The 55246-nt window shown below is 66.1% G+C and carries 56 protein-coding genes; 24 read left to right on the top strand and 32 right to left on the bottom strand.

Features of this window, described 5'->3' with window-relative positions; all coding sequences use genetic code 11:
- Positions 1–14: 14 nt before the first annotated feature.
- A complete protein-coding gene (locus tag ACFR9U_RS03250; protein WP_247376742.1) occupies positions 15–683 on the bottom strand; it encodes a potassium channel family protein in 669 nt (222 codons plus the stop codon).
- Positions 684–820: 137 nt separating this feature from the next.
- Between ACFR9U_RS03250 and ACFR9U_RS03245 the strand changes: the two genes are divergently transcribed.
- Positions 821–1210, top strand: a complete 390-nt coding sequence (locus ACFR9U_RS03245; protein ID WP_247376744.1) for a hypothetical protein — start codon at positions 821–823, stop codon at positions 1208–1210.
- A gap of 22 nt (positions 1211–1232) precedes the next feature.
- Here the strand turns inward: ACFR9U_RS03245 and aceB are convergent, their stop codons facing one another.
- Positions 1233–2534 carry a malate synthase AceB gene (gene aceB / locus ACFR9U_RS03240; RefSeq protein ID WP_247377557.1) on the bottom strand — a complete coding sequence of 434 codons (1302 nt, stop codon included), beginning with the start codon at positions 2532–2534 and terminating at the stop codon, positions 1233–1235.
- A 199-nt stretch (positions 2535–2733) separates the two neighbouring features.
- Entirely contained in the window at positions 2734–3804 is a 1071-nt protein-coding gene (aceA, locus tag ACFR9U_RS03235; RefSeq protein ID WP_247376746.1) for an isocitrate lyase, read from the bottom strand.
- A 731-nt stretch (positions 3805–4535) separates the two neighbouring features.
- Between aceA and pepF the strand changes: the two genes are divergently transcribed.
- The 3 genes from pepF to ACFR9U_RS03220 all read left to right on the top strand — a co-directional run bounded on the left by pepF (position 4536) and on the right by ACFR9U_RS03220 (position 8816).
- Complete coding sequence (pepF, locus tag ACFR9U_RS03230; RefSeq protein WP_247376748.1) at positions 4536–6326, top strand: oligoendopeptidase F; 1791 nt, start codon at positions 4536–4538, stop codon at positions 6324–6326.
- 131 nt (positions 6327–6457) lie between these two features.
- Positions 6458–7678 (top strand): proteasome-activating nucleotidase Pan2, encoded by a 1221-nt coding sequence (gene pan2 / locus ACFR9U_RS03225; protein WP_247376750.1) that lies wholly within the window; start codon positions 6458–6460, stop codon positions 7676–7678.
- 70 nt (positions 7679–7748) lie between these two features.
- Entirely contained in the window at positions 7749–8816 is a 1068-nt protein-coding gene (locus ACFR9U_RS03220) for an ATP-binding protein (RefSeq protein ID WP_247376752.1), read from the top strand.
- Between the two features lie 373 nt (positions 8817–9189).
- Here ACFR9U_RS03220 and hisH read toward each other — a convergent pair whose 3' ends face one another.
- The 4 genes from hisH to ACFR9U_RS03200 form a co-directional block, all read right to left on the bottom strand.
- Complete coding sequence (hisH, locus tag ACFR9U_RS03215; RefSeq protein ID WP_247376754.1) at positions 9190–9837, bottom strand: imidazole glycerol phosphate synthase subunit HisH; 648 nt, start codon at positions 9835–9837, stop codon at positions 9190–9192.
- Positions 9838–9880: 43 nt separating this feature from the next.
- Positions 9881–10465 (bottom strand): uracil-DNA glycosylase, encoded by a 585-nt coding sequence (locus tag ACFR9U_RS03210; protein WP_247376756.1) that lies wholly within the window; start codon positions 10463–10465, stop codon positions 9881–9883.
- Between the two features lie 174 nt (positions 10466–10639).
- A complete protein-coding gene (locus ACFR9U_RS03205) occupies positions 10640–11197 on the bottom strand; it encodes an endonuclease dU (protein WP_247376758.1) in 558 nt (185 codons plus the stop codon).
- Positions 11194–11385 (bottom strand): DUF5786 family protein, encoded by a 192-nt coding sequence (locus ACFR9U_RS03200; RefSeq protein WP_247376760.1) that lies wholly within the window; start codon positions 11383–11385, stop codon positions 11194–11196. The genes ACFR9U_RS03205 and ACFR9U_RS03200 overlap by 4 nt, the downstream gene beginning before the upstream one ends.
- 79 nt (positions 11386–11464) lie before the next feature.
- On the opposite strand from ACFR9U_RS03200, the gene ACFR9U_RS03195 reads away from it, so the two are divergent.
- Positions 11465–12076, top strand: a complete 612-nt coding sequence (locus tag ACFR9U_RS03195; protein WP_247376762.1) for an MBL fold metallo-hydrolase — start codon at positions 11465–11467, stop codon at positions 12074–12076.
- Between the two features lie 84 nt (positions 12077–12160).
- On the opposite strand, the gene ACFR9U_RS03190 is transcribed toward ACFR9U_RS03195, so the two are convergent.
- Positions 12161–12310, bottom strand: a complete 150-nt coding sequence (locus ACFR9U_RS03190) for a 50S ribosomal protein L40e (protein WP_247376764.1) — start codon at positions 12308–12310, stop codon at positions 12161–12163.
- A gap of 93 nt (positions 12311–12403) precedes the next feature.
- On the opposite strand from ACFR9U_RS03190, the gene ACFR9U_RS03185 reads away from it, so the two are divergent.
- On the top strand, positions 12404–13444 hold the full coding sequence (locus tag ACFR9U_RS03185) for an enolase-like domain-containing protein (RefSeq protein WP_247376766.1): 1041 nt from the start codon (positions 12404–12406) through the stop codon (positions 13442–13444).
- A gap of 22 nt (positions 13445–13466) precedes the next feature.
- Here the strand turns inward: ACFR9U_RS03185 and ACFR9U_RS03180 are convergent, their stop codons facing one another.
- Both ACFR9U_RS03180 and ACFR9U_RS03175 read right to left on the bottom strand, forming a co-directional pair.
- Entirely contained in the window at positions 13467–14804 is a 1338-nt protein-coding gene (locus ACFR9U_RS03180; protein ID WP_247376768.1) for a hemolysin family protein, read from the bottom strand.
- A 174-nt stretch (positions 14805–14978) separates the two neighbouring features.
- The gene (locus ACFR9U_RS03175; protein ID WP_247376769.1) at positions 14979–15497 is read right to left on the bottom strand and encodes a DUF367 family protein; all 519 of its coding nucleotides are present in this window, start codon (positions 15495–15497) and stop codon (positions 14979–14981) included.
- 52 nt (positions 15498–15549) lie between these two features.
- Between ACFR9U_RS03175 and ACFR9U_RS03170 the strand changes: the two genes are divergently transcribed.
- Positions 15550–16785, top strand: coding sequence for a redoxin domain-containing protein (locus ACFR9U_RS03170; protein ID WP_247376771.1), 1236 nt, complete (start codon positions 15550–15552; stop codon positions 16783–16785).
- Between the two features lie 42 nt (positions 16786–16827).
- Positions 16828–17169 (top strand): nuclear transport factor 2 family protein, encoded by a 342-nt coding sequence (locus ACFR9U_RS03165; protein WP_247376773.1) that lies wholly within the window; start codon positions 16828–16830, stop codon positions 17167–17169.
- A 302-nt stretch (positions 17170–17471) separates the two neighbouring features.
- Here the strand turns inward: ACFR9U_RS03165 and serS are convergent, their stop codons facing one another.
- Positions 17472–18851 (bottom strand): serine--tRNA ligase, encoded by a 1380-nt coding sequence (serS, locus tag ACFR9U_RS03160; RefSeq protein ID WP_247376775.1) that lies wholly within the window; start codon positions 18849–18851, stop codon positions 17472–17474.
- A gap of 243 nt (positions 18852–19094) precedes the next feature.
- Between serS and ACFR9U_RS03155 the strand changes: the two genes are divergently transcribed.
- From ACFR9U_RS03155 to ACFR9U_RS03145, 3 genes are all read left to right on the top strand, one after another.
- A complete protein-coding gene (locus ACFR9U_RS03155) occupies positions 19095–19850 on the top strand; it encodes a bacteriorhodopsin (RefSeq protein WP_247376777.1) in 756 nt (251 codons plus the stop codon).
- Between the two features lie 133 nt (positions 19851–19983).
- Positions 19984–22227, top strand: coding sequence for a methyl-accepting chemotaxis protein (locus ACFR9U_RS03150; RefSeq protein ID WP_247376780.1), 2244 nt, complete (start codon positions 19984–19986; stop codon positions 22225–22227).
- A gap of 60 nt (positions 22228–22287) precedes the next feature.
- Positions 22288–23889 carry an Hsp70 family protein gene (locus ACFR9U_RS03145; RefSeq protein ID WP_247376782.1) on the top strand — a complete coding sequence of 534 codons (1602 nt, stop codon included), beginning with the start codon at positions 22288–22290 and terminating at the stop codon, positions 23887–23889.
- Here ACFR9U_RS03145 and ACFR9U_RS03140 read toward each other — a convergent pair whose 3' ends face one another.
- Positions 23890–24471: a nucleotide exchange factor GrpE gene (locus tag ACFR9U_RS03140; protein WP_247376784.1), complete on the bottom strand. Its 582-nt coding sequence runs from the start codon at positions 24469–24471 to the stop codon at positions 23890–23892.
- Between the two features lie 80 nt (positions 24472–24551).
- Between ACFR9U_RS03140 and ACFR9U_RS03135 the strand changes: the two genes are divergently transcribed.
- Positions 24552–25472, top strand: coding sequence for an MBL fold metallo-hydrolase (locus tag ACFR9U_RS03135; protein ID WP_247376786.1), 921 nt, complete (start codon positions 24552–24554; stop codon positions 25470–25472).
- Between the two features lie 63 nt (positions 25473–25535).
- Here the strand turns inward: ACFR9U_RS03135 and ACFR9U_RS03130 are convergent, their stop codons facing one another.
- The 3 genes from ACFR9U_RS03130 to ACFR9U_RS03120 all read right to left on the bottom strand — a co-directional run bounded on the left by ACFR9U_RS03130 (position 25536) and on the right by ACFR9U_RS03120 (position 27973).
- Positions 25536–25919, bottom strand: coding sequence for a hypothetical protein (locus ACFR9U_RS03130; protein WP_247376788.1), 384 nt, complete (start codon positions 25917–25919; stop codon positions 25536–25538).
- Between the two features lie 24 nt (positions 25920–25943).
- Positions 25944–26330, bottom strand: coding sequence for a hypothetical protein (locus ACFR9U_RS03125; protein WP_247376790.1), 387 nt, complete (start codon positions 26328–26330; stop codon positions 25944–25946).
- A gap of 98 nt (positions 26331–26428) precedes the next feature.
- On the bottom strand, positions 26429–27973 hold the full coding sequence (locus ACFR9U_RS03120; RefSeq protein ID WP_247376792.1) for a methyl-accepting chemotaxis protein: 1545 nt from the start codon (positions 27971–27973) through the stop codon (positions 26429–26431).
- A gap of 274 nt (positions 27974–28247) precedes the next feature.
- On the opposite strand from ACFR9U_RS03120, the gene ACFR9U_RS03115 reads away from it, so the two are divergent.
- Positions 28248–30212 carry a cation:proton antiporter domain-containing protein gene (locus ACFR9U_RS03115; protein WP_247376795.1) on the top strand — a complete coding sequence of 655 codons (1965 nt, stop codon included), beginning with the start codon at positions 28248–28250 and terminating at the stop codon, positions 30210–30212.
- A 154-nt stretch (positions 30213–30366) separates the two neighbouring features.
- Positions 30367–30525, top strand: coding sequence for a DUF7331 family protein (locus ACFR9U_RS03110; RefSeq protein ID WP_247376796.1), 159 nt, complete (start codon positions 30367–30369; stop codon positions 30523–30525).
- Between the two features lie 22 nt (positions 30526–30547).
- On the opposite strand, the gene truA is transcribed toward ACFR9U_RS03110, so the two are convergent.
- The 8 genes from truA to ACFR9U_RS03070 all read right to left on the bottom strand — a co-directional run bounded on the left by truA (position 30548) and on the right by ACFR9U_RS03070 (position 37094).
- The gene (gene truA, locus ACFR9U_RS03105; protein WP_247376798.1) at positions 30548–31366 is read right to left on the bottom strand and encodes a tRNA pseudouridine(38-40) synthase TruA; all 819 of its coding nucleotides are present in this window, start codon (positions 31364–31366) and stop codon (positions 30548–30550) included.
- A 119-nt stretch (positions 31367–31485) separates the two neighbouring features.
- The gene (hisS, locus tag ACFR9U_RS03100) at positions 31486–32790 is read right to left on the bottom strand and encodes a histidine--tRNA ligase (protein ID WP_247376800.1); all 1305 of its coding nucleotides are present in this window, start codon (positions 32788–32790) and stop codon (positions 31486–31488) included.
- Positions 32791–32841: 51 nt separating this feature from the next.
- Positions 32842–33834: a DUF7972 family membrane protein gene (locus ACFR9U_RS03095; RefSeq protein WP_247376802.1), complete on the bottom strand. Its 993-nt coding sequence runs from the start codon at positions 33832–33834 to the stop codon at positions 32842–32844.
- Between the two features lie 75 nt (positions 33835–33909).
- Positions 33910–34539, bottom strand: coding sequence for a DUF7411 family protein (locus tag ACFR9U_RS03090; RefSeq protein WP_247376804.1), 630 nt, complete (start codon positions 34537–34539; stop codon positions 33910–33912).
- A complete protein-coding gene (locus ACFR9U_RS03085) occupies positions 34540–34890 on the bottom strand; it encodes a DNA-binding protein (RefSeq protein WP_247376806.1) in 351 nt (116 codons plus the stop codon).
- A 54-nt stretch (positions 34891–34944) separates the two neighbouring features.
- Positions 34945–35412: an SRPBCC domain-containing protein gene (locus tag ACFR9U_RS03080; protein ID WP_247376809.1), complete on the bottom strand. Its 468-nt coding sequence runs from the start codon at positions 35410–35412 to the stop codon at positions 34945–34947.
- Between the two features lie 107 nt (positions 35413–35519).
- Complete coding sequence (locus tag ACFR9U_RS03075; RefSeq protein WP_247376811.1) at positions 35520–35981, bottom strand: 30S ribosomal protein S19e; 462 nt, start codon at positions 35979–35981, stop codon at positions 35520–35522.
- A 69-nt stretch (positions 35982–36050) separates the two neighbouring features.
- Positions 36051–37094, bottom strand: a complete 1044-nt coding sequence (locus ACFR9U_RS03070) for a lysylphosphatidylglycerol synthase transmembrane domain-containing protein (RefSeq protein ID WP_247376813.1) — start codon at positions 37092–37094, stop codon at positions 36051–36053.
- 84 nt (positions 37095–37178) lie between these two features.
- Between ACFR9U_RS03070 and thiL the strand changes: the two genes are divergently transcribed.
- Entirely contained in the window at positions 37179–38072 is an 894-nt protein-coding gene (gene thiL, locus ACFR9U_RS03065) for a thiamine-phosphate kinase (RefSeq protein ID WP_247376815.1), read from the top strand.
- A 12-nt stretch (positions 38073–38084) separates the two neighbouring features.
- Here thiL and ACFR9U_RS03060 read toward each other — a convergent pair whose 3' ends face one another.
- From ACFR9U_RS03060 to ACFR9U_RS03050, 3 genes are all read right to left on the bottom strand, one after another.
- Positions 38085–39200 carry a site-2 protease family protein gene (locus ACFR9U_RS03060; RefSeq protein ID WP_247376818.1) on the bottom strand — a complete coding sequence of 372 codons (1116 nt, stop codon included), beginning with the start codon at positions 39198–39200 and terminating at the stop codon, positions 38085–38087.
- A 167-nt stretch (positions 39201–39367) separates the two neighbouring features.
- Positions 39368–39616, bottom strand: coding sequence for a DUF7123 family protein (locus tag ACFR9U_RS03055; RefSeq protein WP_247376820.1), 249 nt, complete (start codon positions 39614–39616; stop codon positions 39368–39370).
- Positions 39617–39894: 278 nt separating this feature from the next.
- The gene (locus tag ACFR9U_RS03050) at positions 39895–40725 is read right to left on the bottom strand and encodes a molybdopterin synthase (protein ID WP_247376822.1); all 831 of its coding nucleotides are present in this window, start codon (positions 40723–40725) and stop codon (positions 39895–39897) included.
- Between the two features lie 104 nt (positions 40726–40829).
- Here ACFR9U_RS03050 and pyrH point away from each other — a divergent pair, with 104 nt between their 5' ends.
- The 5 genes from pyrH to ACFR9U_RS03025 all read left to right on the top strand — a co-directional run bounded on the left by pyrH (position 40830) and on the right by ACFR9U_RS03025 (position 48153).
- Positions 40830–41522, top strand: a complete 693-nt coding sequence (gene pyrH / locus ACFR9U_RS03045; protein WP_247376824.1) for a UMP kinase — start codon at positions 40830–40832, stop codon at positions 41520–41522.
- Positions 41519–43249: a lysine--tRNA ligase gene (lysS, locus tag ACFR9U_RS03040; RefSeq protein ID WP_247376826.1), complete on the top strand. Its 1731-nt coding sequence runs from the start codon at positions 41519–41521 to the stop codon at positions 43247–43249. Before pyrH ends, lysS begins: the two co-directional genes overlap by 4 nt.
- A gap of 98 nt (positions 43250–43347) precedes the next feature.
- On the top strand, positions 43348–45171 hold the full coding sequence (locus ACFR9U_RS03035; protein ID WP_247376828.1) for a site-2 protease family protein: 1824 nt from the start codon (positions 43348–43350) through the stop codon (positions 45169–45171).
- 107 nt (positions 45172–45278) lie between these two features.
- Positions 45279–46205, top strand: coding sequence for a zinc metalloprotease (locus ACFR9U_RS03030; protein ID WP_247376830.1), 927 nt, complete (start codon positions 45279–45281; stop codon positions 46203–46205).
- 40 nt (positions 46206–46245) lie between these two features.
- The gene (locus tag ACFR9U_RS03025; protein ID WP_247376832.1) at positions 46246–48153 is read left to right on the top strand and encodes a heme-binding protein; all 1908 of its coding nucleotides are present in this window, start codon (positions 46246–46248) and stop codon (positions 48151–48153) included.
- Positions 48154–48195: 42 nt separating this feature from the next.
- Here the strand turns inward: ACFR9U_RS03025 and ACFR9U_RS03020 are convergent, their stop codons facing one another.
- Positions 48196–48468, bottom strand: a complete 273-nt coding sequence (locus tag ACFR9U_RS03020) for a hypothetical protein (RefSeq protein WP_247376834.1) — start codon at positions 48466–48468, stop codon at positions 48196–48198.
- Positions 48469–48541: 73 nt separating this feature from the next.
- Positions 48542–48889, bottom strand: coding sequence for a DUF7344 domain-containing protein (locus ACFR9U_RS03015; protein WP_247376836.1), 348 nt, complete (start codon positions 48887–48889; stop codon positions 48542–48544).
- Positions 48890–49166: 277 nt separating this feature from the next.
- On the opposite strand from ACFR9U_RS03015, the gene ACFR9U_RS03010 reads away from it, so the two are divergent.
- Both ACFR9U_RS03010 and ACFR9U_RS03005 read left to right on the top strand, forming a co-directional pair.
- Positions 49167–49643: a pyruvoyl-dependent arginine decarboxylase gene (locus tag ACFR9U_RS03010; protein ID WP_247376838.1), complete on the top strand. Its 477-nt coding sequence runs from the start codon at positions 49167–49169 to the stop codon at positions 49641–49643.
- Between the two features lie 40 nt (positions 49644–49683).
- A complete protein-coding gene (locus ACFR9U_RS03005) occupies positions 49684–50043 on the top strand; it encodes a DUF5811 family protein (protein WP_247376840.1) in 360 nt (119 codons plus the stop codon).
- A gap of 183 nt (positions 50044–50226) precedes the next feature.
- Here ACFR9U_RS03005 and ACFR9U_RS03000 read toward each other — a convergent pair whose 3' ends face one another.
- A complete protein-coding gene (locus ACFR9U_RS03000) occupies positions 50227–50457 on the bottom strand; it encodes a DUF8015 family protein (protein ID WP_247376842.1) in 231 nt (76 codons plus the stop codon).
- Between the two features lie 76 nt (positions 50458–50533).
- Positions 50534–52357, bottom strand: coding sequence for a translation initiation factor IF-2 (infB, locus tag ACFR9U_RS02995; RefSeq protein WP_247376844.1), 1824 nt, complete (start codon positions 52355–52357; stop codon positions 50534–50536).
- A gap of 206 nt (positions 52358–52563) precedes the next feature.
- On the opposite strand from infB, the gene ACFR9U_RS02990 reads away from it, so the two are divergent.
- Both ACFR9U_RS02990 and ACFR9U_RS02985 read left to right on the top strand, forming a co-directional pair.
- Positions 52564–52803, top strand: a complete 240-nt coding sequence (locus ACFR9U_RS02990; RefSeq protein WP_247376845.1) for a PRC-barrel domain-containing protein — start codon at positions 52564–52566, stop codon at positions 52801–52803.
- A gap of 13 nt (positions 52804–52816) precedes the next feature.
- Entirely contained in the window at positions 52817–53275 is a 459-nt protein-coding gene (locus ACFR9U_RS02985) for an NOB1 family endonuclease (protein WP_247376846.1), read from the top strand.
- 75 nt (positions 53276–53350) lie between these two features.
- Here ACFR9U_RS02985 and ACFR9U_RS02980 read toward each other — a convergent pair whose 3' ends face one another.
- Both ACFR9U_RS02980 and ACFR9U_RS02975 read right to left on the bottom strand, forming a co-directional pair.
- Positions 53351–53482: a CopG family transcriptional regulator gene (locus tag ACFR9U_RS02980; protein ID WP_247376848.1), complete on the bottom strand. Its 132-nt coding sequence runs from the start codon at positions 53480–53482 to the stop codon at positions 53351–53353.
- Between the two features lie 127 nt (positions 53483–53609).
- Complete coding sequence (locus ACFR9U_RS02975; protein ID WP_247376850.1) at positions 53610–54761, bottom strand: CPBP family intramembrane glutamic endopeptidase; 1152 nt, start codon at positions 54759–54761, stop codon at positions 53610–53612.
- Positions 54762–55246: the final 485 nt, after the last annotated feature.

Genomic DNA, 55246 nt, shown 5'->3' with positions numbered 1-55246 from the left:
ATCGTCCGTTCAGGTCACGCAGCCGCGGCTTCGCCGCGCAGTTGCTCTCTGACGCCTGCCAGCGAATCCGGGTGTGCGATGATCGCGACGCTGTCGCCGGCTTCGATTTCCGTCTGCGGGAGCGGAATCGTCATCGGCTCGTTTGCCCGCCCGTGCGCGTAGATGCGGGCGTCGCCCGGGAGTTCGAGGGCGACGACGCGCTCGCCGACGACCGGGGCACCCGCTGGAATCTTCACCGTCGCCGCCGAGAGCCGTTCGGTGATGTCCGCGAGCACGTTGAAATTGCCGCCGAGCAGCGCCGTCTTCGCGCCCGCAGCGCCGAGTCGCTCCGGGTAGACGATCTCGTCGACGTCCTCGGCGTACTTTTCGTAGATCTCCTCGCGATAGTCCTCGTCGATGCGCAACACGGTGCGACAGCCGTGGTGCTTGCCGACCATACACGCGCTGAAGTTGGTGTTGAGGTCGCCCGTGAGCGCCGCGACCGCGTCGGCGTCGCCGAGGCCGGCGTCCGTGAGGTCGTCCTCGTTCGACCCGTCGCCCTCGATAACCTCGAACCCCTCCGCCTTCGCGCGGTCTATTTTGTCGGGGTCGACCTCGACGAGAACCACCTCGTGGCCCTCCGACTTGAGCGTCCGTGCGGTGCGCATCCCGACTCGGCCGAAACCGACGATGACGAACTTCATGGTATGTGGTATGCCATCACACGTAAAAACACTACCCCTGGTGGCATCGATTCCCCGTGGACCGACGAGGCTCCTGCGAGAGCGGTGCTGTGGCCCGACCCGGATGCTTATGGACTGTGGCCGCGTTACTCATACTCATGGCCGCTCGGGATGCGATCCGTGAGGTTCTGTTTCAGCACTCCGACAGCCGGCCCTGTCGCCTCCTCTGGACGGCGCTCGACGACAGTCGGGACGCCCCGCCGCTCGACGTGCAGGACTATCTGGAGGTCCTCGCCGTCACGGACGGGTCGATCTGTCTGGTCGCACCCGAGGACGAGGCCGACCTGTACGTCCGGTGGGACAGCACCGGCGGTAGCTACGTGTACGTCGCGTTCTGGCCGCCGTGGGGCGTCGTCGACGCCGGCACTGCGACGCGCGCCGGGGCCGCGTCGTTGCTCGCCGATCAGGACGGGTTCGAGCCCGTGCACGTCGACGAGACGCCCTTCGCGGCGGACGGACCGGCGGCTGACCTCTCGGGGTGGCTCTGAAAAAAGACGTGTACTGAGTCGCTTAGTTGCCGACTTCCATCGCGCGCTCGACGACGTCCTCGCTGTAGAGTTCCGCGAGGTCGTCGTGCTGGTCCGGACGGTTCTCGTAGACGTCCTGGAACAGGGCGACGGGTGCCATCATCGCCTGGTAGGTCGCTTCGTCCCACATGCGGTCGCTGCTGATGTCGATCTCGACGCCGTCGATGCTGACGGTCGTCGCGCGGGTCATCGCGATCGCGCCCTTGCCGGCTTCCTTCGCTGCCTCGAACTCCTCCATGGAGTCGACGATGTCGTCCATGCTCGGGACGTAGGCCGTGAGGTCGACGAGCTCTTCGACGAGTTCTTCCTCGCTGAGCTGGAGTTCCTCGCTGCCGATCTCGAGTTCGTAGGTGTCGCCCTCTTTCTCGAGTTCGATGCGGTCGCCGTTGTAGACCTGGACGCCGTCTTCCTCGGTGAGTTCGACCGTGCGACCGTCGGCTTCGATGGTCCAGTAGCCGTCCTGCGGCGGGAGCGGGCTCTGGTTGGCCTCGACGACCTGTCCGGGGGTCAGCGACCAGATGCCGAGCATCCCCATCGCGTTGTTGGCGGTGATGCGGTCGTGGTAGCCCTCGACGTCGCGGATGTCGTCGAACGGACCGTCCACGGCGATGCAGCCGGCCGCACTCGCGGCGCGGGAGGTGTTGTGGCGCAGTTCCTTCCACTCGGGGAGCGCGCCGGTCGGCGTGATGGCGCGCATGTCCTTCGTGTAGTCGACTTCACCGTCGACGAGCAGGAACAGACGCTCGAGGTTGTTGTCGGCCTTGCCCATCTCCTCGCGGAGCTTGCCCATGGCCAGTTCCGCGGAGCCGGACTCGATGATGACGCTCATCGCGAGCGAGCCCTCTTCGAGGTCGTACTCGTTCTCGACGATGGTGATGAACTCGTCTGCCTTCTTCCAGTCGTCGATGTCGCCGACTTCCGGGATGACGAACCCGTCGATGTTCTCGACGGCGCCGTTCTCGGGGTCGGCGATCTCGAGCATGTGCTGGAAGCCCTTGTAGCGCGTCTCGGGGCTGTCGCGGTGCCAGACGACGCGGGGGTGGATCTCGCCGGGGAAGTCGTCACCCTTCTCGGCGACGACTTCGGCGATGTTCTCGGCACCCTCGTCGCGCATGTTCGGCGCGGTGGCGTCCTCGTTGTCCGGGACCCACACGTCGGGGGCCTGCATGCCGCGGAGTTCGATGGCGCTCCGCAGCTTCTTCGCGGAGTCGTCTGCACCGCTCTCTGCCGTCGGCGTCGTGAAGAAGGTCCGCACGAACTTTCGGTCGTGCAGACGCTTGTCGATTGCAGTCATTGTAGTCACTCGTAGGGTTTACTCCACCATTATTAAAGGTGACCGAATCCATCCGCGAGCGGCCGCAAAAGCGGCCTACAGTAGTAACTGGGCGTTCGCGCCGCGAAAGAAAAGTCGGTTTACGAGTCACCGGAAGACGCGCTTCGCGCGACTTCCGAGCACCCACTCACTTCGGTCGCGGGAAACCCGATCAGTCGTCGTTCTGCTCGGACTGAATCACTGCGTCGCCTTCGTCGGTGAAGCCGGCGGACTCCTCCTGGCGCTTCTTGGCCTCGGGGTCGAACTTGGCCTCGATGTTCTGGAAGCGCGGGACGAAGGACAGCTGGTGGTGACTCTCGGTCTCGTGGCCCAGGTAGCGGCCTTCGAGGTCCCACTGTGCTTCCTCGTCGTTCTCGGCGATGTTCTTCATGTCCTCGTAGACGGCGTGTGCGCCCGAGTGCAGGGCGTACAGCGTGATGAACTGGTACTTGTAGCCGAGGTCGCCCAGTTCCTGGAACGTGAGCGGGTCTTCTTCCTCGGACCACGCGAAGGAGCTGGAGTAGTTGAACGCCAGCTTCAGGTCGGGGTGGGTCTCGTGGATGGTCTCGGCGTAGTTGACGGCGTCCTCGCGGGACGGGTCGGGCATCTCGGGCCAGACCAGGTCGACGCCGGCGTCGGCGTACATCCGACCGCGCTCGAGGTGCTCTTCCCAGTCACCGTTGGACGAGCCGTACGCGTCCGTCCGGGCGATGATGACCGTGTCCTCGTCCTGCTTCGCGTCGACGGCGGCCTCGAAGCGGGCCTTGGCGTCCTCGCGGGAGACGATCTTCTTGCCTGCGATGTGACCACAGCGCTTCGGCGTGGTCTGGTCCTCGATGTGGACCGCTGCAACGCCGACTTTCTCGTACTCTCGCACTGCGCGGCGGACGTTGTGGATGCCACCGTAGCCGGTGTCACAGTCCGCGATGACGGGGAGTTCCGTCGACTCGACGATGCGCTTTGCGTTCTCGACCATCTCGCGCATGTCGACCATCTCGAGGTCCGGGAAGCCGAACTGGCCCAGCACCGTCGAGTACCCCGACATGTACGCGGCGTCCAGACCGGCCATCTCGGCCAGGCGGGCGTCGAGCGCGTGGTAGAGACCAGGTGCGAAGACGTAGTCCTGGTTGTTCAGCATGTCGCGCAGTTCGCGCGCTTTCTTGTTGTCGACGTCCTTGATGTACGGCTCTGTGCTCTTAACGTTGCTCGCAACGGGGTCTTCCCCTGATGAGTCCTGTGTCATGATTAATGCAGTTGGATACTTCCGTAGAGTCGGTTTATGTCTATCGAATCGACTCGCCAGTGGCGAGTGTTCGCATGGTTCGTGAACCGCGAGAAACCCGCTGGACGGCGACTGTCCTCTCCGTCAGAATCGAACCGCCTGTCTGCTGTAAAGCCGGACGACGCCCGTGCGCTCCCATCCAGCGTGACGCCGGCCGCTCCACGCGGCCGCTTGTCACCGACGAGTGACATCTTCTGGTCGTCCGGGTTGGTAGTTAGTCCCATGTGAATCCGTCAGCGTTTCGCGGTTTCTGTTCGTACGCATCTCCCACAAACATACATCAGTAAAAAAATGTTATGGTCTATAATGTTAATACTCTTTAATCCGATTACTGGACCTAAACCGAGATAACGAATATAAGGGATTGGTGTTCTCTAGCACGGTTTCTGGGGGCTCGGGACTCGCTGGGGTCGGTGGCGATTCGACTCACCGGAGCGCCCGCTGGCAGTCGTGGAAAGTAAAAAGGTGGGGGTGGGGGGTGGGGGAAAGGGGTGGCACCGTCAATCGGTGCCTGCCAGAGGCTTCGTCCGTCTGGATTAAGTATCTTGTGCTGCAGGACGCTGATTACCGGTTCGGGGACGTCGCGATCGTCCGGGTGAGGAGAACAGAGTACCACGGCCCGACGTGATCCCGTCGGTGGCTGGACTGCCGGCGAAGGAAGGCTTACCTCGCAGTCTTCCCTAGCTCGGTCTATGAGTTCGGTTCCCGAACGGAGCGACATCGACGAGGAGTACAAGTGGGACCTCGAGGATCTCTATGCCGACGACGAGGCGTGGGAGGAGGCCTACGAGGCGGTCGAGGAGCAGCTCGAAGACCTGCGAGCGTACGAGGGTCGCGTCACGGAGGACGCGTCGACGTTGCTCGCTGTCCTGGAACTGCGCGAGGAGATCATGCGCACGGTCTCGAACGTGGCGTCCTACGCCCGCATGCGCCGCGACGAGGACACGACCGACGGCCAGTACCAGGCGCTGCTCGCGCGCGCACAATCCCTGTCGTCGGACGCCCAGAGCGCGGCGTCGTTCATCGTCCCCGAGATTCAGAACTGCAGCCGCGAGGAAATCGACCAGTTCGTCGAGGCGGAGCCGGACCTCGAACTCTACGATCACTACTTCGACGACGTGCTGCGGATGAAAGCACACACCCGCTCGGCCGAGATCGAGAACCTCCTGGCCGAACTGGGCGAGGTCACCGGCGCACCGGGCGAGGTGTACAACATGCTCGCCAACGCGGACATGGAGTTCCCCGCGGTCGAGGACCCCGACGGCGAGTCCCGGCGCATCACGCTCAACAACTTCACGACGCTCCAGAAAAACCCCAACCGTCAGTTCCGCCAGACGGTCTACGAGGCGTTCTACGACGAGTGGGAGAACGTGAGAAACGCCGTCGGTTCGGCCTACAAGAACAGCGTCAAGACCGACAGCAAACTGGCCCGGGCGCGCAACTACGACACCGCTCGCGAGGCCGCGCTCGACGGGCCGAACGTCCCGGCCGAGGTGTACGACAACCTCGTCGACACCGTTCGGGACAACCTCGACAAACTCCACCGGCACGCCGAACTCAAGCGCGACGCCGTCGACGGCGAGGAACTCCGGATGTGGGACCTCTACGTTCCACTCGTTCAGGAGGAGAGCCCGGAAATCCCCTACGAGGACGCGTGTGAGTACGTCGTCGACGCGGTCGCCCCGCTCGGGGAGGAGTACCAGTCCCGACTCGCCGAGGGACTCGACTCGCGGTGGGTGGACGTCTACGAGACCAAGGGCAAGCAGTCCGGTGCGTACTCGGGCGGAACGTACGACTCCCAGCCGTACATCCTGATGAACTACCAGGACGACGTCGAGTCGATGTACACGCTGGCCCACGAACTCGGCCACTCCCTCCATTCACAGCTCACGAGCGAGGAGCAGCCCTACGTGTACAGCGACTACGAGATCTTCGTGGCCGAGGTCGCCTCGACGGTCAACGAGACGCTCCTCACCCACCACCTGCTCGAGACGGTCGAGGACGAGCGACTGCGCCGCCACGTCCTCAACCAGTACCTCGAACGGTTCCGGTCGACGCTGTATCGCCAGACCATGTTCGCCGAGTTCGAGCACCGCACCCACGAACTCTCGGAGTCGGGCGAGGCGCTGACGCCAGACCGACTCGACGAACTGTACCTCGATCTGAAGTCGGACTACTACGAACCGGCTGCCGTCGACGATCGTATCGCGCGCGAGTGGATGCGAATCCCGCACTTCTACCGTGCGTTCTACGTCTACCAGTACGCGACGGGCATCAGTGCCGCCGTCGCGCTCGTGGACGGCATCCTGGACGAAGGCGAACCGGCCGCCGAGCGATACGTCGAGTTCCTGGAGAAAGGTTCACGGGAGTACCCGCTCGAACTGCTCAAGCACGCCGGCGTCGACATGGCCTCGCCCGAACCGGTCGAGGCGGCGCTCGACGTCTACGCCGAGTACCTCGACGAGTTCGCCTCGCTCACTTGAAGGGGTCTCTGCCCCGTTGGCGGCCGGTAGGAGTCGGCCGCGAGCCGTTCGCTGTTGCCTGATTTTCGGGGACGGAACTTGGCCGCGACCCAAAGGCCCTTTTACGAGTAACAACAAGTGGAGATAGTCAGATGTCCCGGAGTCCGTCGCTCCCGGACCGGCCGCGGCTGGACCTCGATCCGGAGATGTCTCCGGCCGAGCGGCTGGAGGCGTTACGGGAGCACTTCCTCAAGTTAGAACAGGTGAACGACGAGCTGACCGATCAGCTCGACGCTGCAGAGAGCCGTCGCGACGACCTTCGCGACCAGGTCGACCAACTGGAGCGGGAAAACGAGACGCTCAAAACGTCGTCGCTGTACATCGCCACGGCGGAAGAACTCACAGACGAGGGCGTCGTCGTCAAACAACACGGCAACAACCAGGAGGTCCTCACGGAGGTGTCGCCGCAGCTGCGCGAGGAGCTGGAGGCCGGCGATCGGGTCGCCATCAACGACTCGTTTTCCGTCCAGACGCTGCTGGAGGCCGAGACCGACGCGCGCGCCCAGGCGATGCAAGTCAACAGCTCGCCGGAGGTCACCTACGACGACATCGGCGGCCTCGAAGAACAGACGCGCGAAGTGCGCGAAGCCGTCGAGGAACCGCTGATCAACGCCGAACAGTTCGCCGAAGTCGGCATCGATCCGCCGAGCGGCGTCCTCCTGCACGGCCCGCCGGGCACCGGGAAGACGATGCTCGCCAAGGCCGTCGCGAACGAGACCGACGCCACCTTCATCAAGATGGCCGGCTCGGAACTCGTCCAGAAGTTCATCGGCGAGGGCGCACGCCTGGTGCGCGACCTCTTCGAGCTGGCGTCCGAGCACGAGCCCGCGATCATCTTCATCGACGAGATCGACGCCATCGCGGCCAAGCGCACCGAGTCCAAGACCTCGGGCGACGCGGAGGTCCAGCGGACGATGATGCAACTGCTCTCTGAGATGGACGGCTTCGAGGATCGCGGCGAGATCCGCATCATCGCCGCCACCAACCGCTTCGACATGCTCGACCGCGCCATCCTCCGGCCCGGTCGATTCGACCGCCTCATCGAAGTGCCGAACCCCGACCGCGAGGGTCGCGAGCGCATTCTCGAGATCCACACCCAGGACATGAGCCTGGCGGACGACATCGGACTCGGGGCGATCGCCGACCAGACGGACGATTTCAGCGGGGCAGAACTCGCCAGCCTGGCCACGGAGGCCGGGATGTTCGCGATCCGGGACGAACGGACGACGGTGACCACCGAGGACTTCGAGGACGCCCTGGAGAAGATCACCGACACGGACGGCGAGGAGACCGGCCCCATCGCCTTCTACTGACGAACGCTTCTGTTTTTGCCGCTGAAAATCGGGCCAGCGAAGTTATACCCGTCGAGCGCCCAGTGTCCGTATGCGACGCAGGGCAGAGGTGCCGGCTGATGAGGCGGGTCTCGCTCGAGGTGCGTTCGACGCCCTGCCGACACAGACAGCGGTCCTGGACGCGGAGGGCGTCATCCTGCGGACGAACGATGCCTGGGAGCGGTTCGGGTCCGAGAACGGGCTGCAGGACCCGACGAGCGTCGGCTGTAACTACCTCGACGTGTGTGACCGGACCGACGACGAGGACGCGTCCGCCGTCGTGGCCGGTCTGCGCGACGTTCTCGACGCGGACCGCGACGTCTTCACCTACGAGTACCCCTGCCACGACCCGGACGGCGAGCAACGATGGTTCCAGCTACGCGCGCTCACGTTCGACGCCGGCGAGCACCTGCTCGTGATGCACTTCGACATCACAGAGCGGAAACTCGCCGAGATCGAGCTCCGCGAGTACACCGACGAACTGGAACTGCTGACCGGCATTCTCGCACACGACATCAGGAACCCGCTCAACGCCGCCCAGATGCGCGCCTCGCTGCTCGACGCCGACGGCGACGACGCCGAAAACGTGGCGGCGCTGGTCCGGTCGCTCGACCGCATCGACGCCATGATCGACGACGCGCTCGTCCTCGCCCAGGGCAACGAACCGACCGACGTCCGGGCCGTCGACCTCGACGTGTGCAGCGACACCGCCTGGCAACACGTCGAGACTGCGAGTGCGACGCTGGAGATCGGTTCCCTCCCCGTGATCGTCGCCGACGAGCAACTGCTCCTGCAACTCCTCGAAAACCTGTTCGTCAACGCGGTGGACCACGGCGGGGACGACGTCACGATCAGCGTCGAACCCATCGCGTCGCCCGACGATGGCGAGATCACCGGGTTCGCCGTCGCCGACGACGGCCCAGGTATCGATCCGGCCGCCGCCGAATCCGTCTTCGAGGCCGGCTACACGACCGCACCCGACACCGGGACCGGCTACGGCCTGGCTATCGTCGAGAAGGTCGCCAGCGTCCACGGCTGGACGGTCGACGTCACGGACGACGACGGCGCACGCTTCGAGATTACCGGCGTGACCAGGGCGACCCTCGGTGAAAGTGAATAGCCAGTCCCGAAACCGCACGAAGGAGAGACGATTCGAGGTGAAGTGAGGGGGTTCGCTTGCCGCTCTCTCAAGCGTGTACTCGGTGTCGATTTCGACGAACTTCCTTTTTCGACATCGGGTCGCCTACGGCGACCACTCGCGCAAAAACGTGGGTGAAAAACGGCTCGCTCCCGGTGGTCGCTCGCCGGCCCTACTCCGTGCAGATCTCGACGAAGTTCCACAGGATCGTGAGGCCGGTCTCGCCGGATTTCTCGGGGTAGAACTCCACCTTTTTCTGCCTCGGGTTTCCTCGGGCCGCAAAGCGGCCCTGCGGGAACCCTCGTTGAAAAACGTGGGTGAAAAACGGCTCGCTCCCGGAGGTCGCTCGCCGGCCCTACTCCGTGCAGATCTCGACGAAGTTCCGGAGGATCGTGAGGCCGGTCTCGCCGGATTTCTCGGGGTGGAACTGCGTGCCGAAGACGTTGCCGGCCTCGTTGGCGACGATGCTCGGGAAGTCGACGCCGTAGTCGGTGGTCGCGACGACCGCGCCGTCGTCGTCGGGGCTGGCGTAGTACGAGTGGACGAAGTAGGCGTACTCGCCGTCTACGCCGTCGACGAGCGGGTGGTCGCGCTGGACGTCGAGTTCGTTCCAGCCCATGTGGGGGACGGTCTGGTCCTCGTCGAACCGCTCGTTCGTGCCCGGGATCAGGTCCAGTCCCTCGGCGTCGCCCTGACCGGCGTGGTCGGCCTCCTCGCTGCTGGTCAGGAGCATCTGCATGCCGAGGCAGATCCCGAAGATCGGGACGCCGTCCTCGGCGGCCGCGACGAGTGCGTCGCGGAACGGACCGGCGTTCTCCATCCCTTCGCTGAACGCGCCGACGCCCGGCAGGACGATGCCGTCCGCGTGCTCGAACGCGGCCGGGTCCTCGACGATGTCGACGTCCGCGCCCGCACGCTCCAGACCGCGGGTCACGCTCCGGAGGTTCCCGAGGCCGTAGTCGACGACGACGATCTCCGCAGCCGTCTGTGCAGTCCCACTCATAGCTGGTCGTTCGCGTGTCCCCAGGAAATCAGTTCCGTTCCGGTCAGAACTCGCCCAGCTTCGACTGCCCGCCGTCGCCGGCTAACTCGGCCGCCTTGCGGATCGTCTCCTCGAACGTCTCCTCCTGGCTCCGGTCGTACAGCGTCGCCGCCGGGTGGACGCAGATCAGCACCGTCCGGGACTCCCCGCCGAGTTCGTGTTCGACCAGCGAGCCGGCTTCGTTGGTGACTCCGACCGACCGTTCCAGCAGGTGCTCGCTCGGCACCTTCCCGAGCGTGACGACGACCTCGGGGTCGATCTGGTCGATCTCGGCTTCGAGGTAGCCGCGGCAGTTCGAGAGCTCCTCCTGGCTCGGGTCGCGGTTCTCCGGCGGCCGACAGCGCACGCAGTTGGTGATGCGAACGTCCGCGCGAGCCAGGCCGAAGTCGCGCAGGGCGTCGTCGAGGACCGCGCCGCTCCGGCCGACGAACGGCTCGCCCTGGTCGTCTTCGTTCGCGCCGGGCGCCTCTCCGACGAACAGCAGGTCGGCGTCGGCCGGGCCGGTCCCGTTGACGATCTGCTGGCGGGAGTCGACCAGCGCGGGACAGTGCGTGCAGTCCACCACCGACAGTCCCTCCATGTGTTCCATACCTGCCCCTGCGACGGACAGGAATAAGAAAGCGCCGTCACTCCTCCGGACGACAGGTCACTCGCGCTCATCCAGCTGATCGACCGCGTGGCTCTCGGTGTTACCGTTCGCGTGTTCCGCGGGCTCCCGCGTGGTCGACCGCGCGGCTCGCGGTTCACTCCGTTTCCCGCTCGCTCACTCTGCGCTCTCCCGTTGGTCGAGCGCACGGGCCGCCAGCCGAGCGACCCGGAGCGGTTCCGGGCGACCGCCCTCGGGCGTGAACTCCCGGACCACGTCGTCGGCTTCCCCGTCGTCGATGCCCACGCTCCGGACGTACACCGTCTCGTCGTTGATTGCGAGCTCGCGCCGTGACGGCTGACGGCGATACGTCTCCAGGCGCGTCGTCAGTGCGTCACCGTCGAACTGCGCTTCGAGTGCCGGGGTCAGCCCCTCGCTTCCCTCGTAGGAAACTGAGATGACCGGACGTTCCACTCGCCCATGGAGCGCGTGCAGGTCGATAATATTGAACCAGGCGGGCGCGACGCCCGAGACGAGGAGATACCGCACGTCCTCGCGGCCGAGGTCGTCGAACAGCGCGACGATGGCGTCGGTCGCGTCGGTCCCGCCGACCGTACAGGAGCCGAAGGCGAATCCGTCGACCACGCGGCTGGCGCGGACGACGACACCGGCGAGCGTGCTCCGGGCGTCGCTGAACGATTCGGCGACGCCAAGCGCACGGACCCCGGATTTCACGTGTTCTCTTGGTCTTGCTCCTTGATGTCGGCGAGTTTGTCGAGGAGTTCGTCGTTCGAGGCGCTGAACTCGTACTCGACGTCGCCGTCGTGGGTATTTTCGGCAGTGTTGACGCCGTCGTCGTCGTCAAAATCAGTGTCGTAGTCCTGATTCTCCTGTTCGGATTCGTCGTAGCTCCCGAACCCCATGTTCGTTTATAGTAGTTGCAGACTCAAAAAGTTCCCGCCGCCCGGTACCCTGATAGGGTCGCCGGTCACACACAGTGCTATGGACGTTCACAACGTCACAGCCGACGCCGAGTCGTTCACGTGCAACGCCTATCTGGCGCTTGGCGAGCGTCCGGTTCTCGTCGACGCCGGCGCGATGGACGGCGTCGTCGACGTCGTTCGCGAGCACACTGACGACCTGGACGCGGTCGTACTCACCCACCAGCACGGCGACCACGTCGCCCAGCTCGACGCCGTGCTCGACGCCTTCGACGCGGACCTGTACGCCTACGACGACCACACCCGCCGGACCCACGAACTCGACGACGGTGACACCGTCACGATCGGCGACGAGGACTGCGAAGTCGTCTACACGCCGGGCCACGCCGACGATCACGTCTCCTTCGTGGGCGACGCCAGCCTCTTCTCGGGCGACGTGGTCGTCCACGACGACGGGGCGTTCGACTACGGCTCGTTCGGCCGAACCGACATGGCCGGCCAGTCACGCGAGCGACTCATCGAAAGCATCCGGACGCTGCTCGACCGCATGCCCGAGGGCGTCGAGCACATGTACTCGGGCCACGGCTCCGTGTTCCACGGCGACGTCCGGGACGTCGTCGAGACGGCGCTGGAACGGGCCGAGAAGCGCGACCCGAAGTACCCCGAAGAGTAGAACTGCGAGGGTAACTGGTCCGAGTCCGCGCCGACAGTTGCGACTGATCGGACAGGGCTGAGAAAAACGACGGTCGAGACAGCGCTATGCGGCGGCGCGCTCGCGGTTTTTCGTCCGAAGCTTCTTGTAGCCGCACTTCCGGCAGCTATCGGCACCGGTCGGGTTCCGTGCGTTACACCGCATGCAGACCATCTTGTCCAGAATCCGATCTTCCGCTTTTTCGAACGTAGCCATGCGGAGGAGTTTCGATTCGGAGCGGTTAAGATTTCCGAGTTAGCTGTCCTCGCCGGCAGGGATGTTTTGAGGACTGACCGTGAAAAGGGGCACATGCTCTTCGACCGTCTCGCGGACCTCTCACTGACCGTCGAGTCCGTCGACCTCGACCTCCGAGAACGGGACACGTCCAGCGAGTTCGTTCGAGCGACGACGACCGTCGCCCTCGACGGCGAGGGGACGACGGGTCGTGGCGAGGACGTGACCTACGACCGGGACGCCCAGCACGAGTTCGTCGAGGCCGGACCGCCCGACCTGTCCGGCGAGTACACTGTCGCGGAGTTCGCCGAGGTCGTCGCCGAGCACGACCTCTTTCCCACGGCTCCGGACCGTGCGGAGTTCCGAAACTACCGCCGCTGGGCGTTCGAGAGCGCCGCGCTGGACCTGGCGCTTCGCCAGGCCGACACGAACCTCGCGAGCGCGCTCGACCGCGCGTACGATCCAGTTTCCTTCGTCGTCAGCACCCGACTGGGCGAGCCGCCGTCGACCGACCGGCTGAAACGCCTGCTCGAGATCTCGCCGGACCTCTCGTTCAAACTCGATCCGACGCCGGACTGGACGGCCGACCTCGCGGCCGACGTGGCCGACGCGGCGACCGTGCGCATCCTCGATCTGAAAGGCCAGTACGAGGGAACGGACGTGGACGTGCCCGCGGACCCGGATCTCTACCAGTTAGTCGTCGACGAGTTCCCCGACGCGGTCGTCGAGGACCCGGCGCTCACCGACGAGACGCGGGCGGTGCTCGCCGACCACGAGGACATGGTCTCCTGGGACCACCCCATCACGGGCATCCAGAGCATCGAGGACCGCCCCTTCGATCCCGAGTGGCTGAACGTCAAACCGTCGCGCTTTGGCAGCCTGGAATCGCTGCTGGACACCATCGAGTACTGCCTGGAGCGCGACGTCCAACTGTACGGCGGCGGCCAGTTCGAACTCGGGGTCGGCCGCGGCCAGATCCAGGCGCTGGCCTCGCTGTGCTACCCGGACGGACCGAACGACGTCGCCCCTGCCGGGTACAACGATCCCGAGCCACCCGACGAGTTGCCGGCGAGTCCGCTGGAGCCGCCGGCCGACCCGGTCGGCTTCGGGTGGTGATGGCGGGCGGTCGCAACCACGACTATTCGGATTGCGTCGAACGGTCGTTCGAGAGCGGCCGTATCGTGACCTCTTCGACTCGAACCCCGTCTACGGCCTGGACTTCGAGACGGTAGCCACCGGCTTCGACCGCGTCTCCGACCTCGGGCGGGTGGCCGAGCAGGTCGAACACCAGCCCGCCGACTGTGCCGTAGGACGCGTTCTCGAAGTCCGTCTCCAGCACGTCGTTAACTTTCTGGATGGACAGGGCACCGTCGGCGGTGTACGCGCCGTCGTCACGGCTTCGGATCGACGGCTCTCCGATACGCTCGTCGAACTCGTCGCGAATGTCGCCGACGACCACCTCGACGACGTCCTCGACGGTCGCGATGCCTTCGAGCGTCCCCCACTCGTCGATGACCGCGGCCATCTGGCGCTGCTGGCCCTGAAACGTCTCGAGGAGTTCGTCGACGGGGGTCGTCTCCGGAACCATCGGCACGTCTTTGGCGAGGTCGGCCGCCGAGAGGGACCCGGTGTCGCCGGACTCGGCGGCCCGCAGGATGTCCTTGACGTCGACGTAGCCGACGACCTCGTCGCCCGCGTCGCCCTCGACGACCGGATAGCGAGTGTGTCCGTGCTCGACGGCGAGCGTCCGCAACTCGTCGAAGGGCGTCTCCGCCGGGATCGTCGCCACGTTCGGCTGCGGAACCATCACTGCGCGCGCTGTGACGTCGTCGAGTTCGAAGACTCGATCGATCATGCTGACTTCCTCGGCGGTGACGTGGCCTTTTTCGCCGGCCCGGCTCAACACCATCCTGATCTCCTCCTCGGAGAGCGTCTCCTCGGTCTCGGAGGCGGGCGGCACGCCGATGAGGCTCGTAAAGCGGTTCGCCGTCCCGTTGAAGACGACGAGGCCGGGCAGAAACAGGTAGTAGAAGAACTTCATCGGCGGCGACACCAGCAGGGCGAGGCGCTCGGCGTCCGCGATCGCGATGGTCTTCGGGGCCAGTTCGCCGAAGACGACGTGCAGGAAGGTGACGGTACTGAACCCGATTACGATCGCGATGAGGTGGAGCGTTCCCGCGGGGACCACCGGAGCCAACAGCGGCTCGATCAGCGCGGCCACGGCCGGTTCGCCGATCCAGCCGAGCCCCAGGGAGGCGACCGTGATCCCCAGTTGGGTCGCGGCCAGGTAGTCGTCGAGGCTCCCGAGTGCGTCCTGTAACGTCGTGGCCCCGGCGCGTCCTTCCTCGACCATCCGGTCGACGGCCGTCGACCGGACGCGAACGAGCGCGAACTCCGAGGCGACGAAGAACCCGTTCAACAGGACCAGCAACAGCGCTGCGAGGAGCCGACCGGCCGAGAACAACAGGTCTACCATGCCGCGTTCCCCCCGCTCTCTGCGGCGCGCTCATCAACTCCCGGACTGGCTGTCCGACCGACAGTGCCCTGCGACGTCTTCATACGGAGTCCTACACACCGTTGCCACAAAGTGCTGGTGTCTTCCAGGACCGCGTTACTCGGGACACTTTCCGTGGCCGCCGCTGGGGTCCGGTCACTCGTCGGCCAGGTAGTCCTCCTGGACGGCGACGACCTCCGTCGAGTCCGAACACTCGGCGTACCGGCGGAGCGGTTCCTCGTTGAGTTCGAGAAAGGTGTGGCCCCACGTGAACTTCGAGAGGATCTCTTCGGCCTGGTCGCGCTCGCCGAGGATACAGAGCGCGCCGGCGAAGGCCTCGACGGTGTTCAACTGGAAGGCCGTCCCGTAGTTGACGGGATTGGCCGCCACGAGAAAGGGGAGCGAGCGGTGAATCCCTTCGAGGTCGAACGCCTCGCGCTCTGCAGTCTCCCAGGAGCAGTCCAGCGCGACGAGGCGGTCGTGGCGGGCGCCGGTCCCGACGCCGTCGGCGGGCGAGAGCGCCTGCTCGGCGAAGGGGTTGAGGACGATCCCCGGCGGCGTCGCTCGCGTGGAGTTGTGCAGCTCCGCCAGCTCGAAGCGGGCGAGCTTTCTGGCGCTGCATTTCTTCGGGTCGTCGTCGCCCTCGTAGCGGACGTGCAGGCCGTACGTGCCCATCAACGTGGAAAACGCAGTCAGGCTTTAAGTCACTTCCATTCGACGTCACTGTGTGCTTGGTGAAGGGACGGCTGCGCCGACGTTCGCCCTGCCGGGGATCGTCGACGGCGCGCAGCGCGAGGTCGACCTGGCGGACTACGTCGGGGACGGCATCCTGGTTCTCGCCTTCTATCCGGCGGACTTCAATCCAGCCGCCACCGACGAGTCCTGTGACCTGACGGAGCTCGACCTCTTTACGATGCAGCGAGACGTCGACATCTTCGCCGTCAGTCCCGATAGCCTGTTCAGCCACCGGGCCTACGCCGACGAATACTCCCTCTCGCTTCCCCTGCTTGCCGACACGCACGGCGAGGCGATCGACGCCTACGACGTGCGCGACGAGGAGGGCGACCAATTGCTCGCCGAGCGAGCCGTCTTCGTCGTCGACCAGGACGGGGTCGTCCAGTACGCCTGGTCGACGACCGACCTGGAGGAACGCCCCGACGTCGACGCCGTCCGCGAGGCAGTCTCGAACGTCGGCGGCGACTCGACGGCCGTCGGCCGCTACCGGGTCGGCCACGCCCACTACATGGAGGGTCGGCGGGCGTTCACGAGCGCCATGGGAAGCTACGAGGACCAGGACTGGCTCATCGCGCAGGGCGACTTCGAGCGCGCGATGGCCGAGTTCCAGGAGTCGGCCGACCAGTTCCAGAGCGCCGTCCGGTTCGCCGAATCCGAGCCGTTGGAGCAGGGATTCGAGCGCGCCCAGGAGAAGGCCACGTCGCTGTGGCAGGCCGCCGAGTGGCTGGCCGACTCGGCCAACCAGTACGCCAGCGGGAACGGCGAGGAGGCCGACAACTACCGCCGGGACGCCGAGGCGCCGCTGGAGGTGGCCCGCGACATCGGTGAGCCGCCGGACCCCGACGACATCGACCTCGATGCCGACGCCGCGGCCCAGGCGACGGCGGCGGGAGACGACAGCGCGGACCTCGACGTCCCGCCCGACCCCGGTACGGCTCCGACGACGTCGCAGCCGGGCGGCGACGCCACCGGCGAACCCAAGACCGACGAGGACGTCGACGCCGCCGTCAAGGACGTCGAAGTCGATTCGCCCGATTCCCTCGGTCCGGGAGTTGACGAGCGTGGCGACCGGCAACCTGCGGGCGATGGCGCTCGGCCGACCGACGTGGCAGACGCCGTGAGGATTGACGGGGACGACGATCGGTCTGCCGACGAGTCTGCTGCGGCCGACGACGATGCGGCCAACGACGAGGACATCGAACTCGACCTGAAAGATCCCACGGAGTGACGCGACCATCGGTTTCTCGGTCCGCCGTCACGTAGCGACGGTATGGAAGACCGCGAGGCGACGGCACGGGCGTACTACGACGCACTCGACGAGCACGACTACGAGTCACTCGCCGACCTGCTCGCACCGGCGTTCGTCCACGACAGACCCGACCAGACCATCGAGGGTCGCGACCGGTTCGTCCAGTTCATGCGCGAGGAGCGCCCGATGACGGAGACGAGCCATCCCGTCGATGCCGTTTACCGGGCTGCCGAGTCGGACCCCGGCGAGGTCGCGGTTCGCGGTCGCCTCCTCGACGCACAGGGCGACCGGATCGTGGGGTTCGTCGACGTCTTCTCGTTCTCCGCCGCCGGCGTCGAGGCGATTCGGACCTACACCAGATGAGGAACGTCGACCGGGACCGGGCGGTCGCGTCGGTTCCGCTTCGTCCCGCTCTCAGCGACGGCTGTCACCGCGGCGAGTGACGAGGTAGACGACGATTCCGAGGACGAGTATCAGCAGGAGTTTTCGCAGGAGTCCACCCTGGGTGGACTGATTCGGTGCCGATCGGTCCGGGTCGGTGGGAGCCGTTGCTCGCGAGTGAACGCTGGCAATTTGGGCTAGCTGAGACACACAGAACGTAGGGCGCGTGCGAGGAAATCGGTTGGGGCAGGCTCGGCGGCGCGGTGTGGGTGACGGGCCGTGCGCTAGTCTCTCTCGCCCGATCCCAGCGCGCTCTCGCCGACCGGCTCGTGGCCTTCGATGACTTCCTGGCCGCCCATGTACGGGCGGAGCGGCTCTGGGACGGTGACGGTACCGTCCTCGTTCTGGTAGTATTCCAGGATCGCGACCATCACGCGGGGCACGGCCAGTCCCGAGCCGTTCAGGGTGTGGAGGTACTCCGCGGACTCGTGTCGTTCCGGGCGGTAGCGCAGGCCCGCGCGGCGCGCCTGGAAGTCCTCGAAGTTCGAGACCGAGGAGACCTCCAGCCACCGGCCGCCTTCCTCGGGACCGTCTTCCATGTCGTCGCCAGGCGCCCACACCTCGATGTCGTACTTCTTGGCCTGGGTGAATCCCATGTCGCCGGTACACATCTCCAGAACGCGGTAGGGGAGATCGAGACGCTTGAGCACCTCCTCGGCTTCGCCGAGCAGTCCTTCGAGGCGGTCGTAGCTCTCCTCGGGGCGGACGAAGTTGACGAGTTCGACCTTGTTGAACTGGTGGACGCGGACGATGCCGCGGGTCTCGGTGCCGTGTTCGCCGGCCTCGCGCCGGAAGTTCGGCGAGTAGGCCTGGTGTTTCAGCGGGAGGTCGTCGTCGAGCAGGATCTCGTCGCGGTACATGTTGGTGACCGACACCTCCGCCGTCGGGCAGAGCCACAGGTCGTCGTCGTCGTAGGGTTCGTCGTTGTGGCCGCCGATCCGGTAGGCGTCCTCGACGAACTTGGGGAACTGGCCGGTGCCCTGCATCGACGCGCTGTTGACCGGCACCGGCGGGTAGATGTCGTCGTAGCCCTGTTCCCGGTGGACGTCGAGCATGAACTGGATGAGCGCGTGTTCCAGGCGTGCGCCGTCACCGCGCAGGAAGTAGAAGCCGCCGCCGGTCACTTTCGCGCCCCGCTCGAAGTCCAGGATGCCGAGTGCCTCGCCGAGGTCGTAGTGAGGGATCACGTCGTCGATGACCTCGGCGTCGTCGAACCCCTCGCGGTAGGCTTCGACGTTGTCGCTCTCGTCGTCGCCGACGGGAGCGTCCTCGTGGGGGATCTGCGGAATCTCCAGCATCGCCTCCTCCAGCTCCGACTTCAGTTCGTCGGCGCGGTCCTCGACGGCTTCGAGTTCGGCTTTCAGCTCCTGGGAGCGCTCGATGGCTTCCTGGGCGGCCTCCTCGTCGCCCTCCTGTTTGAGCTGGCCGATCTTCGAGCTGACCTCGTTGCGCTCGTGGCGGAGGTCGTCGCCCTCCGCCTTGCAGTCGCGCCACTCCTCGTCGAGTTCCAGAATCCGGTCCAGGTCTACGTCGTCGACCCCCTTCGTCTCCAGAGCGTCCCGGACGACGTCGGGATTCTCACGGAGGAACTGCCTGCTGATCATTTGGCACTCGCTTCTCCGTGGCGTGGCAAAACCGTGTCGCTCTGGCTCGCAGTCTGCTCTCACGGCCGTGCTGACCTCTCGCACGAGACAATATCACAAATGAGAAACAGGGACACAGTTTTATCATCTACAATTTCATTCCAAACAGTATGTTGCGATTCGGACATAATTCCACCTCACTGAGCCGGTGCACAGTGCATCCCGGTTCTGGTCGCGCGGGGGGAACGGGGGGAGGAGGCATCCATGATCGTCGGTGAACTGACGTTCTACGCGCTGATCGGTACCCTGGCGACGGTCGCGACCGTCATCACTGCGGTCGGGGTTCGCAAGTTCTCGGGCCGCAAGCGCAGGATCGCCCTGGTGGCACCGTACACAACTGCGATGCTCGCGCTGGGGTATTTCGGCATGGCGAACGAGGTGTTGCGACTCCACTCTGCCAGTGGTCGGCCGGTCCCGCTGTCGCGGTTCGTCGTCTACTTCTTCTCGTACACGGTCATCATCGCCTACGTGGGGATGATGGCGGACGCCGAACGCCGGCACATCCTCGTGGGTGTCGGCCTGCTCTCGACGTTCTCGCTCGGGGCGCTCATCAACTGGATGACGGCGCCGCCCGTCGAGAGCGTCGGGAAACTGTTGTTTCTCGGCTCGCTGCTCGGCATCCTGTGGCTGCTGTTCCGTCCGTACACGCGCGCAGCACAGGCCGTCTCGGGTCCGCGTCGGCTTGCGTTCGGGAAACTTCGCAATCTGATGGCCCTGTTGCTGATCATGTATCTGGTCGTGGGCTTGACCTCTCGACAGGGGATGGGACTGCTCGGAACGTTCACCGGCGTCTACATGGGCGCGTACATGGACGTCTTCGGCCAGCTCGGCTTCGCCGGCATCCTCCTGCGGTCCGATACCGCGATCGAACACCTCGCGAACGAGCGGTCGTCGCTGCTCGCCGTCCTCCGGGACGACGGGCCGCGACCGTCCGAACCGGACGCGAGCACGAGCGACTGACCACAGACGCCGAACACCTTCACAGACACATGTTATCGAAGACGATAATTCGGGCGGTACGATTTACCAGTCGTGGGCTGTTACCACGAAACAGTTACCACTGGTTGACTGACGGGAGTGGACCGGTGACACAATGAAACTCAACAGCTACGTTCCAGATCGGATCAAGTCGAGTTACAGCATGAAGATGGTGGCGACGCTCGCCATCCTCGTCCTCGTCACACTCGTCTCGACCGTGTTCTTTTACGCGAACGTCTCGGGCGAACTCCAGGCGTCGGCGAACGCGGACTTTACCGAACACGCGGCCGACGACGCCAACGTCACGGCGTTGTGGGCGGAGTCCAATTCCGCCCTCGCTGCCGGGGTGGCGACTTCGAGCGCCGTTCAGAGCGGGGAGACGGCCGCGATCACGGACCGCCTCGAAACCGCGGCGGGACCTGATCGCGTCCACGCAGTCCACGTCGTCGACCGCGAGAGCGGTGCGGTTCAGGCGAGTTCACAGTCCAGTGCAGTCGGCCAGGAACTGGTCGTGAACGCCCCGACTGACGCGACGGCGACCCTCGTCGGCCAGCCCCAGCAAGCAGTCGGAGCCAGCGAGCGGATCGTCCCGTTCGTCGCGTCGGTCGACGACGACCGCCTGGTCGTGGTCGCGGCTTCGATGGCGTCCCTCCGGACGCACCTCGCCGACAGCACCTACCGCAGTGCACTGGTCGCTGACGGAGAGGTCGTCGTCGCGTCGACTGCCGGGCGTGCGAGCGACGCCAACGCCACGGGGCTGGTGACCAACGGGTCGGGCGTCGCGACCGGCATGGTGGGCGGGACCAAACACGCAGCGACCGCGACCACCGTGCCCGACAGCGGGTGGCAGGTCGTCAGTTACGCACCGACGCAGGCGATCTACAGCGAGCGGAACACCGCCACGGCCGGACTGGTGGCGCTGTTGTACGTCATCGCGATGAACATCGGCGTGTTCGGCATCACCATCGGTGGCAACCTGGCGCTGGCACTCCGCCAACTCGCAGAGCGCGCCACCGAGATCGGCAAGGGGAACCTCGACACCGAACTGGAGACCGATCGGACCGACGAGGTCGGGATGCTGTACGCGGAGTTCGCCGCCATGCGCGATTCGCTCAAGGAGTCGCTCGCTGAAGCCGACGAGGCCCGCGCCGATGCGGAGCGCGCACGGGAGGAGGCCGAACAGCGCCAACTCGAAACCCAGCGGTTCAACGAGCAACTCGAAGCCGAGGCCGAACGCTACAGCGAGACGATGGCCGCCTGCGCCGACGGCGACCTGACGCGCCGGCTCGACCCCGAGACCGACAGCGGGGCGATGCAGTCGATCGCCACCTCGTTCAACGAGATGATCGCCGACCTCGAACGGACCGTCGCCGACGTTCAGGAGTTCGCCGACGCCGTCGCGACTTCGAGCGACGACGTCGAGGACAGTGCCGACGACGTCAAGCAGGCCAGTGAGCAAGTCAGCAAGTCCATCCAGCAGATCTCCTCGGGCGCGCAGTCACAGACCGAGGATCTACAGGCCACGGCCGACGAGGTCAACGACCTGTCGGCGACGATCGAGGAGGTCGCCTCGACGACGGACGAGGTGGCTGGCCAGTCCGACAGAGTGGCCGAACTCGGTGCCGAGGGTCGCGAAACCGCCCAGGAGACCATCGAAGAGATGCGGTCGATCGAGCGCCAGACGAGCGACGTCGTCGACTCGATCGAACAGCTCACCGACGAGATCGAGGAGATCAGCCAGGTGACCGGCCTGATCCACGACATCGCCGAGCAGACGTCGATCCTGGCGCTGAACGCCAACATCGAGGCGGCACGCGCTGGCGAGGCCGGGTCCGGGTTCGCGGTGGTGGCGAACGAAGTCAAGGAACTCTCCGAGGAAACCCAACGGGCCGTCGAGGAGATCGAGACGACCATCGGCTCCGTCCAGAACCGGGCGCTCGACAGCGCCGAGGACATCCGCGAGGCCGAGTCCAGGATCACCGAGGGGACCGAGACCGTCGCGGAGCTGACCGAATCGCTGGAAGCGATCGTCGACGGGGTCGACAGCGTCGACGGCGGCTTGAAGAGCATCAACGACGCGACCGACCAGCAGGCGAACTCGGCACAGGAGATCGTGCAGATGGTCGACGAGATCGCCAGCGTCTCCGAGGAGACGACCCAGCAGGCCGAGAAGGTCGCTGCAACCTCCGAAGAGGCCAGCGCCTCGATCACCCAGGTGTCGGAATCGGCGGCCGGACTGGCGTCCCGAACCAGGGAACTCCAGGAGATGCTCGCGGAGTTCGAGATCCAGGCGCGCGACGCCGAAGCGGCCGTGGCCGACGGCGGTGCGTCGAGCGAGGAGCGTGACGGTGACTGGTAGTCGCCGTCGCTCGCACCGGGCGAAAGCGTGATATGTCGCGGCGAGGCAGGTGTATCCGAGATGGTCAGTGAGAAGGTCCTGGGAATCGACCTCGGGACGACCAACAGCGGCATGGCCCTCATCGAGGGCGACGACGTCCAGATGTTACAGAACAACGAGGGCGAGCCGCTCACGCCGTCGGTCGTCAGTTTCGACGACGCCGGCGATCCCGTGGTCGGCCGCCGTGCGGAGAACCGCGCTCCCGCCAACCCCGACCGGACTGTCCGGACGATCAAGCGCCACGTCGGCGAGGACTACACCGTCGAAATCGACGGCGAGACGTACGATCCAGCCGAAATATCCGCCGAGATCCTGCGAAAACTCAAGGACGACGCCGAGTCGTACCTCGGCGAACAGGTGACCGAGACCGTGGTGACGGTCCCGGCCTACTTCACCGCCGACCAGAAGAAAGCCACCCGGCGGGCCGCCAAACTGGCCGGCTTCCGCGAAGTCAAGCTCCTGAACGAACCGACCGCCGCGGCGATCGCCCACGGCTACGACGCCGACCTGGCCGACGAGACGCTCGTCGTCTACGACTTCGGCGGCGGGACGCTCGACGTCTCCGTCCTCGACGTCGACGGCGACACGTTCACCATCCTCACCACCAGCGGCGACAACCACCTCGGCGGGACCGACTTCGACGAGGCCATCATGGACCACGTCGCTGCGGCGCTGGAACGGGACCAGGGTGTCGACGTGCTGGCCGACGACGAACTCCGGGCGAACCTCCGGGCGATCGCCGAAGACGCGAAGATCGACCTCTCGACCGGCGAGGAGACGGAACTCATCGAACCGCTGCTGGGCCAGCTCGACGGTGAGATCGTCGAACTCGACGAGACGCTGACCCGCGACATCTTCGAATCGATCACCGAGGACCTCCGCGAGCAGGCGCTCGCACCCTTAGAGCAGGCCCTCGACGACGCCGACCGGACGACCCGCGACATCGACACCGTCCTGCTCGTGGGCGGCTCGACGCGGATGCCCGCCATCCAGGACCGCGTGGCCGAGTACACGGGGGTCGATCCGGAACTCACCTTCGAGCCGGACAAGATCGTCGCCAAGGGCGCGGCGCTGTACGCCGCCAAGAGCGGCGCGGTCGAAGAGCAGTACGCCTGTACGTGCGGCGAGACCTTCGACACCCGCGACGGGTTCCAGGACCACCTCGACGCGGCCCACGCCACCGACGAGCACGGCGAGAAGGTCGAAGAGCGCGGCGAGATCACGGTCAAGAGCATCGTCACCCGCTCGCTGGGGACGCGGGTCAAAGACGGGAGTTTCAACGTCCTCATCGAGAAGGGGACGCCGATCACGGAGGCCACCGGCACGAAGTACTACACCACGACGAAAGACGACCAGACGATCATGGCGATCGACGTGTACCAGGGCGAACACGAGCAGGCCCGCGAGAACGAGAAACTCGACGAGTTCACCCTGACGGGGATTCCGGAGGCGCCGGCCGGCAAGCCGACCATCGAGGTGACGTTCCGGGTCGACGACGACGGCATCCTCCACGTCACCGCCGAAGACGTCGACGGCGACGCCGAAGGGTCGCTCACCGTCGAACAGAACGTCACCGGCACGTCGCCCGACGACGGCGGCGACACGGCCGAAGTCGGCTCGTAATCAGGACGAGTCGCCCGTCGCGACGACGACGCGTGCTGGTCGGAGCACCCGGTCGCCGATGGTGTAGCCGGCGTCCAGTTCGCGGACGATCTCGCCCTCGTCGTAGGCGTCGTCGCTGACGCGTTCGACCATTTTGTGTCTACTGGCGTCGAACTGACCGTCGGCGTCGATGCGCTCTATCTCGCCGCTCGTGAACGATTGCTCGAACTGCCGCTGGACGAGCGAGAGCTGTCGTTCCGTGTCCTCGTCGACGTCGGCCATCCCCAGGACGTTGTCGAGGCTGTCTTTGACCGACAGCATGCGGTCGGCGAAGTCGGCGAGCGTCTGGGCAGCCAGCTGCTCGCGCTCGCGTTCGCCCCGACGGTGGTAGTCTTCGATGCGCGTTTCCAGGGCGTCGAGCCGCTGGTCGCGCTCGTCGTCGGTCTCCTGGAGGGTCGCCACCGCGACGGACAGTTGCTCGATCTCGCCGCGCAGGCGCGCGAGTTCGTCGCTCACGCCGCTGTCGTCCGCTGCCAGTTCGGGCGACGCGGCCTCGTCGTTGTCGTCGTCCCCGTCTGCCTCGGTCGTCCCGTCCTCTCGCATACGCCGGTGAACACGCGTCGGGGACTTCACTGTGCGGGTCGCCCGAACCGTTTTTCTCCCCGCCGCTCGGTGCTCCGGGTATGGCAATCGGCGACTGCTTCGCGGTGACGGAGGGCTCCTGTTCGGACCTCTACTACGTCGATACCGGGATGTACGACGCACCCGAATACGGCTCGGTATACATCGTCGACGGCGAGCGGCCCGCGCTGGTCGACTCCGGGATCGGCACGGAGTACGAACGCATCCTCGCGGCGATGGACGACGTCGGGATCGCCCCCGACGACCTCGCGGTCATCGCGCTCACGCACGTCCACCTCGACCACGCCGGCGGTGCTGGGTTCCTCGCCGCCGAGTGCCCGAACGCGACCGTCGCGATCCACGAGATCGGTGCGCCACACCTCGCTGACCCGTCCAGACTGGTCGAAGGGACGAAAGCCGCCGTCGGCGACCTGTGGGGGCTCTACGCCGAGCCCGAACCCGTTCCCGAGGATCGCATCCGGGAACTCTCGGACGGTGACGTCATCGACCTCGGTGACCGCGAACTGCACGTCCACCACGCGCCCGGACACGCACCCCACCAGGTCGTCTTCGAAGACCCCGCCGACGCCGTCGTGTTCACCGCCGACGCCGCGGGCATCTACGTCCCGTCGGGAGACTTCGTCCATCACACCTCGCCGCCGCCGAACTTCGACTTAGAGCAGGTGCTCGCCGACGCGAACATGATCGAGGACCTGGCGCCCGAGGTGCTCTGCTACGGCCATTTCGGACCGGCGACGACGGACGACCGCTTGCGCGAGTACGCGGACGTCATCGCCGACTGGGTCGATCGCATCGCCACGAAGCGCGCGGAACTCGGCGACGACGAGGCCGTGATCGACTACTTCGCCGAACAAACCGAGATGGTCGACGTCTGGGGCGACCGCAAGGCTCGCGGGGAAGAACGCATGAACGTGCGCGGCGTCCTGACGTATCTCGACCACCGGGAGTCAGCCGACGAGTGAGGCTGCGTCGATGACTTTTGAAATAATACGTGGTGACGGACCAGTGGGGTCGGACTTCGCTCCCTACGCGTCCTGCCGGCGCTGGTCGAGGAGACGCTCGGCCTCTTCGACGGACTCGGCTTTCGCCAGCGCGTACTCCTCGGCGCCCTCGCCCGCACGGTCGAACTGCATCTGTCCGGTCGTCGACTCCGCGACGACTCGACAGACCGCTTCGACGCCGTTCTCGACGATGCCGCGCTTCCCGCGTTCGATCTCCTCCATCGCCTCTGAGGCCGCGGGCTCGAACTCGGACATGTCGTTCACCTCGTCGAATCCCGGGTCCAGGCGCGCACTCGCGTCGATGACGGCGTCTGCCGCCTGCTCGGCCGCCTCGGCGCTGAGGTGTCCTTTGAGAGTCAGATAGAGCCGATTCTTCTCCTCGTCGACGTCGACGCTCCAGTCTCCCATGGTTTGTGACGTTCTCAGGTTTCTCTAGCGCTTGTCCAGCAGTTTTTCGGCTTTCGCCGTCGAGTCGGCCATCGCCAACTGGTAGCTCTCCTCGTCTTCACCCGCGCGGTCGAACTGCATCTGTCCAGTCGTCGATTCGGCCGTCACCCGGACGACGGCGGCGACGCCGTGTTTCGCGATCCCCTGCTTGCCGCGCTGGATGTGGTCCATCGCCTCCTGGTCGGACGGCTGGAACGTCGAGAGGTCGTTGACCATGTCGAACCCCTCGTCGAGTTCTTTCGCCCCTTCGATCGTCGCGTCGGCCGCGGCCCCAGCGTCGGCGGCCTCCATGTACCCCTCGAGCTCCAGGTACAGCCTGTTTTTCTCGCGGTCGATGTCGACTTCCCAGTTCTCACCGGATTTGAATGGCATGTGAGAGAGAGTCATCTATTTGACTATTAGTATTATCCCTCGATTCTCAGGACTGATAGCAATAGGTGGTGAGTGTGGCCCCCCGTCGTCCCGTGATACTACTCGCTGTCGTGGACCATCGCGTCGTCCCAGGAGAGGTCGTCGTCGCTCGTGTCCTCATCGCCGCTCGCGTCGTCACCGTCGTGAACTGCGGCGTCGTCCCAGGAGAGGTCGTCATCGTCGTCGCTCGCGTCGTCACCGCCGTGGACCGCGGCGTCGTCCCAGGAGAGGTCGTCGCCATCGTCGGTCGATCCGTCGCTGCTGTCCTGTTCGAAGCGGGACAGCAGGCTGGTGAGGTCGGTCGCCTGGTCGGCGATCCGGTCCATGTTGGCCACGACCTCGGTGAGTGCAGCGGTCTGTTCTTCACTGGACGCGGACACTTCGCGGGTTTCTGCGGCCGTCTGCTCGCTCAGTTCCGCGACGTCTTCGACGAGCGCGACGACTTCCTCCGTGCTGGTCGCCTGTTCGTCGGTCGCTTCGTTGATCGACTGGACGCCCTCGTTCGCGTCCTCGACGCGGTCGGCGATCGCGTCCAGCGCGTCGAGTGCGTCCTCGACCGTGTCGGTCCCGTCGGCGACGCGGTCGCCCATCTCGCGGATCTCCGTGACCGTCGCGGTCGTCTCCTCCTGGACGTCTTCGATCATCGTACTGATGTCTTCGGTCGCCTGGCCGGCCTCTTCGGCCAGCTGCTTGACTTCGTTGGCGACGACGGCGAAGCCTTCGCCGGCCTCCCCGGCGCGGGCGGCCTCGATGGACGCGTTCAGCGCCAGGATCGACGTCTGGTCGGCGATGTCGTCGATGACCTCCACCACTTCGTTGATGTCTTTGATGTGGTTCTCGAGGTGTTCGACCTGTTCGATCGTCTGGGCGGCCGTCGACTGGATCTGATCCATCCGCTCGACTGCTTCCGCGGCCGCGTCCCGGCCCTCCTGGCCGTACTCGGCGGCGTCCCTGGAGATGGTGGCGACCTCCGAGGCCGAGGACGCGATCTCCTGGACCGTCGCCGAGAGGTCCGTCATCTCGTCGGCGACCTCCTGGAGGTGATCGTCCTGGTTCGAGGCGTTGTTCGAGATCTGATCCATCGAGTCGCTCACCTCCTCGCTCGTCTCCTTGACCTCGCGCGTCGCTGCGCTCATCTCTTCGGTCGTGTCGTCGACGTCTTCGGCGAACTCCTCGAGTTCCGCGATGGTCCCGGAGAAGTGGTCCATCATCTGGTTGAACGCCGACGCGGCGTCGGCCATCGCTTCGTTCTCGCGGTCCGTGTCCAGCCGCTGGCTCATGTCGCCGTCGGCCGCGGCCGCCAGTGCGTCGCGGAAGTCCTCTGCCGTCGCTTCCAGCGCGCCGGCCTCGACCGTCTGGGTCCCGCCGTCCGCGACCACGGTCGCCGTCTCCCCCGGTACCTCGGCACTCCTCACCGCCCCAGCGGCGGTCCGCTGCTCGCTCGCGCCGTTTCCGTCACCGGCCGCACCAGCGTCGGCTGCTGAACCGACCTCGAGGTCGTCGGCCGGTTTCCCGTCACCGGCTGCCGTCTCGTCGTCGGCGCCGCTCGATCTGGGACCCCCCTCGTTTCGGGTCGGGACATCGTCAGCTTCTGACGAACTCACCGCTGTGTCTGGGTCCTGCTCCGTGGTCCGTTCGTTGGTGTGCTCGCCGGACGTTCGGGCGCGGGAAGCGTGGAGAAGCTGGGCTATTCGTCGCCTGAAAGTCATTACCAGTGTCGTACTGTTATTTCCACTATATATCCCGGGGTCTGATTATCGTAGTCGATATTCTGGATCGGCGCGTTGTTATCAGTTTATTCATGGCCGTCGCCGCTGGCGAAATTGGGTGCGTTTAAACCGCGTCGTTCCGTTGCACCGCGTGCATGGAGGGTCCCCTGTGGCTGGTGGCGAGATAATCCCCCTGGTCGCCGCGATCATCGGTATCGGCGTGGGGGCACAACTGCTGTCCGCCCGATTTCGCGTTCCGAGTATCATCTTCCTGTTGACGGCTGGTGTCGCCCTCGGACCGGAGGGACTGGGCCTCGTCACGCGCGAGTCGTTCGGGGCGGCCTTGCCGGCCATCGTCGGCCTCTCGGTGGCGATCATCGTCTTCGAGGGCGCGTTCCACCTCCGGATCGGCCGGATCAAGGAGGCGCCGTCGGCGACCCTCAGACTGGTGACCCTCGGCGCGGCGATCGCTCTGGTCGGCACGGCGGTCGCCATCCGATTCGCGCTCGGACAACCCTGGGACATGTCGTTTCTCATCGGGGCGCTGCTCGTCGCGACCGGGCCGACGGTCATCACGCCGATCCTGGAAGTCGTCCCGGTCCGCGACCGGGTTGCGACCGCCCTCGAAACGGAAGGGATCATCAACGACGTGAGCGCGGCGATCATCGCCGTCGTCGTCTTCGAGGTCGTCGTCCTCAGCGACGAGGCGGGAGAGGCGTTCGTCCGCGCATTCGCCGAACGGCTGGGGATCGGCCTGCTCGTGGGGTTCGTCGTCGCAGCCCTCGTCTACTATCTCCTCAGGTACGTCGACCTCTCGCCGGGGAACGCGCCCCAGAACGCACGCTTGCTCGTCCTCGCGGGGGCGCTCGTCGCCTTCGCCGCGGCCGACACCATCGCCAGCGAGGCCGGCGTCGCGGCGGCCGCCACTGCCGGCCTGTTGCTCGGGAACGCAGACGTGCCGTACGAGGACGAGATCACGGCGTTCAAGGGCGACATCACGCTGCTCGTCCTGTCGGTCGTGTTCATCGCGCTGGCCGCCCTTCTCGAGTTCGAGGACCTGCTCCAGTTGGGGCTGCCCGGCATCGCCGTGGTGGCGGCGGTCATGCTGGTGATCCGGCCGCTGCTCGTGTTCCTCTCGACGCGGGGCGACCGGTTCCGGACCAACGAGAAACTGTTCATGAGCTTTGTCGGTCCCCGCGGGATCATCCCGGCGTCGGTCGCGACGCTGTTCGCCGTCGAGTTGCAGTCCGAGGCGGCCCACCTGCGCGAACAGGCCGCCGAGACGGCCGGCACGAGCGTCGGCCAGGTGTGTACCGGCACGGCGACGGGCGAGGCCGCGCAGTTGTGTGCCGACGCGGCGACCTTCGACGGGCAGGCGCAGGTGCTGGTCGGAACGGTCTTTCTGGTCATCTTCGCGACGGTCGCCTTCGAGGGCGGCCTCGCGCGCTACATCGCGGAATACCTGGAGGTAATACCAATGCGAGTCATCATCGTCGGCGGCGGTAAGGTGGGTCGAGCGCTCGCTGAACGCCTCGAAGACCGAGGCGAGAACGTCGTCATCGTCGAAGAAGTAGAGGACACAGTCGAAAAGACGCGTAACCAGGGCTACACGGTCGTCTGGGGTGACGGGACCGACACGGACGTCCTCCGTGAGGCCGGGGCCGGCAACGCCAGGACCGTCATCGCCGCGACGGGCGACGACGACGCGAACCTGCTCATCGCCCAGCTCTCGGACTCGAAGTTCGACGTCGAGACCGTCATCGCCCGGGCGAACAACCCGGACAACGTCGAGGCGTTCGAAGACCTCGGCGTGCGAACCATCTCCTCTGCGATGGCGACTGCGTGGGCCATCGACAACCAGATCGAACGCCCCGCCCTGGCTCACTGGATGACAGACGTGGGGCGCGTCGGCGACGTCCAGGAGGTCGAGATCACCACCGAGGCGTTCGCGAACCGACCCGTTCGGGAGGTCGGCCCCGAACTCCCCGAGGACTGTCTCATCGCGCTCGTCTGCCGCGACGGCGACGTCGACGTTCCCGAAGCCGACATGGAACTGCAGGTCGGTGACCGCATCACGTTGCTCGGCCGTCGCGAGTCGGTTCGCGAAGCCATGAAGATGGTCAACCCGACCTGATCGAGCGACCAACCTCAGCCCGGCCACTTTTTGTTCTGTTTACGTCCCACCTGACGTTACAATCTCCCTAACTCGTCTGAAACGACGGAAACTGATGGATACTATGTCGTGTTTATACCACGTTCGGGTGCCAAACAACGGGTGGAGACACACGATGACCCGCCCTGAACGACGAAGCGTCGATCGCGATCGGCATCCGAGCAATCGCTACGGGCAACTCACTACCGCGGAAGGCGTCGTGGTGTACGACCGCGATGAGACGAGCGGCTGGCTCCAGTCGGACGTCCACGTGGCACTGACTGACCTGCTGTAACGCCCGCTGACTGGCAGCCGCGCTACGGCCGGTTTCTGAGCCCGGCGACGAGTTCGTCGGCGACTCGTGCACGCGTCCGGTGCTCGTCCCGCCGGTCGGCGAACACTGTGCGTGCGCTCTCTTTCGCGTCAGCGTCGACGGTGAAGTCCAGGTCCGGATACGTGACGTCGACCAACACGAGCGGGTACGCCGCTGCTGGCGGCACGCCCTTCGGCCCCGGGAGTTGTGCCGATGCGAGGACGCGATCGACGGCCGCCAGGTCGCGGTCCCCGCGGGCGATCGACGCGACGAGCGAGACGACCCGCCGGACCAACTGTCGCGCGAACCCACCCGCGGTGAGTTCGACGACCAGGAACGCGCCGTCTCGCGAGAGCGACCCGTCGAGGGTCCGAACAGTTCCGGTGTCGTCCGGCGTCAGATTGTGGAAGTCGTGTTCCCCACGGAGTGCGTCGAGCGCGTCGCGTGCGCGCTCGTCGGACACGGCGTCGGGCGGTGCGTGGAGGTGATACCGATAGCTGCGACTGGTGGCGTCGTGGGTGGCGTGGAACTCCGCGGGCGCTTCGGCCCGTGCCCAGGCCCGGACCGTCGCCGGCAGTCCGCTGTTCAGTGCAGCCGGGGTCAGCCAGTCCGGAGCGGAGAACGCGACCGTCTGTGCGAACGCCGAGACGCCCGCGTCGGTTCGGCCCGCCCCCGCGTACCCCGGTGGTGCGTCGGCGTCGGCCCCGAGAACCCCCAACTCGCGGAGCGCGTCGAAGAGCGCGTCCTCGACGGTCGGCACGTCCGGCTGGCGCTGGAAGCCGTGGAACGGCCGGCCGTCGTAGGCGAGGCGAAACGCGCGCATTGGTCGCGGTCCGGACGCCGACGGAATGAGTGTTGTGTCCCCGACCGCGCCCGTGGTCGAGGACATCGGGTCGACTCGACGCAACCGAACCGGACGACGACAGCCTGCTCGACTGAGTTCTATTCGAAGTCCGCGAGCGTCGGGCGGTCGTGGTCGCCCGGGAACTCCGCGAGGGGTACCTGCTCCTGGTCGCCCGAGTCCATGTCTTTGACCGTGACGGCGTCGTCTTCGAGGTCCTGCTCGCCGACGATGACGACCGTCTCGGCGTTGACGCCGTCGGCGTAGTTCATCTGCGCGCCGAAGCTCCGGCCGGCGACGTCGGTCTCGACGACGTGGCCCCGCGAGCGCAGCGTCCGGGTGATCTCGGCGGCCACGTCGCGCGTGTCGCCGATCTGCAGGACGTAGTAGTCGGTCGTGAACGACTCGTCGGGCCAGACGTCGGCGCGCTGCAAGAGCAGGGAGAGCGGGGCGAGCCCGGGGGCGACGCCGACCGCTGGCGTCGGCTGGCCGCCAAAGCTCTCGATGAGGTCGTCGTAGCGGCCGCCGCCGAAGACGGACCGGGAGACCTCGCCCGTCGAGTCGAAACACTCGAAGACGACGCCCGTGTAGTAGTCCAGGCCGCGAGCGGTCTCCAGCGAGAGCGTACAGTACTCGCCTGCGCCGAAGTCGGCCGCCGCGTCCAGCACGTTCTGCAGGTTCGTGACGGCGTTCTCGACGCGGTCAGTGCCCGCGAACTCGACGAGCTCGTCCAGGTTCTCGGCGTCGACGGCGAGCAGGTCGTCGAACTCGGCGGCCTGGTCGTAGGTGAGACCGGCCTCGACGAGCAGGTCGTGGTACTCGGCCTCGCTGATCTTCTCGCTCTTGTCGACGGCCCTGATGGCTTCCTTGGTCTGGACGTCCGTGTCGAACGCTTCCAGCAGCCCGCCCAGGATGTCGCGGTGGGAGACGCGGAACTCGAACTCCTCGCCGGTGAGCCCCAGCGACGTGAGCGCGTCGGCGGCGAACGCGAGGATCTCGGCGTCGGCCTCCGGCTCCGACGAGCCGAAGATGTCGACGTTGGTCTGGTAGAACTCGCGGAAGCGGCCCTGCTGGACCTGTTCGTAGCGCCAGAACGGCCGCGTCGAGACCCACTTGATCGGCTTCGAGAGTTCCTGCTGTTTGGCGACGACCATCCGCGCGACGGTCGGCGTCAGCTCCGGCGTCATCGCCACGTCGCGGCCGCCCTTGTCCTCGAAGGCGTACAGTTCCTCGACGATCTCCTCGCCGCTCTTGTCGACGTACATCTGCGTCCGCTCCAGGGCGGGCGTCCCGATCTCGCGGAAGCCGTACTGGCGTGCGGTGGCCTCCAGTTGATCGATGACCTCCCGGCGCGCCCCCATCTCGTCGGGGTAGAAATCCCGGAAACCCTTCAGGTGGTCGTACATGCTCGGTTGGTTCGCACACGGCGCGCTTGAAACTGTCCTTTGGGTACGCGGTCACTGCTCCTGTGCGGGCGTCGTGAACGGCAGCGTCGCCGCCGTGCGCTGCGTGACGGTCGCGATTCGGACGATGTACGCGAACAGAATCGTGATCGGCAGCAGGCCGACCGTGACGAACAGCGGAACGAAGGCCCGCAAGTACGGGCTGGTGAAGACGGTCCCGCTCGGTCCCGTCAAGAGGAGTAACCCGATTGCGACGACGGTCACCGACGGGAGGCCGGCGTAGAAGAGGTTCCGCGACAGCTCGGCCAGTTCCTGCTGGAGGTAGACCGACTTGAAGTACTGCCGCGCGATGTCGATGTTCTGGAGCTGGTGGACGAGGGTGTCGACCGCGTCGCTGACGTCTGCCGGGAGCTGCGCGCCGTGTTCCCACTCGATCTGTCGGAGTCGGTTGATGTCCGTCGCGTAGTTCGTCGTCAACGTGACCGAGAGCACGTCGAACGTGGAGGTCTGCGATTGCTGCAGCAGCGAATCGACTCTGTCCGTCTGGGTCGTGATCTCCGAGACGACCTCGTTGATCTCCTCGTAGGTCTGTTCGTCCGTCTCGGACGTCGCGAGGCCTCCCAGTCGCTGGGCTTCCCGCCGGGTGTTCTCGAACAGCAGGCGGAGAAAGCCCAGCGGCTCGACCGGTGCGACCTGTCCGGCAGCGTCCTCGACGTCCGAGCGATACTCGATGATCCCCTCGATCTGGGATTCGAGGTCGGGCGGCGCCTGTAGTTCCCGCGAGAGCAGCAACTGATTGATCGAGACGACGACGGTGATGACGGTCAGGTTTCCTCCGATCAACCCGCCCAGCACGTAGAACAGCGGCTGGAGGTCGCGTAACGGTGCCAGTTCACTCACGACCACTGACGCGATGACGAGAAACAGGACGACGGTAGTGAACCCGACGACGAGACGCCGATCCCCGTCGAGGAGCAACCAGTCCTGCCACCGCTGGCGATGGCTCTCAGTGTCACGATCGGTGTCCCGACTTTCGCCGGCTCGCATCGTCGCTCCGTACGATGGCTAGCGGCAAAGATGGCCGGGGTAGTTGTTCGGTCGACGACCGAAAACGGGCGACTCTCAGTGCTCTCGGAGGCCCACGACGCGCGTCTGGTCGTGGGCGGGAAACACCTCTGTGACGGCGTCGTCGCCGTACTCCTCGGCCATCAGGGCGCGGAGCTCCGCCTCGTAATCGCCCTTCGCGATCTCTTCGCTCGGTCCCGTCTCGACCTCCAGCGTCGCGTCCACGAGGTCGTCGACGGCACTTCGACCGAATCCCGACAGCGGAGCCAGGTAGTCGACGTCGTGGCGGTCCTCGATGCTCTGTGCCTGTGCCCGCGAGACGGTCGGAACGCGATCGTCACGGCGCGTTCCGTCCGCGATGGCGTCGAACGAGCGCAGTTCGTCGGCGGCGTCGATCCGGAACTCCCCAGCCGCCACCGTTTCGAGTGCGTGGTCGTGGACGCGCTGGATTCCGGTGCGCGGATAGCCGTCCTCGACCATGCGGTCGACGGCGTCGCGGGCGACCGACTCGTCGAGTTCGACCGTGATGAGCGGAAAGCCGACGGCGGCGGCGGCGTCGCGAGCGTGTGCGGCCGCGTCGGTCACGCCGAACGTCGCCGCGACGAGCGTGACGTCGTAGAAGGAATCGAGCAGGAGAGCGGCCAACGTCGAGTCTTTGCCGCCGCTGTAGCAGAGTCCGACGTGCATTTACCGTCGCTTGATGTCGAAGCTCTTCGAGTCCGGCTTCAGCTCCGAGAGCAGCTGTTTCATCTTCTCCTCGTCGATCTTGTCCTGGAGACGCCCGCTCTGGGCCAGCGCGAGGACCTGCTGTTCGACCTTCTCGCCGAACTGCGGTTTCGACATCTTCACTGTGTTCAGGCGCTTGCGCGCCCCGTCGGTGAGGTGCTGGCGCAGCAGCGCTTTCTTCTGGGCTTCGGCCTGCTGACGCTGGGCTTCCTGGGCCTCGCCGCCCCCTTGTTGCTCTTTCTGTTCGCGGAGCTGTTCCATCTTCTCCTGTCGCAGCCGTTCGAGCTCTTCGTCGTCGGGTTCGCCACTCATAGCTATTGTAATACTTGTTGCGTCTGCTGGAAAACCGTTACGGAGACTCCTCTCTCAGGGAGCACGAGGTGTCGTCGTCGGCCTCGTTCGGGCGGTCGTCTCGGCCCGCCGCTTGATCGCCCGGTTGACGCCCTCGAAGGTCGCCGCCGTCTGCCTGCCGTACCGGCGCACGAACGGCCCGGCGAGCAGCCCGACGAACCGCTCGGCCTGCGTCAGCCGAGAGCGTCCGTTCCCGAGGTTCTCGATCGTGAAACAGTGCTCGCCGTCGCACAGCCCGCGGACGAGCAGGTGGCTGCGCCACCGGAGTTCGTACTCCGGCTCGGCTCGGAGCACTCGTGACGTCGCGGACGGCTGCCGGCCCGCTCGTGGCCCGGGTGTGACGGTAAGCCGCGCACCGGCCACCGGCGTGCCCTCGATTCGCACGTACTCGTTCCACTCGGGGTAGCGTTCGAACTCGGACAGCACCCGCCACACGACCGCTGGCGGTGCGTCGATGTCGATGGTCGTCTCCAGCGTGTGCATAGCGTCCAATGGACGCCAGCAGCTATAGCGCTATGCGAGCGTGTCGAGACAGTGAGAGAAACGAGTCCAGCAGCTCAGGGGGAGAACGAACGCGAAAGGGAGCGAACTTACGCGTAGCGTTCGAGTTCCGGACGGTCGAGGTCCTGGAGGACCTCGCCGGCGGTGTCGTCGAGGAGGCTGCGACCGTCGCCGGTGACCTTGCGGCCCTCGCCCTGTGCGGTCTGGACGTAGCCGGCCTCTTCGAGCTGCTGGAGGATCGTACGGATGATCTTCCCGCTGCCCTTCGTGGAGCGCTTCGGTCGGACCTGGTAGCGAGTCGACCCCTTCGAGGAGTTGCCGTACTCGGTGCGGAGGCTGCCGATGCCCACGGGACCGTCGATGGCGACCTTGCGCAGGAGGCTGGCGGCGCGGCGCTGCCAGAAGTCGTCCTGTTCCGGCGGGAGTTCGCGGCCGGTACCTGTCTTCGTGAAGCGAGCCCAGTCGGGTTCCGCCACGGCGTCCTCGTCGGCGAGTCGCTCTGCGAGCGCCTCGTTGAGGTCCTCGGCGGGAACGTCGAATAGCGTCGTCATTGCAGTGTCGTTCCTGTTGGCGTCATAAAAGCGCATCGTTCGGCACTCGCCGGTGCCCGTGTGGGTCGTTCACTCGTCTTCGACAACTGGCTCTTCCCCGCGACGGGCACCGAGGGCTGCAGCCGACCCGCCCCCGACGAGCGTCGGGAACCAGTAGGTGGCGGCGCGGTGGATGACGATCGCGGCCCCCGCTGCGGCGGCCGGGATGCCGGTCGTCGAGACCAGCAGGACGGTCAACGCCGTTTCGATGCCGCCGAGGCCGCCCGGGAACGGCGTGGCGCTCGCGAGCGCGCCCACGGGAATGACGACCAGCACCGCTGCGAAGGGCACGTCGTACCCGAGGGCGGTGACCGACAGCCACAGCGAGGACGTGAGCGCGAGCCAGCCGCCAAGCGAGAACGCCAGCGCGAGGACGAGCCGCCGTGGGCTGTTGGCGACGCGATCGATCGCCGTGAAAAATCCCTCGATGCGGTGTTCGATGACGCCGGGATCCGGTGGACTTCGTCGGGGGACGAGTCGTCCGAGGGCGCGGATGACCGGCGTCAGCAGGCGGACGACCGCGGCTTCCAGTTCGTAGCGGTAGCGCCAGCCCACGTACGCGGCGACCGGGATGGCGAGCGCGAGCGCGCCCACGGCAACGGAGGCGATCCGGAGGTTCCGCCCGAGCGTGACGGTCTCCACGGCGAAGAACGCGAGGCCGATCGTCGCGAGTCCGACGGACGGGACGAAGTGGAGCGCGTCGACGCTGGCGATCGCGGCCAGCCCGTTCTCGTACTCGCTGTCCGTGGCCTTCGAGATGAGCAGTGCGGTGAGCGGCTCCCCGCCGGCTTGCCCGAACGGCGTGACGTTGTTCGCGAACACGGCGGCCGTGTACAGCATGACCGCCTTCGGTGCCGAGACGGGCTCGTCGATCGCCTGGAGCACCGTGTACAGTGCCAGTCCCCACGAGGAGAGCCACAGGAGTGCGACGGGGACGAGCGCGGCCACGATCACCGGATCGGCGCTCGCGAGCGCCGCGAGGATCTGGTCGACGCCGACGAACCAGAACAACACCACCAGGACGAGCACGGCGCCGGCAAACCCCGCGACCGTGGCCCGTCTGTCCCCGTTCATGCCCGGGCCAACGACCGGTTTCCGTTTGAAGGCACCGACTGCCACCTCCCCCGGGATTTTAGAGGGCGCCCCCGAAGGGCGGGTATGGACGAGCGGGCGGCACTCGCGCTGTTAGCCGATGACCTGCCAGCCGCCGGCGACGACGCGGCCGTCGTCGGCGAGCAGGTGCTCACGACGGACATGCTTCACGACCGGACGGACTTCCCGGTCGGCACCACACGCTACACGGCCGGCTGGCGCGCCGTCGGCGCATCGCTGTCGGACGTCGCCGCGATGGGGGCGGAAGCGACGGCGGCCGTCGCCGTCTACGCGGCCCCGTCGTTCGACGAATCCGAACTCCGGGAGTTCGTCCGGGGTGCACGCGACGTCTGTGCGTACGTCGAGGCCGAGTACGTCGGCGGCGATCTCGACCGCCACCAGGAGTTTACCGTCTCGACGACGGTCCTGGGACGAACCGACTCGCCGGTGCGTCGGTCCGGCGCCAGCCCGGGCGACGCGGTCTGCGTCACCGGCACGCTCGGACGGAGCGGGGCCGCGATCCGGCTGTTCGAGCAGGGCGAGTACGACCGCGCGAACGACCTCTTCCGGTTTACGCCCCGGGTCGTCCCCGGGTTGGCTGTGGCCTCCCACGCGACGGCGATGATCGATTCGAGCGACGGCCTCGCCCGCTCGCTCCACCAACTCGCCGACGCCAGCGACTGCGGCTTCGCTATCGAGCGGCCGCTGCCCATCGACGAGGCGGTCGACGACGTCGCACCCGACGAGGCGACGCGCCGCGAACTGGGCGTCTTCTTCGGCGAGGACTTCGAACTCGTCTTCACGATCCCACCCGGCCAGTTGCCGGGCGTCAGGGACTGCTGTGACGTACAGATCACGAAAATCGGGACGGTGACCGAGCCCGACGAGGGGCTCACGCTCGCTGGCGACGCCCTGCGGGACAGAGGATACACGCACGCCGGCGAGGACGACGCGGAGTAACGAGAGCGACGCTCAGGCCGCGGCGACCTCGATCGGGATCGGCGTGAAACACGCCAGTCCGAGCAGGAAGGTGAGGAGTCCGACCGCGAACCGTTTCCGGTCGAGCGGGGAGTCGTCGATGGGGTCGGTCGGCCCGGCGTAGGCGAGACCGAGCGCCAGGACGCCCCAGATGAACCAGATGTACACTGCCTGGCCACTCCGGGCGACGAACAGGTAGGCGCCGAGGCCGAAGAGGCCGGCTGGGACGGCCGCAGACACCGTCTCCGTCCGCTTGCCGAACATCGCTCGGACGATGTGGCCGCCGTCGAGTTGGCCGACGGGCAGCAGGTTCAGGAACGTGATGAACATCCCGAGCCAGCCGCCGAAGACGACCGGATTGAAGATCTTGTTCGGGGCGCTGTAGGTGAGCGGCTGGCCGGTGATCGCCGACAGCACCTGCAGCATGAGCGGGTGGTTGAACGACAACTCGAACGGCACCCGCACCGGGTCCAGGTGGAGGCCGATGATGGTCACGACGACTGTCGCGCCCAGTCCGGCCAGCGGACCGGCGACGCCGATGTCGAACAGCGCCTTCCGGTCGGGTATTCGGCCGCGCATCTTGATGACGGCCCCCATCGTCCCGAAGATCGAGGGGAAGGGGATGAAATACGGCAGGCTAGCGTCGACCCGGTGGTAGCGACTCATCACGTAGTGGCCGAGTTCGTGCGTCCCGAGGACGCCGAGCACAGCAGCGGTAAACGGCCAGGCCTCCAGGAGGCTGAGCGGGTCGTTCCCGACGTCGATTCCGTACCAGACGGTGCCGACGAACAGCGTCGAGAGAACTGTCAAAACCGCAAGTACGACGTTCGTCCAGGGAATCCCGTTCAGGCCGAGCGATCGGGGTTTCGCGACGAGCGCGTAGTTCCCGGCCATCAACTGGGGGCCTCTGGACGGCTGCTGCTGGAGCGACACGTCGTAGTCGTACTCGTGGAACAGTGGCCACACTTCACGCTCCAGAACGTCCGAGGAGACTGCTGGGCGACCGATATACAGGAGTTTGTCGCCGTCGGTCCGCACCTCGTAGACGCGAAACGCCGAAGAGAGTTCGTCGACCGCGGGCGCGTCCCCCGGGACACCGCTCCCATCCATCGATTTCCCCTTGTACACGCGACCGTATAAATCTCCGGTCCGAATATCACACGAAAGAACTCGTCAGTGTCTCGAACGGTCGATCTCGGGGGTCGGGGAGGGCCCCGAGACGGCGGTTCGGGACGGCTGTCGTCGGGGGAACGGCCGGGGAGGCTGCGTCGTGGTGTCTAGTTGGCGGGCTCGATTCGCCACGTGGTCGCGCTCGTGTACGACCACTTCTCGACTTCCAGATCCGTCGCGGATTCGCTGAGTTTGACCATGAGCGCACCGATCTCCTTGGGCGAGAGGCCGACCTCGTCTGCGATGAATTTGCTCTTGAAGTACATCTCGCCGTCCTGGGCTTTCTGCTTCAGGTACGACCGGAGTCGTTCTTCCTTGCTCTGCGTTTCGGTGGAGGGCTGCGTTGTAGCGCTCATTTGTGACACCTCATCCGTTCGTATCAACTACATCTGCATATAAAGCCAGGAAGCTTCGAGTCACTTCGGCGGTTTTAGCGTCGGTTCGGGCCTTTTTCCGCCTAAATCGGTGTAAAACAACTCTTTCATAACGTTTCGAGAGGGCGCGAGACGTTTTACAAACGAATCTAAGGCCGTTATGATGTTCTTACTCCAGGGTGGCCGAGTGGGACTGACACGGCCACTCGCAGCGCCATTTGGCGGGTGATGTTGCCGCATCTCGCCTGGCGCGCGGTCGGTCACTCCCTGTCGTGGACCCAGAACTCCTCGTCGACGGTCACTTCCTTTTTGAAGATCGGGACCTCGTCTTTGAGCCGGTCGATGCCGTCTTCGACGGTCCGGAACGCTTCTTCGCGGTGGCCGGCGAGCACGACGACGAACACGATGTCCTCGCCGTACTCGATGACGCCCGTTCGGTGGTGGAGGCGAACGTCTACGACGCCGTCTCGGGTTTCGAGCTCGGCGCTGATGGTCTCCATCTTCTCCTCGGCGACGCCTTCGTACTTCTCGAACTCCAGGTACTCCGTCGGAGCGTCCTCGGGGGCGTCTTTCGCGCGGACGCGGCCGGTGAACGTCGCGATCGCGCCGGCGCGTTCGGCCGCTGGTGACGCTTTGACCTCCTCGACCAGCGTGTCGAGGGTCACGTACGGTTCGGTCGACGCGAGCGACGAGAGTACGTCGTCGACGTCGACGGCGTCGGCGTCCGGACCGGCCGCGAGTTCGGGGCCGGCGTGCTCGCGGTCCCCCAGGACGACCTGTGGGATCGCAGCGTGGCTGAACCCCTCGACGACTGCGTAATCGTACGCGGGCGCGAGGTCGGCCAGCGTCTCGTCCAGCGTTCGCTCGGTGCCGGTGGCGAACCAGCCCTCGTCGTCGGTGAGGCCGTAGGTCGCTGCGGCTCCGGCTGTCCGGTGGCGGTCCGTGTCTTTCCCCTCGGTGTCGACGTCGGGTGCGTGCGTGAGGTGTTTGACCGTGGCGACCCGTCCGCGGTCGGTCAGTCGCTCGACGAGCCGTTCGACGAGCGTCGTCTTCCCGGAGTCGGACGGCCCCACCACGCCGAGTACGTGCATACCTGAATCGCAGGCCGTCTGGGCGCATTAGCTTTCGGTCCCGCGATCGCCCGGCCGACGCGGAGTACGAACGCTTAAGAACGGCTCGGAGCAACCCGGACGTAATGAAAGTCGTCGTTTCTATCGGCGGGAGCGTGCTCGCGCCCGACCTCGAACCGGACCGAGTACGCGCCTACGCGGACGTCATCGAAGGGCTGGTCGCGAACGGCCACCGCGTCGGCGTCGTCGTCGGCGGGGGCACGGTCGCTCGGGACTACATCACGACCGCCCGGGACCTGGGCGCAAACGAGATGCAACTCGACCAACTCGGCATCGGCGTCACCCGGCTGAACGCCCAACTGCTCATCGCCGCGATGGGCGAGCAGGCCGCTCCGACGCCGCCCGAGAACTACGAGGACGCGGGCACCGCGATGCACCGCGGGGACGTGCCGGTGATGGGCGGGGTCACGCCAGCACAGACCACCGACGCCGTGAGCGCCGTGCTCGCGGAGTACGTCAACGCCGACCTGCTGGTGTACGCGACGAGCGTCCCCGGCGTGTTCAGCGCCGATCCCAACGAACACGAGGACGCCACCCGGTTCGCGGAGATGACGCCCGACGAACTGGTCGACATCATCGCCGACATCGAGATGGAGGCGGGCAGCAACGCCCCGGTGGACCTGCTGGCCGCGAAAGTCATCCAGCGGGCGAACCTGCGCGCCATCGTCCTCGACGGCACCGAACCCGAACGGGTCGCCAGCGCGATCGACGACGACGAGCACGACGGGACCGAGATCCGGCCCGGTGGTGACCGATGAGCGAGGACGCCGAGAGCGCAGTCGAGGACATCGACCTGTACGACCCCTACGCGGTCGGACGCACGGCCGGCCGCGCGTTCTGGGCCGACGCCGTCGCGGACGCCATTCTGGCGAGCGAGCCCGACGAGCCCATCGTCATCAAGGGCGGCGTCTCCCCCTCGGGTGTCCCGCACATCGGCCACTTCAACGAGATTCTGCGGAGCTACTTCGTCGCCGAAGCCCTCCGAGACCGCGGCCACGAGGTCCGCCAGGTGTTCACGACCGACGACAAGGACCCGCTCCGGAAGATCCCCCGAACGCTGGCCGACCTCGACTGGAACGTCGTCGACTTCGGTGACGACGCCGTCGACTCGGCCGCCGTCGGCCAGAACCTCGGGAAACCCTACACGGACATCCCCGACCCGTTCGGCTGCTGTGACTCCTACGGCGCGCACTTCACCAACCTCCTCGAACAGAGCGCGGACCTGGTGGACGTGCCCGTCGAGTTCGTCTCGAACACCGAACTGTACGCCGACGGGGAGTTCGAGGAGATCACGCGCTTCCTGCTCGAACACACCGACCAAGCCCGCGAGACGCTCGCCGAGTACCAGGCCAGCGTGGACGACTCCTACGTCCCGTTCACGCCCCAGTGCAGCGAGTGCGGGCTGCTGACGGGCCAGATCGTCGACGTCGATCTCGACGAGGGTACCGTCGCGTACGAGTGCACCGAGATGGAAGCCGGCGACCGGACCATCGAGGGCTGTGGCCACGAGGGCACGGCGACGCTCCGGGACGGCAAGCTCCCGTGGCGTTTCGAGTGGCCCGCCCAGTGGGACATCCTGGGGGTGGACTTCGAGCCGTTCGGGAAAGACCACGCAGAAGGCTCCTGGCCGAGCGGGGAGGACATCGCCCGGAACGTCCTCGACGTCGAGCCGCCGGTGCCGATGGTGTACGAGTGGTTCACGCTCAACGGCGAGGCGCTCTCCTCGTCGTCGGGCAACATCGTCACCGTTTCGGAGGTGCTGGAGTTGCTCGAACCCGAGGTGTTCCGGTACTTCTTCACCAAGAACCCCCGCAAGCAGCGTGACTTCGACGTGACGACGCTCGACCAGCTGGTCGACGAGTTCGACCAGTTCGAGCGGGTGTACTACGGCACCGAGGAGCCCCGCGACGAGGAGGAAGCGGAACTCGCCGAGCGAGCCTATCCGATGGCCGTCGGTAGCGAGGCACGAAGTGCCTCGGGAAGCCGGACGCAGTCCGGCGACGGCGAGGCGGCCGACGACCAGCCCATCCGCATCCCGTACACGTTCGCCGCCGTGCTGGGGATGACCGACGACCCCGAACTCCGCGAGCAGATGGCGCGGCGCGAGGGCCACATCCCCGAGGACGCCACCGAGGCGGAGATCGAGGCCGCGCTCGCGCGCGTCGAGCGCGCCCGACAGTGGGCAAAGCGGACCGACAACGAGTACAACTACCGGCTGGCCGAGGACCTCCCCGAGACCGACTTCGACGACGACGTGGCGGCTGCGCTGGCCGAACTGGCCGACTTCGTCCAAGCCGGGCACGACGGCGAGGAGATCCAGGGCGAGATCTACGAGGCGGCAAAGCGCAACGACGTGGAGGTGGGCGATTTCTTCGCGGCCGGCTACCAGCTGTTCCTCGACACCGACCAGGGACCGCGGCTCGGGCCGTTCCTGGCCGCGCTGGACGAGCAGTTCGTGCTCGACCGCCTCCGTCGGGACGCGTAGCACTGTTCGGGGACGCCCTCGGGCCGCGGTCACCCGGCGGTCGCCCGCCGGTGTCGTGAACCAAACTCTCTTGACTCACAGGCCCGTCTCGTCGGACGATGGTAAGCACGCTGACCTGGGTGCTCGCAGGCGTTCTCCTCTATACGCTCGTCGCGATGGCGCTGCGGGCCCAGGGCAAGATTCCCGAGTACATCCGGGTTCAGGGGCCGATTACCACGATCCACACGAAGCGTGGTCGCGCGTTCCTGAACTGGCTGGCGTCCCCGCGTCGGTTCTGGCGCGCCTGGGGGAACTTCGGCGTCGGTATCGCACTCGTGGTGATGATCGGCATGTTCGTGACGGTGTTGCTCGCCGGCATCCGGTCGTTCAGCCAACCCGAGGCGACGCCGGTCCGCAACCCCCAGAACGTCCTCGTGATTCCCGGCGTCAATGACTTCCTCCCGATGTCCGCCGCGCCCGAGATCGTGTTCGGGCTCGTCGCCGGTCTCATCGTCCACGAAGGCGGCCACGGACTGCTCTGCCGCGTCGAGGACATCGACATCGACTCGATGGGGCTGGCGCTGTTCGCGTTCATCCCCATCGGGGCGTTCGTCGAACCCAGCGAGGAGAGCCGGAACCGGGCGAACCGCGGCGCACAGACGCGGATGTTCGCCGCCGGCGTCACGAACAACTTCGCGATCACGCTCGTCGCCTTCCTCTTGCTGTTCGGACCGATCATCGGCTCGATCTCGGTCGTGAGCGGCGTCCCCGTCGGCAAGACGTTCCCGGGGTCGGCCGCTGGAGCGTCCGGCATCGAGGGCGGTGACGTCATCACGAGCGTCGACGGCCAGCCCGTCGCCAACGCCTCGGAACTCGACTCGGTGCTCGTCAACACCACCGACCGGACGGTCACGGTCGAGCGGCAAGACGCCCCCGCGGTGACGGTCAATCGGACGCTGATGATAACGCGGGCCGTCCCTGGGGTGCTCGACGGGCGGCCCGGCGAAACCGGCGTCAACATTAGCGGGGCGACGCCGCCGACGATCACCGCCGTCAACGGGACGGCGGTCTACACTGAACAGGGCTTCGCCGACGCGATCCAGAACCGCTCGCTCGTCACGGTGTCGACCACCGCCGGCAACGCGACGTTCCCAGTGGGTGCGTACGTGACCCGAGCGAGCGCGGGCGACCCGCTTGACGAAGCCGGCGCACCGACCAACGGGACGCCGATCGTCATCACGCAGTTCGGTGAGACGCGCGTCACCGATACGGCGACGCTCCAGACGGCGCTGGCACAGCACGACGCCGGTGACGAGGTGACCGTCGAGGCGTACGTCCTGCAGGGCGAGCGGGCGCAGCCGGCGACCTACAACGTCTCACTGGTTCAGGACCCGGACGGCGAGGGCGCGTACCTCGGCGTCTTCCTCCAGGGCGGGACGAGCGGCCTGGCCGTCAACGACTTCGGCATCGACATCTACCCTGCCGAGGGCTTCCTCGGGTTGCTCGGCGGCGGGAGCGGTCCCCTCGGTGGCCTGACCGACGGCTCGTTCGTCCGCCAGGTGTTCGCCGTCCTCCTGCTGCCCTTCATCAGCGTCCTCGACCCGAACTTCTCGTACAACTTCGCGGGCTTCGTCCCGGAAGTCGTCGGCTTCTACACCGTCGAGGGGCCGCTCGCCGCGCTCGGCGGGGGCGTGTTCACGCTGGCGAACGTCACGTTCTGGACGGCGTGGATCAACCTCCAGCTCGGGATGTTCAACCTCGTTCCGGCCTTCCCGCTCGACGGCGGGCACATCCTGCGGACGAGCACCGAGGCCGTCATCTCGCGGCTCCCCATCGAGGGCGGTCGCCGGCTGACCACGGCCGTCACCATCTCGATCAGTCTGGTGATGCTCGCGGGCCTGTTCCTGATGATCTTCGGCCCCGGTCTGCTGGCCAGCACCTAACGGTCGGTCGCGCTGGCCTCTTCATCGTGGTCTAGTCGTGTCTTACCCGGAACTGACCGTGGTAACGTCCGACGTACAACGTGTGATTCGGTCGACCGTGGCGCTGTATGAACGGCCGGGTCGTGATCGCTCTCCTCGTCCTCGCCGTCCTCGCCTGGACGCAGGGTCTCGTCCCGATCACGCACGTTCCGGGGTTTCCGGACCGCGACTTCGATCGGGACGGCCTCAGCAACGAGCGCGAGCGGGCGCTGGGGACGAACGCCTTCAAAGCGGACTCCGACGGCGACGGCCTCGACGACTGGTACGAGCTCTCGGCGCTGGAGACCGACCCGACGACGGCGGACACCGACGACGACGAGTTCTCGGACAGCGTCGAACTGGTCGGCGGCCCGCCGATCGCTGGCGCTGACCCGCTGCAGCGGGACGTGTTCGTCGAGATCGATTACGTGACCGGGAAGCGCCCGTCCCGGGAGACGCTCGACCGAGTCGCGGCGGTTTTCGAGGCGGCTCCCGTCCGGAACCCGGACGGCTCCACCGGGATCGATGTCCACTTCGTCATCGACGACGAGATCGGCTCTCCCACCGCGACGACCCCGAAAGAACTCTCTCGGATTCGGAAGGCCCACTTCGACAACTCGTCGGTCGGCTACCATTACGCCGTGTTCGTCGGACAGGCGGGCGGCGAGAACAGGACGCGGACCGGGTTTCAATCGTCGGGACCCGGCTACCGCCAGATGGCGATCGAGTACCAGGGCGGCGACTTCGCGGGGACGTTCGTCCACGAACTCGGCCACTCGCTCGGGATCGACGCCGACGACTACGCGGGCGTGGACTCGTACGCGGTGTCGGCGGCCACCTACCCGAGCGTGATGAACTACAACTACCCGGACTCACCGATCAGATTGACTCACGACGGCCCGTTCGACGACTGGGAACACATCAACGACTCGCAGATCAATCCGCGGCCGCGCGAGATTCGGCGCCGTCTCACCCGAGCGCGAGCCGAGGACGACGGCTCGGTTCTCGAAGACTGAGAACGGAAACCTCCTTACGGACCGTTCCGAACGGCCCCGTATGGAACAGCGCGATCCGCCACCGACCGAAGAGGGTTGGTACGCCCTGCACGACTTCCGGACGATCGACTGGGACGCCTGGCGCAACGCGCCCGAACACCGCCGCGAGCGCGCGCTCGAGGAGGGGATCGACTACCTCCAGTCCCACGCGAACCTGGACGACGTGACCGACCCCGACGAGTTCGGCGGCGGTGCGACCGCCGTCTACACCGTCGTGGGACACAAGGCCGACGTCCTGATCATGCACCTCCGCGAGACGGTCGCGGAACTGGACACCGCCGAGCGCCGGTTCGAGCAGACCGCCTTCGCCGAGTTCACCGAGCAGCCCAACTCCTACCTCTCGGTGACGGAGGCGTCGGGCTACACGGAGTCGGCCCGCGGTTACTTCGAAGGCGAGGTCGACGACGACTCCAGTCTCGCGCAGTACATCCAGAAACGGCTCCATCCCGAGGTCCCGGACTCGGAGCACGTCTGTTTCTACCCGATGAGCAAGCGCCGCCAGCCCGAGCAGAACTGGTACGACATGCCGTTCGACGAGCGGGCCGACATCATGGAACGCCACGGCAACATCGGCAAGGGCTACGCCGGGAAGGTCAGCCAGATGATCGCCAGCAGCGTCGGCTTAGACGACTGGGAGTGGGGCATCACGCTGTGGGCCGACGACCCCACGAACATCAAGGACCTCCTGAACGAGATGCGGTTCGACCCCTCGTCCAGCCACTTCGCGGAGTTCGGTCCGTTCTTCTTCGGTCGGAAGTTCCCGCCGGCAGACCTGCCGGCCGTCCTCGCGGGCGACGACGTGCCGACCGGGGACAGCGACACCGCCGGCCAGCACGCCGAGACGAGTGCACCCGCTCACGCCGGCGACTCCGGCGGTCACCCTCGCGGTGAGACTGGCAGCCACGGAACGTCCGACAGCGACTCTCACGCCGGCGGTCCCCCGACGGGCGGCAGCGACGAGGACGACGAGATCGAAGCCGACGACGAGATTCAGCAGAAACTCGGCAACCTCGGACTCTACCCCGGTGAGGATTACGACGAGGGCGACCACGGCCTGGTCTTTTACTCCCAGGCCGACGCGCAGGACCTCGCCGACGAGGTCGACGGCCTGCGGAGCAACTTCGAGCACTACGACACGCACGTGCTGACGACGGTCCGGGCCAACGAGGGCCGGGCGGCCATCGCCAGCGTCTGGAAGACCGAGAGCGCCGCCGACACGGCAAGCGGCTTCCTCAACGACCTCTCGGGGATCGTCGAGGGGTACCGCGGTCCGCTCGGCGAGGGCGACGGCGAGACCGACGACGCCGAGACCGACGCGGGCGACGAGATCCGCGGCGAACTCGAAGACCTGGACATCTACGCCGGCCAGCCACACGGCGAGGACGTGTACGCGCTGGTGCTGTACTCCGAGGCCGACCGCGAGGAGCTGTTCGCGGAAGTCGACGACCTCCGGGACGGCTTCGACCGCTACGACACCCACGTGAAGACGGCGCTGTACGACTCCGAGTCGGGCGACGACGACCGGACGGCCGTCGTCAGCATCTGGGACACCCAGAGCGCCGCCGACACGGCCTCCGATTTCCTCTCGGACCTGCCCGGCATCGTCGCCCGCGCGGGCGAAGAGTCCGGCTTCGGGACGATGGGGATGTTCTACACGGTCAAGCCCGAGCACCGCGAGGACTTCGTCGAGAAGTTCGGCGAAGTCGGCGAACTGCTCGCTGACATGGAGGGCCACCACGACACGGCCCTGATGGTCAACCACGAAGACGAGAACGACATGTTCATCTCCAGCCAGTGGCGCGCCAAGGAGGACGCGATGGACTTCTTCCGCTCGGACGCCTTCTCGGAGACGGTTTCCTGGGGACAGGACGTCCTCGCCGACCGCCCGCGGCACGTGTTCCTGGCGTAACCGCACAACGGTTCCCCGCGTGCTCGTTTTCGCCTACCGCTTTCAGTCGGCTCGTTCGCCAGCGTGGCTGCCCGTGAGTGCCTGCTGGAGGACGTGCCCGAGGAACCCGATGCCAGGAACGGCGAACACCGAGGCGTGTACCCAGGCGTCGTAGTCGACGTTCGGCGGTTTCGTCACGAGGAAGAGCCCGTAGACGGCCAGCATGATGACGATCCAGAGGGCGGTGATGACCAGAAACGGGACGGCGTCACGAACGGCGTCCGCGACCGCTGCTTTCGTGCTCTGTGACTCGTTGTTGCTGTCGATCTGCACCATTAAAGAACAGTGGCCACGGCCTGTTCGGGTGCGTCTTTGCTGGGAGCGCTGCGAGGCTGGCTCGTCGGCGTGCTTACTCGTCCAGCGCTTCGAGAACCGTGATTCCGCGTTCGAAGCGAGGTCCCGGCGCGACGTCATCGTCGTTCGCGTCCTGTCGACTGTCGGTCCCCCCGTCGGTCTGTTCGTCGCTGGCGTGCTCGACGAGGCCGACTGCCTGGAGCGCGGGCAGGTGCCTATGATGGAGGGCAACCTGTGCCCGTTCTCTGGTGGCATCGAGAGCGGTTTCGACCGTCGTCAACGAGACCGTGTCCCGGCCGTCCGTCGTCTGTTGCTCGTGCAGGCGTCGCAGGAGCCGACGCCTGTGCGGGTGTGCCAGTGCTCGGAGGAGTTCGTCGACAGTCCGGTCTGTGTCTCGTCTCATCGTTTGTCCGTGAACGCGGCCACGGGGCGGCGGTCCGACTCGACTCGCGTCACCGTCGCCGGCCGATGACCGTATTCACACTGCGGAATCGCACAGTAACTGTATAGGTGTTTTATCGCCCTTCTCGAAGACTGCGTGCCCGCTCGGTCCGCTTCTGTTGCGGCTTGTCCCGACGCGGCGGACTGCCGTGCCGATAGCTGTGAGTGACAGATCGGGTGCACGGTGTGGCTGGGGGGGAATCGTAACCCCTTACCGCTGGCCGCGGTCTATATCGGGTATGAGCGTCATTCGGCTCGTCTGGGGACGAGCAACTGGGCCAACGCCGACGGCGTCCTACGACGCGGCGCTCGCGGCGGCGAACGTCCACAACTTCAACCTGATCACCGTCTCCTCGGTCATCCCCGCGGCGGCGCAGCTCGAAGTCGTCGAGACTGCCCCGGACCTCGGCGACGTCGGCGACTCGCTGACGGTCGTCCAGGGCCGAGCCACGCGGGGGCCGGGCGACGCAGGCGCCGCTGGCATCGGCTGGGCACGCAGCGAGTCCGGGCGCGGTATCTTCTACGAGTCCTCGGGCGACGACGAGGCGACCGTCCGCGACCGCATCCGGGACGGACTGGACGCGGGGAAGGATCTGCGAGACTGGTCGTTCACCGACGAGGACGTAGTCGTCGTCGAGGCCGACTCCGACCCCGAGGCGTACTCGACGGTCGTGGTCATCGCGGCCTACGGGGAGAGTCGTCCAATCCTGCGCTAGCCGGCGGATTTATACGTTCGACATACATAGAACAGCGGAAATGTACGGAAACGCCCCGTTCGCGGGTACCGACGACGTCGACGTGCCGACGCTTTCTGCCGAGCAGCGCCAGCACCTCCGCCGCGATCTGGCCAGCGTCGCCGCCCGAACCCGCGAGTTGCTCCCGGACGAGTTCGCCGTCGGTCTCGAACTGTCCGCGAGCCCCGAGGGTCCCCGGGCGACCGTCGCCGTCCAGCCCCCGGTCGGCTCCATGGTCAGCGCCGGCTACACCCCGGAGGACACGACCGACATCCGCATCGCTGAGGACGAACGCACCGACATCGCGCAGGGGCTCGCCGCGAGTGCCGCCCTGCAGGTCAAACAGGCGATGGGCGATACGAACTCCCAGACTGCCCAATAGTACCTTTTTTAACGGGGGAATCGCGCTCGCCTCTGGCGAGCGCTCAACCCCCGTCAAAAAATCTACGCTAAAAAAGCCGGACGCTCGGCTTCGCCTCGCGTCCGGTGAACCGGCGAGCAAGCTCGCCGGATGCTGGCGACCTCCTGCTGCTCAGCTAGCACGGGTAGTCAGCAAACCGCGCCGCTACCGCTCGCACTTGCTGCTCGTCTCGCCGTCGACCGGCGGCGAATAAAACAGCGCGTAGCCCATTGCAGCGCTCGCGGGCAGACTCCCGACTGCCAGCGCCAGCGTGAGCGGCACGCCGACGAAAAACCAGATGACAACCGCCACTATCAGTGGTCCCGGAATCACGGAGAGGACCAGATCCGGCTCGGACACTCGATCGAGACGTGTGTCTGAGATGGTTGCCTCCACTCACACCGTCCACAGCGAGCTAATTAAATATTATTACTTGGCAGAAAACGGAGGTATTCCCGTGCCGGGGGTCCGCTCACTTCCCCCAGAAGGGGTCGCGGTTGCGCTGTTTCTCCAGGTACATCGAGAGCGCTTCGCGCTCGTCCGCCGGGATGTCCTCGGTGAGTTCCTGTTCGAGGATCTTCGCGTGCTTCTCGGGGAGGTGGACCCAGAGTTCGTCGCCCTCTTCGATCTGGCGGCCGACGGTCGGGCCGTCGATGGAGACCGCCGCGCGCTCGCCGGCGCGGAGTTCGTCGACGTCCTCGCCCTCGTCCTGGATGGATTTGAGGTTGCCGACGCGCTTGAACTCGCCGTCCTCGAACTTCGCGGCGTTCGTGTTGCGCTTGACCGTTCCCGACCGGACCTCGACGCCGACCACTGCGGGGTCGGACTGGCGGAAGGTGTGGTCTTTGAGGATCTGGAAGCGCGCGGGGCGGGTGATGTTCTCCAGGACCTGCTCTTGCTGGGACTGCTCGATCGCCTCGACGTGCTCCTCGTACTCCTCGATGAGCCGGTAGATGACGTCGTGTTCGAAGATGCGAACGCCCTCCTGTTTGGCGAGTTTCTCGGCGTCGTCGAGGATGTCGACTGAGAACGCGAGGATCGCCTTGTGTTTGTCCTCGGCGGCGGTCTCGGCGACCCGGATGTCACGCGGGGCGACGTCGCCGACCTCCGCGCGGACGATGGGGATCTCTGACTCGTCGAGCGTGCTCGCGATGGCCTCCAGGCTCCCGAGCGTGTCCGCCTTGACGATGACGCCCTGTTCTTCCGTGCGGACCTCGATCTCGGCGAGTTCCTTCTCGACCTCTGCGACGACTTCGTCCTTGTTCCGGTTACGGACGACGCGGATCGGCGCGCCGGCCATGGCGTCGTCGAGATCGGGCGCGGCGATCTTCACACCCGCCGCCGCCGACACCTCGTCGACTTTCTCGAACTGCTTCTCGGTGCGGATCTCGGCCAGCGGCCGGGGCTGGAGCAGTGCGCGTACCTCCGTCGTGATCGGTGCGTTCAGGCCGCCGACGATGATCTCGTCGTCCGCCCGGATCGTGCCGTCGTAGAGGACGGCGTCGACGGTCGTCCCGAAGCCCTGGGTGTCCTTGACCTCCAAAACCGTGCCTGCGCCCGGACCCTGGACGTCGATGGCCATCTCCTCTTTCATGTAGCGCTGGGAGAGGCCCATCAGGACGGTCAGCAGGTCGGGGACGCCCTCGGCGGTCATCGCCGAGACGGGGACGACGCCGATGTTCTTCTGGAAGTTCTGGACGCGCCAGTACATGTCCGCGGAGAAGCCCTCGTCGCTGAGCTGCCCGATGATCTTGTACAGGCGGTCGTTCAGGTCGCCCTCGACGCGGTCCGATTGCTGTTCGATGGACTGCTGGATGGGTTCGCCCTCGTTGGGGTTCCAGCCGGGGACCGTGTCCACTTTGTTCGCGGCGACGATGAAGGGCGTCTGGGTCCGTTTCAGGATGTCGACGGCCTCCAGCGTCTGGGGCTGGAACCCGTCGTTGACGTCGATGACGAGCACTGCGATGTCTGCGAGCGCGCCGCCGCGCGAGCGCAGCGTCGAAAAGGAGTGGTGACCGGGCGTGTCGATGTACAGCAGGCCCGGCAAGTCGAAGTCGTCGGGGTTGACGAGACTCCCGGCCATCTCGGAGATGGTTTCGAGCGGGACGGCGGTCGCACCGATGTGCTGGGTGATCGCGCCCGCTTCGCCCTCGGTGACGGTCGAGCCGCGGATCTTGTCCAGCAGCGTGGTTTTCCCGTGGTCTACGTGGCCGAGGACTGCAACGATCGGTGTCCTGAGCGCGTTCGATTCGTCCCCCGCCGTACCGGTCTCAGTGTCCGGGTCAGAGTCAGACATGGCATATCACCGTGGAGAATCCTTACCCCATACCAACCGTGCGCGGGATTTAAGCTTCCTCCTTTTGGGGACGCCTGTCAGCGGATGACGCACGGCCGCCCGCGCGACTGATCGGACCCGCAGGACGCCCGGCTCGCGGGTTCCAGCGTCTGACCCGCGTCACACGGCCCGTGGCGTTTATGTGAGTGGAATACACACCTCTCGGTATGGCAGAGATACTCGCCGAGAACCTCTCGGGAAAGGCCGTTATGGGTTCGGACGGGGCCGAACTCGGCATGCTGTACAACATCACGATGGACGCGAACTCGGGTCGACTGCACAATCTCGTCGTCGAACCGGACGAGATGGCCCGGGACACCGGGTTCGACACGGACGACGCCGGTCGGTTTCTGATTCCCGTCACTCGCGTACAGGCGGTCAAAGATCACATGATCGTCCAGAACTGACGTTTGTCCTTCGATGTACGTTCTCGATTCTTCGGCATTCATAAACGAGTATCACACCCAAGAGCGCATCGCGTCGATTCCGATGGTCCGCGAGGAACTCGAAGACGAGAGTGCCTACCGCTTCGACGCCCTCGAAGGGTCGGGCATGCACCTCCACATCCCGGAGGGCGAGACCGTCGAGCGCATCGAGCGCGCCGCGCGTGAGACCGGCGACCTCGACGAACTCTCTCGGACCGACGTCCGGCTCGTCGCCGCCGCTTTCGAACTCGACGGGCACCTGGTGACCGACGACTACGCGATGCAGAACGTCGCGGAGAAACTCGACGTCTCCGTCGAGGTCATCGCCCAGGACGGCATCGACGAACAGCGCGACTGGCTGTTCCAGTGTTCCGGCTGTGGCCGCGAGTTCGACGAGAACCACGACCGGTGTCCGATCTGCGGGAGCGAACTGACCCGGAAGAATCCCGCGTAGTCGTTCCCAACGCTTCCGCCGTTTGCTTCTACAGTACGCTGTCAGTTCGGGCAGCCGCCAGTCCCACCTGGCGACCTACAGGTGATCCAGTCCGACGTCGATCAGCTGGCGGAGCACTTCCTCTTCGGTCAGGTCGTACTCCTGGGCCAGCGTCTTGACTTCCCGTGCGAGGTCGTCGTCGCAGACGACCGAGTAACGGGTCGGCATGCTACTGACTTGGAGATTTCAGCGGATAAATACCCGTCAGACAGGCGTCTCATCGCGCGGCAGACGCGCTGGGTTGTTGCCTTCGACGGTACAATTTCGTGTCCGTCCCTGAAAGAAGGTCGCGGCCCTAGAGACCGGGCATGGTGCCAGTCAACTCGACGTAGAGTGCGTAGAACTGGATGGCGTTGAAGGTCCCGTGGATGAAGATGGGGACGAGGATGTTCTCGGACTTGTAGTAGCTGTAGCCCAGGACGAGCGAGAGCACGAACACGATAAACAGCGTCGAGAGCATCGCGATGGGATTGGGATCGGCGTACTGCTGGAAGTGGATCGCGGCGAAGGTGACGCTGGCGACGAAGACGGCCGTCCGCCGCGAGAACGACTCGTAGAGGTACTTCTGGAGGACGTTGCGGTAGACGAGTTCCTCGCCGGGACCGATGGCGAGCCAGGACAGCGGCACCAGCGGCAGGAGAAACGCCGGCTCGGGAACCTGCTCTGCGAGCCGCTGGATGCTGCTGTCCGCGGTCGGGAGACCGAGTTGCGTGAACGTGTACGAGACCAGCCCGGCCCCGAGGAAGATGACGAGCAGACCGCCGAGACTGTAACCGACGTCGCGCAGGTCGGGCCGTTTGACGTCGATGTAGTCGAGGCCGAGGTCGCGATAGCGCAGGTACCCCAGCGTGAACAGCCCCAGACCGATCCCGGACCCGGCGGTGACGATCGGGTACATCTGACTCGTCCCGAACGAGGAGACGAGCGCCATCGGCACGATCGCAAAGGAGTAGGCGACGACCGTGCTCACCAGGAAGCCGGCGAAGCCGATGACGATCGCAATCGCGACGGCGCGAACCTGCGTCCACAGCAGGTCGTCCGTGATCGCACGGAAGTCCGCGACCGCGACGACCGCAGCGAACAACCCTGCAACTCCGGCGATGGGCAGGCCGAGGCCGAGCGTGGGTGTCGTTCCCTCGCCCAGCGCAGGCGTGACGAGCCGTGCGAGTGCGACGACGGCGACCCCGAACGAGAGCAGGCCGGCCATGGTGCTGCCGAGCGGTCGGTTGAGCGTGCCGTGTCGGCGGAGGGAGAACGTGACTGTTGCCCCGAGCGCGAGGGTGGCAGCGAGGGCGCTCCCGTCGATTCCGGGGACGGAAACGAGTGACGGCTGGCCGGTCCAGGGCAGGAAGGAGGCGACCAGCGCGAGGCCCGCGAGGACCAGGCCGAGCGTCGGCGCGGCGCCGGTCGCGGGCGCGCCGTCCTCGGCTGCGTGTGCTGTTGCCATTGCTACGTGCCTGGACCTCTGGCGGTTTAGTGACTACGTTTCCGACCCCACTTTTTTACTGCGGGGGTGTCCTCGCTTCGCTGCGGGCACCCCCCGAAGCAAAAACCTGGACTAAAAACTGCTCCGCGCTCATTACATTCGCGCGGAGTGAACCCCCTCGCTCGCTGCGCTCGCTCGGCGGATGCTTGTTCACTGTGTGCGTATCGGGTATTCGATGGATAGCCGCTCCCTGCTCAAAATCTCGTGTCCAACACAATCAACGTAAAGAGAACAAAGCCACCTGCCAACAATGCACCTTCCCACAGACTATACTGAAGTGGATAGACAGTCAGCCCACTGAATATCACAGTTCCGAGAAGTCCGATTACACCGACAAAAATAGCCCGCTCCTCTCGCTTCATGATTTATTGTTGACGCAAACGCTGATAAGACTATTGTCTGTACTGAGCACCAGCATCCGCGTGAACGAAGTGAACGCGGTTCTT

It is taken from the genome of Halorientalis brevis, from assembly GCF_042678165.1.
Classification (GTDB): Archaea; Halobacteriota; Halobacteria; order Halobacteriales; family Haloarculaceae; genus Halorientalis; species Halorientalis brevis.
The sequence above is the reverse complement of the archived record's forward strand: the minus strand, read 5'-3'. Positions and strand labels throughout refer to the sequence as shown.

Excerpts from the sequence above, each read along its gene's own strand:
- ACFR9U_RS03080 (WP_247376809.1), bottom strand. The coding sequence starts at position 35,412 with ATGCACACGCTGGAGACGACCATCGACATCGACGCACCGCCAGCGGTC.
- hisS (WP_247376800.1), bottom strand. The coding sequence starts at position 32,790 with ATGTACGACCACCTGAAGGGTTTCCGGGATTTCTACCCCGACGAGATG.
- ACFR9U_RS03150 (WP_247376780.1), top strand. The coding sequence starts at position 19,984 with ATGAAACTCAACAGCTACGTTCCAGATCGGATCAAGTCGAGTTACAGC.
- pepF (WP_247376748.1), top strand. The coding sequence starts at position 4,536 with ATGAGTTCGGTTCCCGAACGGAGCGACATCGACGAGGAGTACAAGTGG.
- ACFR9U_RS03200 (WP_247376760.1), bottom strand. The coding sequence starts at position 11,385 with ATGGGGTTCGGGAGCTACGACGAATCCGAACAGGAGAATCAGGACTAC.
- aceA (WP_247376746.1), bottom strand. The coding sequence starts at position 3,804 with ATGACACAGGACTCATCAGGGGAAGACCCCGTTGCGAGCAACGTTAAG.
- ACFR9U_RS03165 (WP_247376773.1), top strand. The coding sequence starts at position 16,828 with ATGGAAGACCGCGAGGCGACGGCACGGGCGTACTACGACGCACTCGAC.
- ACFR9U_RS03015 (WP_247376836.1), bottom strand. The coding sequence starts at position 48,889 with ATGAGACGAGACACAGACCGGACTGTCGACGAACTCCTCCGAGCACTG.
- ACFR9U_RS03055 (WP_247376820.1), bottom strand. The coding sequence starts at position 39,616 with ATGAGCGCTACAACGCAGCCCTCCACCGAAACGCAGAGCAAGGAAGAA.
- ACFR9U_RS03050 (WP_247376822.1), bottom strand. The coding sequence starts at position 40,725 with ATGCACGTACTCGGCGTGGTGGGGCCGTCCGACTCCGGGAAGACGACG.
- ACFR9U_RS02975 (WP_247376850.1), bottom strand. The coding sequence starts at position 54,761 with ATGGCAACAGCACACGCAGCCGAGGACGGCGCGCCCGCGACCGGCGCC.
- ACFR9U_RS03175 (WP_247376769.1), bottom strand. The coding sequence starts at position 15,497 with ATGGGCACGTACGGCCTGCACGTCCGCTACGAGGGCGACGACGACCCG.
- ACFR9U_RS03180 (WP_247376768.1), bottom strand. The coding sequence starts at position 14,804 with ATGGTAGACCTGTTGTTCTCGGCCGGTCGGCTCCTCGCAGCGCTGTTG.
- ACFR9U_RS03245 (WP_247376744.1), top strand. The coding sequence starts at position 821 with ATGGCCGCTCGGGATGCGATCCGTGAGGTTCTGTTTCAGCACTCCGAC.
- ACFR9U_RS03085 (WP_247376806.1), bottom strand. The coding sequence starts at position 34,890 with ATGAGTGGCGAACCCGACGACGAAGAGCTCGAACGGCTGCGACAGGAG.
- ACFR9U_RS03025 (WP_247376832.1), top strand. The coding sequence starts at position 46,246 with ATGGAACAGCGCGATCCGCCACCGACCGAAGAGGGTTGGTACGCCCTG.
- ACFR9U_RS03020 (WP_247376834.1), bottom strand. The coding sequence starts at position 48,468 with ATGGTGCAGATCGACAGCAACAACGAGTCACAGAGCACGAAAGCAGCG.
- ACFR9U_RS03070 (WP_247376813.1), bottom strand. The coding sequence starts at position 37,094 with ATGAACGGGGACAGACGGGCCACGGTCGCGGGGTTTGCCGGCGCCGTG.
- thiL (WP_247376815.1), top strand. The coding sequence starts at position 37,179 with ATGGACGAGCGGGCGGCACTCGCGCTGTTAGCCGATGACCTGCCAGCC.
- ACFR9U_RS03210 (WP_247376756.1), bottom strand. The coding sequence starts at position 10,465 with ATGGAACACATGGAGGGACTGTCGGTGGTGGACTGCACGCACTGTCCC.
- pyrH (WP_247376824.1), top strand. The coding sequence starts at position 40,830 with ATGAAAGTCGTCGTTTCTATCGGCGGGAGCGTGCTCGCGCCCGACCTC.
- ACFR9U_RS03155 (WP_247376777.1), top strand. The coding sequence starts at position 19,095 with ATGATCGTCGGTGAACTGACGTTCTACGCGCTGATCGGTACCCTGGCG.
- ACFR9U_RS03090 (WP_247376804.1), bottom strand. The coding sequence starts at position 34,539 with ATGCACGTCGGACTCTGCTACAGCGGCGGCAAAGACTCGACGTTGGCC.
- serS (WP_247376775.1), bottom strand. The coding sequence starts at position 18,851 with ATGATCAGCAGGCAGTTCCTCCGTGAGAATCCCGACGTCGTCCGGGAC.
- ACFR9U_RS03125 (WP_247376790.1), bottom strand. The coding sequence starts at position 26,330 with ATGCCATTCAAATCCGGTGAGAACTGGGAAGTCGACATCGACCGCGAG.
- ACFR9U_RS03010 (WP_247376838.1), top strand. The coding sequence starts at position 49,167 with ATGAGCGTCATTCGGCTCGTCTGGGGACGAGCAACTGGGCCAACGCCG.
- truA (WP_247376798.1), bottom strand. The coding sequence starts at position 31,366 with ATGCGCGCGTTTCGCCTCGCCTACGACGGCCGGCCGTTCCACGGCTTC.
- ACFR9U_RS03135 (WP_247376786.1), top strand. The coding sequence starts at position 24,552 with ATGGCAATCGGCGACTGCTTCGCGGTGACGGAGGGCTCCTGTTCGGAC.
- ACFR9U_RS02990 (WP_247376845.1), top strand. The coding sequence starts at position 52,564 with ATGGCAGAGATACTCGCCGAGAACCTCTCGGGAAAGGCCGTTATGGGT.
- lysS (WP_247376826.1), top strand. The coding sequence starts at position 41,519 with ATGAGCGAGGACGCCGAGAGCGCAGTCGAGGACATCGACCTGTACGAC.
- pan2 (WP_247376750.1), top strand. The coding sequence starts at position 6,458 with ATGTCCCGGAGTCCGTCGCTCCCGGACCGGCCGCGGCTGGACCTCGAT.
- ACFR9U_RS03140 (WP_247376784.1), bottom strand. The coding sequence starts at position 24,471 with ATGCGAGAGGACGGGACGACCGAGGCAGACGGGGACGACGACAACGAC.
- ACFR9U_RS02980 (WP_247376848.1), bottom strand. The coding sequence starts at position 53,482 with ATGCCGACCCGTTACTCGGTCGTCTGCGACGACGACCTCGCACGGGAA.
- ACFR9U_RS03075 (WP_247376811.1), bottom strand. The coding sequence starts at position 35,981 with ATGACGACGCTATTCGACGTTCCCGCCGAGGACCTCAACGAGGCGCTC.
- ACFR9U_RS03250 (WP_247376742.1), bottom strand. The coding sequence starts at position 683 with ATGAAGTTCGTCATCGTCGGTTTCGGCCGAGTCGGGATGCGCACCGCA.
- ACFR9U_RS03220 (WP_247376752.1), top strand. The coding sequence starts at position 7,749 with ATGCGACGCAGGGCAGAGGTGCCGGCTGATGAGGCGGGTCTCGCTCGA.
- ACFR9U_RS03185 (WP_247376766.1), top strand. The coding sequence starts at position 12,404 with ATGCTCTTCGACCGTCTCGCGGACCTCTCACTGACCGTCGAGTCCGTC.
- ACFR9U_RS03130 (WP_247376788.1), bottom strand. The coding sequence starts at position 25,919 with ATGGGAGACTGGAGCGTCGACGTCGACGAGGAGAAGAATCGGCTCTAT.
- ACFR9U_RS02985 (WP_247376846.1), top strand. The coding sequence starts at position 52,817 with ATGTACGTTCTCGATTCTTCGGCATTCATAAACGAGTATCACACCCAA.
- ACFR9U_RS03030 (WP_247376830.1), top strand. The coding sequence starts at position 45,279 with ATGAACGGCCGGGTCGTGATCGCTCTCCTCGTCCTCGCCGTCCTCGCC.
- ACFR9U_RS03110 (WP_247376796.1), top strand. The coding sequence starts at position 30,367 with ATGACCCGCCCTGAACGACGAAGCGTCGATCGCGATCGGCATCCGAGC.
- hisH (WP_247376754.1), bottom strand. The coding sequence starts at position 9,837 with ATGAGTGGGACTGCACAGACGGCTGCGGAGATCGTCGTCGTCGACTAC.
- ACFR9U_RS03060 (WP_247376818.1), bottom strand. The coding sequence starts at position 39,200 with ATGGATGGGAGCGGTGTCCCGGGGGACGCGCCCGCGGTCGACGAACTC.
- infB (WP_247376844.1), bottom strand. The coding sequence starts at position 52,357 with ATGTCTGACTCTGACCCGGACACTGAGACCGGTACGGCGGGGGACGAA.
- ACFR9U_RS03095 (WP_247376802.1), bottom strand. The coding sequence starts at position 33,834 with ATGCGAGCCGGCGAAAGTCGGGACACCGATCGTGACACTGAGAGCCAT.
- ACFR9U_RS03190 (WP_247376764.1), bottom strand. The coding sequence starts at position 12,310 with ATGGCTACGTTCGAAAAAGCGGAAGATCGGATTCTGGACAAGATGGTC.
- ACFR9U_RS03035 (WP_247376828.1), top strand. The coding sequence starts at position 43,348 with ATGGTAAGCACGCTGACCTGGGTGCTCGCAGGCGTTCTCCTCTATACG.
- ACFR9U_RS03145 (WP_247376782.1), top strand. The coding sequence starts at position 22,288 with ATGGTCAGTGAGAAGGTCCTGGGAATCGACCTCGGGACGACCAACAGC.
- ACFR9U_RS03005 (WP_247376840.1), top strand. The coding sequence starts at position 49,684 with ATGTACGGAAACGCCCCGTTCGCGGGTACCGACGACGTCGACGTGCCG.
- ACFR9U_RS03195 (WP_247376762.1), top strand. The coding sequence starts at position 11,465 with ATGGACGTTCACAACGTCACAGCCGACGCCGAGTCGTTCACGTGCAAC.